Source organism: Arthrobacter sp. 05N33_2 (assembly GCF_056397425.1).
Genome location: NZ_JBFTNJ010000024.1, coordinates 1 through 43,290, shown reverse-complemented (window position 1 = coordinate 43,290; position 43,290 = coordinate 1). Strand labels below are relative to the sequence as shown.

At 67.1% G+C, this 43,290-nt stretch carries 39 protein-coding genes, 3 tRNA genes and 2 riboswitches; of the genes, 12 read left to right on the top strand and 30 right to left on the bottom strand.

Features of this window, described 5'->3' with window-relative positions; translation table 11 throughout:
• Window positions 1-8 precede the first annotated feature (8 nt).
• The 6 genes from AC1DHX_RS11970 to rpsB all read right to left on the bottom strand — a co-directional run bounded on the left by AC1DHX_RS11970 (window position 9) and on the right by rpsB (window position 5,060).
• Window positions 9-635 (bottom strand): DivIVA domain-containing protein, encoded by a 627-nt coding sequence (locus AC1DHX_RS11970; RefSeq protein WP_476900064.1) that lies wholly within the window; start codon window positions 633-635, stop codon window positions 9-11.
• Window positions 636-666: 31 nt separating this feature from the next.
• Window positions 667-1,587, bottom strand: a complete 921-nt coding sequence (locus tag AC1DHX_RS11965; RefSeq protein WP_079551459.1) for a phosphatidate cytidylyltransferase — start codon at window positions 1,585-1,587, stop codon at window positions 667-669.
• Complete coding sequence (frr, locus tag AC1DHX_RS11960) at window positions 1,587-2,144, bottom strand: ribosome recycling factor (RefSeq protein ID WP_018774548.1); 558 nt, start codon at window positions 2,142-2,144, stop codon at window positions 1,587-1,589. The genes AC1DHX_RS11965 and frr overlap by 1 nt, the downstream gene beginning before the upstream one ends.
• Window positions 2,145-2,278: 134 nt before the next feature.
• Window positions 2,279-3,016: a UMP kinase gene (gene pyrH / locus AC1DHX_RS11955; RefSeq protein WP_018774549.1), complete on the bottom strand. Its 738-nt coding sequence runs from the start codon at window positions 3,014-3,016 to the stop codon at window positions 2,279-2,281.
• A gap of 174 nt (window positions 3,017-3,190) precedes the next feature.
• On the bottom strand, window positions 3,191-4,027 hold the full coding sequence (tsf, locus tag AC1DHX_RS11950; protein ID WP_476849394.1) for a translation elongation factor Ts: 837 nt from the start codon (window positions 4,025-4,027) through the stop codon (window positions 3,191-3,193).
• 133 nt (window positions 4,028-4,160) lie between these two features.
• A complete protein-coding gene (gene rpsB / locus AC1DHX_RS11945) occupies window positions 4,161-5,060 on the bottom strand; it encodes a 30S ribosomal protein S2 (RefSeq protein ID WP_476859070.1) in 900 nt (299 codons plus the stop codon).
• A 476-nt stretch (window positions 5,061-5,536) separates the two neighbouring features.
• On the opposite strand from rpsB, the gene AC1DHX_RS11940 reads away from it, so the two are divergent.
• A complete protein-coding gene (locus tag AC1DHX_RS11940; protein WP_476859071.1) occupies window positions 5,537-6,274 on the top strand; it encodes a M23 family metallopeptidase in 738 nt (245 codons plus the stop codon).
• A 145-nt stretch (window positions 6,275-6,419) separates the two neighbouring features.
• On the opposite strand, the gene AC1DHX_RS11935 is transcribed toward AC1DHX_RS11940, so the two are convergent.
• The 6 genes from AC1DHX_RS11935 to AC1DHX_RS11910 all read right to left on the bottom strand — a co-directional run bounded on the left by AC1DHX_RS11935 (window position 6,420) and on the right by AC1DHX_RS11910 (window position 11,852).
• The gene (locus tag AC1DHX_RS11935) at window positions 6,420-7,610 is read right to left on the bottom strand and encodes an acyl-CoA dehydrogenase family protein (RefSeq protein WP_476859072.1); all 1,191 of its coding nucleotides are present in this window, start codon (window positions 7,608-7,610) and stop codon (window positions 6,420-6,422) included.
• A gap of 212 nt (window positions 7,611-7,822) precedes the next feature.
• Window positions 7,823-7,896, bottom strand: a tRNA-Ile gene (locus AC1DHX_RS11930).
• Window positions 7,897-8,090: 194 nt separating this feature from the next.
• Entirely contained in the window at window positions 8,091-9,287 is a 1,197-nt protein-coding gene (locus tag AC1DHX_RS11925) for a glycosyltransferase (protein WP_476859073.1), read from the bottom strand.
• Between the two features lie 105 nt (window positions 9,288-9,392).
• Window positions 9,393-10,295 carry a DMT family transporter gene (locus tag AC1DHX_RS11920; protein WP_223914060.1) on the bottom strand — a complete coding sequence of 301 codons (903 nt, stop codon included), beginning with the start codon at window positions 10,293-10,295 and terminating at the stop codon, window positions 9,393-9,395.
• On the bottom strand, window positions 10,295-10,918 hold the full coding sequence (locus AC1DHX_RS11915; protein ID WP_476859074.1) for a CDP-alcohol phosphatidyltransferase family protein: 624 nt from the start codon (window positions 10,916-10,918) through the stop codon (window positions 10,295-10,297). Before AC1DHX_RS11915 ends, AC1DHX_RS11920 begins: the two co-directional genes overlap by 1 nt.
• A 55-nt stretch (window positions 10,919-10,973) precedes the next feature.
• Window positions 10,974-11,852, bottom strand: a complete 879-nt coding sequence (locus AC1DHX_RS11910; protein WP_476900063.1) for a phage holin family protein — start codon at window positions 11,850-11,852, stop codon at window positions 10,974-10,976.
• 184 nt (window positions 11,853-12,036) lie between these two features.
• Between AC1DHX_RS11910 and AC1DHX_RS11905 the strand changes: the two genes are divergently transcribed.
• Together AC1DHX_RS11905 and AC1DHX_RS11900 are read left to right on the top strand one after the other, a co-directional pair.
• A complete protein-coding gene (locus AC1DHX_RS11905) occupies window positions 12,037-13,260 on the top strand; it encodes a multidrug effflux MFS transporter (protein WP_028278281.1) in 1,224 nt (407 codons plus the stop codon).
• A gap of 619 nt (window positions 13,261-13,879) precedes the next feature.
• Window positions 13,880-14,287 (top strand): hypothetical protein, encoded by a 408-nt coding sequence (locus AC1DHX_RS11900; protein WP_476849386.1) that lies wholly within the window; start codon window positions 13,880-13,882, stop codon window positions 14,285-14,287.
• A 125-nt stretch (window positions 14,288-14,412) separates the two neighbouring features.
• Here the strand turns inward: AC1DHX_RS11900 and AC1DHX_RS11895 are convergent.
• The 7 genes from AC1DHX_RS11895 to AC1DHX_RS11865 form a co-directional block, all read right to left on the bottom strand.
• Window positions 14,413-14,485 (bottom strand) — tRNA-Asn (locus AC1DHX_RS11895).
• Between the two features lie 135 nt (window positions 14,486-14,620).
• Window positions 14,621-14,693, bottom strand: a tRNA-Asn gene (locus AC1DHX_RS11890).
• Between the two features lie 53 nt (window positions 14,694-14,746).
• Window positions 14,747-16,702 carry a DNA primase gene (dnaG, locus tag AC1DHX_RS11885; RefSeq protein WP_476859075.1) on the bottom strand — a complete coding sequence of 652 codons (1,956 nt, stop codon included), beginning with the start codon at window positions 16,700-16,702 and terminating at the stop codon, window positions 14,747-14,749.
• 52 nt (window positions 16,703-16,754) lie between these two features.
• Window positions 16,755-18,053, bottom strand: coding sequence for a deoxyguanosinetriphosphate triphosphohydrolase (locus AC1DHX_RS11880; protein WP_230009400.1), 1,299 nt, complete (start codon window positions 18,051-18,053; stop codon window positions 16,755-16,757).
• Entirely contained in the window at window positions 18,037-19,215 is a 1,179-nt protein-coding gene (gene dusB / locus AC1DHX_RS11875; RefSeq protein WP_018774562.1) for a tRNA dihydrouridine synthase DusB, read from the bottom strand. The genes AC1DHX_RS11880 and dusB overlap by 17 nt, the downstream gene beginning before the upstream one ends.
• A 101-nt stretch (window positions 19,216-19,316) precedes the next feature.
• A complete protein-coding gene (locus AC1DHX_RS11870) occupies window positions 19,317-20,738 on the bottom strand; it encodes a YibE/F family protein (protein ID WP_476859076.1) in 1,422 nt (473 codons plus the stop codon).
• A gap of 123 nt (window positions 20,739-20,861) precedes the next feature.
• Window positions 20,862-22,235, bottom strand: coding sequence for an FAD-binding oxidoreductase (locus tag AC1DHX_RS11865; protein ID WP_476849383.1), 1,374 nt, complete (start codon window positions 22,233-22,235; stop codon window positions 20,862-20,864).
• Window positions 22,236-22,504: 269 nt separating this feature from the next.
• Between AC1DHX_RS11865 and AC1DHX_RS11860 the strand changes: the two genes are divergently transcribed.
• The 4 genes from AC1DHX_RS11860 to AC1DHX_RS11845 all read left to right on the top strand — a co-directional run bounded on the left by AC1DHX_RS11860 (window position 22,505) and on the right by AC1DHX_RS11845 (window position 26,495).
• Window positions 22,505-23,269 (top strand): alpha/beta hydrolase, encoded by a 765-nt coding sequence (locus AC1DHX_RS11860; RefSeq protein WP_476859212.1) that lies wholly within the window; start codon window positions 22,505-22,507, stop codon window positions 23,267-23,269.
• A complete protein-coding gene (locus AC1DHX_RS11855; RefSeq protein WP_230008912.1) occupies window positions 23,269-24,081 on the top strand; it encodes a DUF1295 domain-containing protein in 813 nt (270 codons plus the stop codon). Before AC1DHX_RS11860 ends, AC1DHX_RS11855 begins: the two co-directional genes overlap by 1 nt.
• A gap of 46 nt (window positions 24,082-24,127) precedes the next feature.
• Window positions 24,128-24,985: a lysophospholipid acyltransferase family protein gene (locus AC1DHX_RS11850; protein ID WP_476849490.1), complete on the top strand. Its 858-nt coding sequence runs from the start codon at window positions 24,128-24,130 to the stop codon at window positions 24,983-24,985.
• A gap of 70 nt (window positions 24,986-25,055) precedes the next feature.
• Window positions 25,056-26,495: a short-chain fatty acid transporter gene (locus tag AC1DHX_RS11845; RefSeq protein WP_476900062.1), complete on the top strand. Its 1,440-nt coding sequence runs from the start codon at window positions 25,056-25,058 to the stop codon at window positions 26,493-26,495.
• 82 nt (window positions 26,496-26,577) lie between these two features.
• On the opposite strand, the gene AC1DHX_RS11840 is transcribed toward AC1DHX_RS11845, so the two are convergent.
• The 3 genes from AC1DHX_RS11840 to AC1DHX_RS11830 form a co-directional block, all read right to left on the bottom strand.
• Window positions 26,578-27,585 (bottom strand): GNAT family N-acetyltransferase, encoded by a 1,008-nt coding sequence (locus tag AC1DHX_RS11840; protein ID WP_476900061.1) that lies wholly within the window; start codon window positions 27,583-27,585, stop codon window positions 26,578-26,580.
• 2 nt (window positions 27,586-27,587) lie between these two features.
• Entirely contained in the window at window positions 27,588-28,973 is a 1,386-nt protein-coding gene (locus tag AC1DHX_RS11835) for a glycine--tRNA ligase (RefSeq protein WP_028278290.1), read from the bottom strand.
• A 136-nt stretch (window positions 28,974-29,109) separates the two neighbouring features.
• A complete protein-coding gene (locus AC1DHX_RS11830) occupies window positions 29,110-30,075 on the bottom strand; it encodes a DMT family transporter (RefSeq protein WP_476859079.1) in 966 nt (321 codons plus the stop codon).
• A 33-nt stretch (window positions 30,076-30,108) separates the two neighbouring features.
• Between AC1DHX_RS11830 and AC1DHX_RS11825 the strand changes: the two genes are divergently transcribed.
• Window positions 30,109-30,345 carry an RNA-binding S4 domain-containing protein gene (locus AC1DHX_RS11825; protein ID WP_018774572.1) on the top strand — a complete coding sequence of 79 codons (237 nt, stop codon included), beginning with the start codon at window positions 30,109-30,111 and terminating at the stop codon, window positions 30,343-30,345.
• 62 nt (window positions 30,346-30,407) lie between these two features.
• Here AC1DHX_RS11825 and AC1DHX_RS11820 read toward each other — a convergent pair whose 3' ends face one another.
• Window positions 30,408-31,064, bottom strand: coding sequence for an alpha/beta hydrolase (locus AC1DHX_RS11820; protein ID WP_476859080.1), 657 nt, complete (start codon window positions 31,062-31,064; stop codon window positions 30,408-30,410).
• A gap of 94 nt (window positions 31,065-31,158) precedes the next feature.
• Between AC1DHX_RS11820 and AC1DHX_RS11815 the strand changes: the two genes are divergently transcribed.
• Together AC1DHX_RS11815 and AC1DHX_RS11810 are read left to right on the top strand one after the other, a co-directional pair.
• Entirely contained in the window at window positions 31,159-32,031 is an 873-nt protein-coding gene (locus AC1DHX_RS11815) for an SGNH/GDSL hydrolase family protein (protein WP_476859213.1), read from the top strand.
• 113 nt (window positions 32,032-32,144) lie between these two features.
• Window positions 32,145-32,771, top strand: coding sequence for a hypothetical protein (locus AC1DHX_RS11810; protein WP_476859214.1), 627 nt, complete (start codon window positions 32,145-32,147; stop codon window positions 32,769-32,771).
• On the opposite strand, the gene AC1DHX_RS11805 is transcribed toward AC1DHX_RS11810, so the two are convergent.
• The 3 genes from AC1DHX_RS11805 to mmsB form a co-directional block, all read right to left on the bottom strand.
• Window positions 32,768-33,334, bottom strand: coding sequence for an isochorismatase family protein (locus AC1DHX_RS11805; protein ID WP_476859081.1), 567 nt, complete (start codon window positions 33,332-33,334; stop codon window positions 32,768-32,770). The genes AC1DHX_RS11810 and AC1DHX_RS11805 overlap by 4 nt on opposite strands.
• Before the next feature lie 135 nt (window positions 33,335-33,469).
• Window positions 33,470-34,954 carry a CoA-acylating methylmalonate-semialdehyde dehydrogenase gene (locus tag AC1DHX_RS11800; protein WP_476859082.1) on the bottom strand — a complete coding sequence of 495 codons (1,485 nt, stop codon included), beginning with the start codon at window positions 34,952-34,954 and terminating at the stop codon, window positions 33,470-33,472.
• Between the two features lie 53 nt (window positions 34,955-35,007).
• A complete protein-coding gene (mmsB, locus tag AC1DHX_RS11795; protein WP_476900060.1) occupies window positions 35,008-35,910 on the bottom strand; it encodes a 3-hydroxyisobutyrate dehydrogenase in 903 nt (300 codons plus the stop codon).
• Between the two features lie 201 nt (window positions 35,911-36,111).
• Between mmsB and AC1DHX_RS11790 the strand changes: the two genes are divergently transcribed.
• Window positions 36,112-37,011, top strand: a complete 900-nt coding sequence (locus AC1DHX_RS11790) for a LysR family transcriptional regulator (protein ID WP_476859083.1) — start codon at window positions 36,112-36,114, stop codon at window positions 37,009-37,011.
• Window positions 37,012-37,163: 152 nt separating this feature from the next.
• On the opposite strand, the gene AC1DHX_RS11785 is transcribed toward AC1DHX_RS11790, so the two are convergent.
• The 3 genes from AC1DHX_RS11785 to AC1DHX_RS11775 all read right to left on the bottom strand — a co-directional run bounded on the left by AC1DHX_RS11785 (window position 37,164) and on the right by AC1DHX_RS11775 (window position 41,479).
• Window positions 37,164-38,546, bottom strand: a complete 1,383-nt coding sequence (locus tag AC1DHX_RS11785; protein WP_476849373.1) for an MFS transporter — start codon at window positions 38,544-38,546, stop codon at window positions 37,164-37,166.
• A gap of 166 nt (window positions 38,547-38,712) precedes the next feature.
• Window positions 38,713-39,852 carry a homoserine O-acetyltransferase MetX gene (gene metX, locus AC1DHX_RS11780; protein WP_476859084.1) on the bottom strand — a complete coding sequence of 380 codons (1,140 nt, stop codon included), beginning with the start codon at window positions 39,850-39,852 and terminating at the stop codon, window positions 38,713-38,715.
• An 11-nt stretch (window positions 39,853-39,863) separates the two neighbouring features.
• Window positions 39,864-39,979: riboswitch (SAM riboswitch) on the bottom strand.
• A 183-nt stretch (window positions 39,980-40,162) separates the two neighbouring features.
• Window positions 40,163-41,479, bottom strand: coding sequence for a bifunctional o-acetylhomoserine/o-acetylserine sulfhydrylase (locus AC1DHX_RS11775; protein ID WP_476900059.1), 1,317 nt, complete (start codon window positions 41,477-41,479; stop codon window positions 40,163-40,165).
• A gap of 61 nt (window positions 41,480-41,540) precedes the next feature.
• A riboswitch (SAM riboswitch) is annotated at window positions 41,541-41,656 on the bottom strand.
• Between the two features lie 169 nt (window positions 41,657-41,825).
• On the opposite strand from AC1DHX_RS11775, the gene AC1DHX_RS11770 reads away from it, so the two are divergent.
• Complete coding sequence (locus tag AC1DHX_RS11770) at window positions 41,826-42,464, top strand: VOC family protein (RefSeq protein WP_223914077.1); 639 nt, start codon at window positions 41,826-41,828, stop codon at window positions 42,462-42,464.
• 174 nt (window positions 42,465-42,638) lie between these two features.
• Here the strand turns inward: AC1DHX_RS11770 and AC1DHX_RS11765 are convergent.
• A partial coding sequence (locus AC1DHX_RS11765; protein WP_476900058.1) for a CPBP family intramembrane glutamic endopeptidase occupies window positions 42,639-43,290 on the bottom strand: 652 nt, incomplete at its 5' end.

Genomic DNA, 43,290 nt, shown 5'->3' with positions numbered 1-43,290 from the left:
GGGCGTGACTAGTCGATGGCCGCCATGAGCTCGACGGCGCGCTCCAGGAATGCGTCGACCTGGCTTTCCTCGTAGCCCTCCCGGCCCACGGCGGGACGGAACACGGCGCGCCGGACGTTGTCCACGCTCAGCGGCTGGTCCTCCTCGAGGTAGCCGATCAGCTCGTGGCAGAGGTCGTCGACGTCGGTGGTGTTGTAGCTGCGGGCCTTGGGCTTGGACGGGCGCCGGAAGCGCTGGCCGTCCGGGCGGTGCAGGCGCCCGCGCAGGACGCCCGCGAGCCGGCCGATTTCGCGCAGCCAGGCATCCTCGCCGCGTTCGGCAACGAGCTCATCGCGCTCGCGCCTGGCGAGGGCGTCTTCGAGCCGGTCCAGCGCGGCGTCCACGCCGGCGGCGGCGTAGCCGCCCTTCACGGGATCGAAGGACAYGGCGCGGACGTCCGAGCTCTTGATGGCGCGGGAGGCCGAGGACGGAGCTTCGAATGACACCCGTGCGCGCTGCAGGAAATCGTCGACCTGCCTGGCGTTGTAGCCATACTGGTTCCGCTGCACGCGGTCAAAAGACGCAGGAATCTGCCGTTGAATGTCCACTGTTACTTTGTTCCTTTGATGCCGTTCGGCTGGTTTGCTCGGCACCATTCTAGGCGCCGGAAGTGCTGGTCCGGTGCTTCTAGGCGGCGGTGAGGGCCGAGAACAGGATGAACGCCACCGGCGAGGCGAAGACAATCGAGTCCAGCCGGTCCATGACGCCTCCGTGTCCGGGGAGGATGCTGCTCATGTCCTTGATGCCGAGCTCGCGCTTGACCATGGATTCGGCGAGGTCGCCGGCGGTGGCGGCTGCCACCATGCCCACGGCGAGCACGACGCCGAACCACCACGGTTCGCCCAGCACGAAGATCATGGCGAGCACGCCCACGACGACGGCCCCGGCGATCGAGCCGGCGAAGCCTTCCCAGGTCTTCTTGGGGCTGATCTTGGGGGCCATCGGATGCTTGCCCAGGGAGGCGCCCACGAGGTAACCGAAGGTGTCGTTGGCCACCACCAAAAGCAGCAGGGTCGCGATTTCCCACGCACCCGCCGGAATCACCCCGTCAGGCCACAGGCCTACCGGCGTCTCGCCGTCGGCGGTGTGCAGCAGCAGCGCCGCAAAGCTGATCAGGAACGGCACCCAGGACAGGGTGAAGACCCCTGCGAAAATGCTCCGCGCCGAACCGGCGGCGCCCTCCAGGGTCCGCCACAACAGCACCGCCACGCTGCTGACGAGCATGGCGAAGAGCAGGCTTTCGAGGCCGCCGAAGTAGGCGGCGATCGGCATGGCGACCGTGCCGACCATCACCGGCACGATCGGCAGGCGGGTGCCTGCGGCCTCCAGCGCACGGAAGATCTCCCAGACGCCGAAGATCGCAAAGGTGGCGGTCACCAGGACGAAGCCCAGCGGGAGGAACAGCAGGCCGCCGAGGACGCATACCAGCATGCCTACGCCCACCACCGTGGCGGCGGGCAGGTTCCGGCCCGCTTTGGGCGTTGGGTTCTCGCGCTGCTTCCCCCGCCTCCGGGCGCGCGGCCCGGAGGCCTCCTGTGCCTGATTCATCAGACCTCGAGCAGCTCAGCTTCCTTGCGCTTGAGCAGCTCGTCGATCCCATCCACGTGTGCCTTGGTCATGGCGTCGAGTTCCTTCTCACCGCGCGCGCCTTCGTCTTCGCCGGCGTCGCCGTCCTTGACGAGCTTGTCCAGCGTTTCCTTCGCTTTACGGCGGATGTTGCGGATGGACACCTTCGCGTCCTCACCCTTGGACTTGACGATCTTGACGTATTCCTTACGCCGTTCGGACGTCAGCTCGGGAATGGTGATCCGGATGACGTTGCCGTCGTTGGACGGGTTGGCGCCGACCTCGGAGTCGCTGAGGGCACGTTCGATGTCGCGCAGGGCCGTCTTGTCGTACGGGGTGACGAGGATGGTGCGGGCATCCGGGACCGCAAAGGAGGCCAGCTGCTGCAGCGGCGTCGGCGTGCCATAGTACTCGACGATGACCTTGTTGTACAGGCCAGGCGTCGCGCGGCCGGTCCGGATCGAGGCGAAGTCTTCCTTGGCTACCTCAACTGCCTTGTCCATCTTGTCCCCGGCTTCGAGCAAGGTTTCTTCGATCACGGTCTCTCCTCAGAAATTGGTGCGTCCCGGGGGCCGGGGCGCGGCACGTCTTCTTTGTGCGCCTGCCGTATTCCGCCGGGCGCTTTTGTCTTCCGCCTGGCGGCGGAAAGGTCCTGAAAACATCCTAGCCGTTGCTAGGGGGTGACGACGGTGCCCAGGTCTTCGCCCCGGATGGCGCGGGTGACGTTGCCCTCGCCTTCCATGCCGAAGACCACCATTGTGAGGTTGTTGTCCTTGCACATGGTCATCGCGGTCTGGTCCATCACGCGGATGTCGCGGCGGAGGGCGTCGTCGTAGCTGAGGCGGTGCAGTTTCTCCGCCGTCGGGTCCTTCTTCGGGTCGGCGGTGTAGACGCCGTCGACGCCGCTCTTGGCCATCAGGACGACGTCGGCGTGGACCTCCATGGCGCGCTGGGCGGCCACGGTGTCCGTGGAGAAGTACGGCAGGCCGGCGCCGGCGCCGAAGATGACAACCCGGCCCTTTTCCATGTGGCGGATGGCGCGGCGGGGGATGTAGGCCTCGGCGACCTGGCCCATGGTGATGGCGCTCTGCACGCGCGTTTCCACCCCGGCCTGCTCAAGGAAGTCCTGGAGCGCGAGGCAGTTCATGACGGTTCCGAGCATGCCCATATAGTCGGCGCGGGAGCGGTCCATGCCGCTCTGGGACAGTTCGGCGCCGCGGAAGAAGTTGCCTCCGCCGACGACGATTGCGACCTCCACATCGGGAACTGCGGCGGCGATCTGCTTGGCCACGCCGCGGACGGTATCCGGGTCGACGCCCAGTTTCCCACCGCCGAAGACCTCGCCGGAGAGCTTCAAGAGGACGCGGCGCCTGTTCTTCTTTGGCTGGGCTGAAGTGGTGACGGTTTCCATGGTGCCTTCCCGTTGGTGAACTCTGAGTTAGGTTATCGTGCTGGGCGCCCAAGGAGGCATTCCGGCCGTGACCGGAAACGGTGCCTCACGGGTGCATGCAAAAGGGGTGGCCACCGTGGTGACCACCCCCTTAGCGTGTCTGGCTAGTGCCTGACTGGTGTCTGGCCAGTCTGACTAGGAACCGACGCGGAAGCGCGTGAAGGCAGTTGCCTTGACGCCGGCTTCTTCGAGGACCTGTGCGACAGACTTCTTGGCATCCTTGGCGAATGCCTGGTCAACGAGGACCTCGCCCTTGTAGAAGCCGGTAACGCGGCCTTCGACAATCTTGGTCATCGCAGCTTCGGGCTTGCCCTCGGCCTTGGCCGTTTCCTCGGCGATGCGGCGCTCGGACTCGACGAGATCGGCCGGAACGTCCTCACGGGTGAGGTAGTTCGGAGCCATGGCGGCGACGTGAACGGCGACGTCGTGGGCTGCGGTGGCAGCCGCTTCGCCTTCGCCGTCAACAGCGAACAGCACGCCGACCTGGGCCGGGAGGTCCTTGGAGGTCTTGTGCAGGTAAGCGTCGACCGTGGCGCCCTCGATGCGGGAGACGCGGCGGACAACAACCTTCTCGCCCAGAACGGCGCCTTCTTCGATGACGACCTCGGACAGCGGCTTGCCGTCGACCTCGGTGGCGAGCAGGGTCTCGAGGTCGGCAGCGCCGGACTCGACGGCCACAGCCAGGACCTTGTCGGCCAGCTGGATGAACTTGTCAGCCTTAGCGACGAAGTCGGTCTCGCAGTTGACTTCGATCATCACGCCGACGCCGTTGGCGACCTTGGCGGCAACCAGGCCTTCGGCGGTGGAGCGGCCTTCGCGCTTGGTGGCGCCCTTCAGGCCCTTGATGCGGATGATTTCGATGGCCTTCTCGGCGTCACCGTTGGCTTCGTCAAGAGCCTTCTTGACATCCATCATGCCGGCGCCAGTGCGCTCGCGCAGAGCCTTGATATCAGCGGCAGTGTAGTTCGCCATGTGAACCCCTCTGTCTAGAAATTTATGTGGTGTACGGACCGACAGGACGGCTGCTCACCGAGTGAGCGGCCATCCTGTCGGTACCCCCTATGCAGCTGAGCGCATGTGGGGAGATCCAGATTTACTTGTCTGACTACTTGGCTTCGTCGGCAGCCGGTGCTTCAACAGCAGCGGGCGCTTCCTCAGCAGCCGGAGCAGCTTCGGCGGCCGGTGCTTCGTCTGCAGCCGGTGCAGCCTCAGCGGCGGGTGCTGCGGCAGCTTCAGCCTTGTTGCCTTCGAGGAGCTCGCGCTCCCACTCGGCCAGCGGCTCTTCCGGAGCTTCCGTGGTCCCGGTGGCGCGCTGGTTACGGGCGATGAGGCCCTCAGCAACGGCGTCGGCGACAACGCGGGTCAGCAGGTTGACGGAGCGGATGGCGTCGTCGTTACCCGGGATCGGGAAGTCGACTTCGTCGGGATCGCAGTTGGTGTCCAGGATGGCCACAACCGGGATGTTCAGTTTCTTGGCCTCGTCGACAGCAAGGTGTTCCTTCTTGGTGTCAACGATCCACAGCGCGGACGGCGCCTTGGTCAGGTTGCGGATACCACCGAGGTTGGTTTCCAGCTTGGTGAGTTCGCGGCGAAGGAGCAGCAGTTCCTTCTTGGTGTAAGCCGAACCGGCGACGTCGTCGAAGTCGATCTCTTCGAGTTCCTTCATGCGCTGGATGCGCTTGGAGACCGTCTGGAAGTTGGTCAGCATACCGCCGAGCCAACGCTGGTTGACGTAGGGCTGGCCAACGCGGGTGGCCTGCTCGGCGATGGATTCCTGCGCCTGCTTCTTGGTGCCGACGAAGAGAACGGTGCCGCCGTGTGCAACGGTGGCCTTCACGAACTCGTAGGCACGGTCGATGTAGGACAGCGACTGCTGCAGGTCAATGATGTAGATACCGTTGCGCTCCGTGAAGATGAAGCGCTTCATCTTCGGGTTCCAACGGCGGGTCTGGTGTCCAAAGTGGACGCCGCTGTCAAGCAGCTGGCGCATAGTTACGACGGGCATGCCGACGCTCCTTCCGGCAGGTCATTCATGAGAGAGCCCATGGCCCTCTTACCCTGCCAATAGTTGACGGTTGTTTAGCATTCGCCCGGGGCGGGCGTTGCTCCTGGCATCCACTGCGCTTCCCATCCGCGCCATATGGACATGCCATGTGGAACGGACCGCAGGAGGCGCAGTCCTCCGCATCGGAAGTTTCAGGCTTCTTTTGAGGAGGGCTGGATACGCGTAGTCAGCTGCTGCTCCCCCGCACCCCTGAATGAGGCGTGCCGGCTTCGGCAATCACGAATATCGCGACTTACAAGCGTGAGGGCACAGCAAACTGCTCCACCAAGTGTACTACAGCGACCCCGCCCGGGAGGACGGTTTTGCCACGGCAGCGGTGCGGGGTTCGGGGGCTTTGGCGGGGGCTGGCGGGCACCTTATCCACATAGCCATGGCGGGAGATTCCGCCCGGGGTGCTGCCTTGACAGGCTGGGGCCATGAAGCTCCCACTTGGCCCGCGGGCATTGCTCCTGGCAGCACAGCTCCTGGCGGCATTGTTCCTGGCCACGTTCCTGGCACCTCCCCCCATCACCGCCGACGCCGATATCTCCGCCGCTGCCCATGCCTCCGCCGCCGACGCCGACGCTACAGACGCCGTCGTTGCCGCCGTCCGCTCCGGCCCCACAGACGCCGGATACCCCGCCATTGCCGCCCGGTCCGGCCCCACAGCCACCGGCTACCCCGACATTACCGCCCGGGCTGCGATTTCCTCCGGCCGGGGCTCCCCGAGGGCGGGGCCGGTCCCTGCGCCTGCCTGGAGCTGGCCGCTGAGCCCGCGGCCGGCGGTGCTCCGCGCCTTCGATCCCCCGGCCAAGCCGTGGCTCAGCGGTCACCGCGGCGTCGATCTTGAGGCGGCCTTCGATGGCGCCCCCCTCAAGTCGCCCGCCGCCGGGACGGTGAGCTTTGTCGGGACGGTGGTGGACCGGCCGGTCATCACGATCGATCACGGCAACGGGCTGCGCAGCAGTTTCGAGCCGGTGGCGAGTTCACTGAGGGCAGGGTCCGCCGTGGCGGAGGGCGATGTCCTGGGGCAGGTGCAGACCGGCCACTGCGGCCCGGCCCCGCCCTGCCTCCACTGGGGCGTCCGCCGCGGCGAAGACTACGTCAACCCGCTGGCTTTCGTGATGGACCTTCGGCCGTCGGTTCTGCTCCCGCCCCTGAATCCGGGTCCGTGATGCAGCATTTGGCGCCGTCTTTGATGCGCGGATCGTCCATTGACGCCCGCGGGCAGCCGCGGCGACCGTTTGGCTTTGATGCGCGGATCGTCCATTGACGCCCGCGGGCAGCCGCGGCGACAGTTTGGCGCCCGTTTGGCGCCCGTCAGACGATCGCTGAAATGCCCGTGATAGCCCGGCCGGTGACGAGGGTGTTGATTTCGTGCGTGCCCTCATAGGAGTAGATGGCTTCGGCGTCCGCAAAGACTTTGGCCATCTCGAAGTCCGTCACGATCCCGTTCCCGCCGAGGATGCTCCGGCCCAGGGCCACGCTTTCGCGCATCCGCGCGGTGGTGAAAGCCTTGGCCAGCGCGGACTGCTCGTCCTTCGCCTCCCCCGCGTCCTCCAGCTGGGAAAGCCTCACCATCATGCCCATGGAGCTGACCGCATTGCCGAGGATCTGCACGAGCTGGTGCTGGATCAGTTGGAAGGAGGCAATCGGACGGCCGAACTGGCTGCGTTCCACGGCGTAGCGCCGGGCGACGTCGAAGGCCGCGAGCTGCTGGCCCACCGCTTGCCAGGCCACGGCCAGGCGGGTGACTTTCAGGACCTTGTTGGTGTCGCGGAAGCTGTTGGCGTTGGCGAGCTTGAAGAACGCCGGCACCACAACGTTGTCCAACGTGATGTCAGCGTTCTGCACCGTGCGCAGCGAGATCTTGTTCTCGATTTTCACGGCACTGTACCCCTCCGACTTGGTGTCCACGAGGAACCCTTTGACCTGGTTGTCTTCGACATCGCGGGCGTAGATGACCACCCAGTCGGAGAAAGTCGCGTTGCCGATCCAGCGCTTGGCTCCATTGAGGATCCAGTTATCGCCGTCGCGCCGTGCCGTGGTGCGCGTACCGCCGGCGACGTCGGAGCCGCCCAGGGGTTCGGTGAGGCCGAAGGCGCCGATCTTCTTGAGCGAGTAGATCTCGGGAAGCCACGCGTCCTGCTGCTCCTGGGAGGCAAGGGCTTCGATGGAGCCCGTGAAGAGCCCGTCGTGGACGCCCATGAACGTCGCGATCGACGTGTCGGCGCGGGTGGCCTCCGCGTGCAGGATGCCTGCGAAGAGGTTCGAGTAGCCCTGCCTCCGGACGGGGCTGACCAGGTCGATTTCGGCGAGCTTCGGGATCAACTCCATGGGGAACTCCGCGCGATTCCAGCAATCGACGGCGATCGGCCGGACTTCGCGGGTGAGGAACTCGCGGACTTCGGCCAGCCTGTCCTGCTCCTTGGCGCTGAGCAGCTGCTCGAACGCAAAGAAATCGCCATCGGCGTAGGGCAGGTTGTGGATGTCGATGGCAGCTTTGGACATGGTGTTCCTTCACTCGATCAGCGGGGACCAAAAGGGCGCGGGCTTCGCGCCGACAATATGTTACTGATCAGTAACTTATCTCAGTGTCGGGACGCCTGCAAGTGCCGGCCCAACGAAACCCGACAAAAAGGGAGCCGCGGCCGACGTCGGACGTCAGCCACGGCTCCCGTGATTGCGGACCCCGGAAGAGGGGGCCGCCGCAGAAATAAAAGTAGGGCTACTCGGACTTGAACCGAGGACCTTAGGATTATGAGTCCCGCGCTCTAACCAGCTGAGCTATAGCCCCTTGCGCCCGGAGCCAGACCTGGCCCGCGGGGGCCGGATTGGTTCCGGGCAAAAATACTCTAGCAATAGTAGACGCATCACACGTGCATGCCGCCACCGGCAGGCGGCCTGCCGGTGCTGACCCGGGTGCTCTTGGACTGGACGCCGTGGAACCTGCGGCGTTCGGAGGGGCTGCAGTTCTGCCAGGCGGTGTGCCTAGAGGACCAGGTCGTCGTAGCTCGCGCCCCGGTAGATGTCCTCAAACGTCTGCAGCGTGCGCGCGATACCGTGGCTTTCCACCATTTCTCGGCTGGTCTTGCCCATCGCATCACGCTCGTGGTCGGGCAGCGAGAACACGCGCGTCAGCTTGGCCGCGAGGTCATCGCTGTCGTTGGGGATAAAGAGATAGCCATTTTCCCCGTCGCGGACCAGGTGCGGCAGCGCCATGGCGTCGGCCAGCAGGACTGGCGTGGACGCCGACATCGCCTCCAGGGTCACGAGGGACTGAAGTTCTGCCGTGCCGGGCATGCAGAACACATCGGCCGTGATGTAGGCCTTGCGAAGTTCGGCGTCACTGGCCAGGCCGAGGAACCTCACCCTGTCCTTCAGTCCGAGCCGGGCGACCTGCGCCTCCAGGGCAGGGCGGACTTCTCCGCCGCCGACGATTTCGAGGTGGATGTCCAGTTCTTTGGGCGTCTTGGCGACGGCATCGATCAGGACGTCCACGTGCTTCTCCTCCGCCAGCCGGCCGGCGAAGAGGACCGTGGGGCTGGCGTGGCGTTCCACCGTCTCGCCGGGATGCAGCTCGTAGGCTGCGGCGTCGATGCCGTTGGAAAGGGGCAGGACCTGGCGGAGGAAGGCGTGCTGGTGCATGGCTTTGGCGGCAAGGGGCGTGGGTGTGGTCACGACGTCGGCTTGGCCCATGACCTTGCCCATGTCCCGCCAGGAGATCCGGCCCACAATGTCTTTGAACCACTGCGGGAACGGCAGGAAGGGGTTCAGGTTTTCGGGCATGAAGTGGTTCGTCGCCACCACCCGGATGCCGCGCTTCACGGCCTCGTACAGGACGTGCTCGCCGATCATGTAGTGGCTCTGGATGTGCACCACGTCCGGCTGGATGCGGTCGAACAACAGCCCTATTTCCTTCTTGATCTCCCAGGGGAAGGTGACCCGGAAGTACTCGTGCGTGGGCACCGAGTGGGAGCGCAGGCGGTGGACGGTAGCCTCGTCGCTGAACTCGCTGTAGCTCGGGCCCTTGCCCGGGCGGCACGCCAGGACGTGGACATCGTGACCCCGGGCTGTCATGCCCTTGGCGAGGCGGTAGCCGAACTGGGCGGCGCCGTTGACGTGGGGCGGGTACGTGTCAGCGGCAATCAGGATGGTCAGCGGGGGCTGGTTGTCGGACGTGGTCACGTGAAGAGCTCCTGGTGGTCGCTGTGCGGACAGCTGGATCAATGGCGGCCGGCTGGCAGTCGGCACAGGCGCGCCGGGCCTGCAGCCGAAGTCTGGACTGACGCCCTAGGACCTGCCCGCKGCCTTSCGCGCGTCCTTCTTGCGCTTGGTGACTTCCGGGTGGTGCCTGGAGAGGGCTATGACTCCCACGATAGCAAGCAATGCGGCCGTCCCCATGGCAATAGCCGTCACGGGTTGGACATCCGGACGCAGTTCTCCCAGAATCACGATGCCAATCGCGATGCCCACGATGGGGTCGATCACCGTCAATCCGGCGATCACGAGGTCAGGCGGTCCGCTGGAGTAGGCGTTTTGGACAAACCACGATCCCAGAGCGCCTGCAGCAATAATCGCAACGACGCTGTACCACGGCACATTCAGCAGGAACTGCCCATTTGGATCGAGCAGATGCCTGCCAATGATGCGGGTCAGCACAGCAACGAAGCCGAACAGGACGCCGGCGCCGAGGATGTAGACGAAGGCGCTCATGCGGTGCCTGAACAGGACCGCGAGCGTGCCAAAGGCCGCAACCGCAATGGCCAGAAGCAGCACGATTGTCAGCTCGTCCTCGCTGCTGACGTTGTGATTCTCCTGCGTGGCGGTGACGGCCAGCAGCACGAACAGCGCTGAGCCGGTCACGCAGAGCGAGATGGCCACGACGGTTGCCCGGTTCATGCTCAGGCCCTGGTCCTTGGTGTTGACCACGGTGGTGATGACCAGGGCGATCGCGCCGATCGGCTGCACCACGGTCAAGGGCGCCATGACGAGGGCGATCGCGTTCATTCCCATCCCGGCGCACAGCAGAAGGAACCCGAATACCCAGCGCGGGTTACGCACGAGCCGCAGCAGGCCGTGGGTGCTCAGCGCCAGACCGCCGGTATCGGCCTTGACTGCACTGCCCTGGCGCTGTGCCCCAAACGCCAGGCAGAAGGCGCCGAGGACCGCAAGCAAAACCGCAACCCAGACCATCAGAGGGAGCCGCCGTCGTGCGCCCGAAGCTGCCTGCCCTTGCCGATGATGGCCCAGACGTAGTTGTAGGCCGCGATCCAGTGCCCCACGAGGCCCAGGCCCAGGAAGATCCACGCGACCGTGGCATAGACCTCCGCGGCGGGCACCGGAAGCTTGGAGAGCACCAGCAGCGGCGTGCCCACCAGCAGCAGGCCCGTCCGGATCTTTCCGATGCGGCTCACCGGCAGATCCGGGTGGCCGTGGAAATAGAACACTGACAGAGCCAGCAGGACTGCGTCCGGGACCAGCAGCGCGGCGAGATACCACCACTCGACGACGCCTGCGATCACGAGGGTCACGGCGACGGCGATCAGGGAGAGCCTGTCCGCAATCGGGTCCATGACCCGTCCGAGGTTGGACATCTGATTGAAGCGGCGGGCGATGTAGCCGTCCACCCAGTCGGTACTGGCCATGACGGCGAGCACGAGGGCACCGTAGCCGTACTTGTGCTCCGAGAGGACCAGCCAGATGAATAGCGGAACGCCGAGGAAGCGCACCACGGTCAGGACATTGGGAACCGTGAAGACCGCGTCGCGGTGGACGAGGGGCTGCCCGGGGCGGGCGCCGGCGCCGATGAACTTCATCGATTCCCCCTTTCCGTGGACGGCAACGGTTTGGCGTTTAGGTTCAGGGATCTGTCTAGCCCTTTATCAGCCTGCGCACCAGGACCGCGAGGGCGGCCCCAGAGGCGGCGAGCACAGCCAGGGGCTTCCAGCGCCGCTTGATCGTGTCGGCCAGGCCCTGCCCGTCAGCGGATGCGGCCGACCCCGCCGAGGATCGGGCTGAGGCGCGGAAGCCTGCGATCTTGTCGCTGAGCTGCTCCTTTCCGTCCTGGAGCCGTACCTGGGCGGCCGCCAGCAGGGTTTGGGCCTGGGTCTTGACATCGAGTTCGCGGCCGAGGTCGTCGCGGACGCCGGTAAGGTGCGTGCGCCGCAGGTCCAGCCGGCGTCGGAGTTCAGCCTCTGTGGGCGGCGGCCCGAAGTCGGGCTTGGCGGCAGCCTTTGCTTCCTTTTCCGCCGTCGCCTTGGCGGCGGCAGCTTCCTTGGCGGCCTTCGCTGCTTTGTACTGCTCGGTGCTCGGGTCCAGGATCCTGGCGTCGAAGGCGGAGCCTTCCTTGGCGATGCCGAGATCGTACTTGAGCCCACGGATCGTGTTCTCGGGGACCAACGGCATGAGCTTCTTGAACTTGTTCTGCCCGATGAGCGCCCCGATCGCGGCGATAATCAGGCAGACGGCAGAGACCAACAAGGCGGCGAGCCACGCGGGCATGATGGTGGCCAGTCCCATGATCGCTGCAACGAAGAGTCCGATCACCAGGAGTCCAACGAAGACCAAGGCGACGGCGAAGAAGGCGCCGGCGASGCCGAGCTGTGCCCCCTTGCGCTTGATTTCGGCCTTGGCCAGGGCAATCTCGTCATTGAGCTGCCGGGGCGCCAGCTTGAAGATCATCTTCAGGGTTTGCGGCAGCGCGGAAATCCGCAACCCGCTGCCTGTGCCGCCGCTGTGACGTCCGCTCATCGGTCCCGCCTAACTGGTGCCATCCGTCGATCCGCTCGCGCGGGCTTGCCGGGTCTGGACAGCTTCGCACAGACCCCGGTGTCAAAACTATCATTTAGGCTCTTGGGAGGCCTTTTCGGGCAAGGTGTGGCGCGCCCGCCCAGCCACCGGCCGGCCACCCCGGCGGGCCCTAGGATGGACCACTGTGAGCACACCCCACAATCCCGGTGATTCCCTGAGCCGCCGTCGTAAATTCCTCTACATCCTGACGCTCGGCGCTTTGACCGCCCTCGGGCCGTTCACGGTCGACCTCTACTTGCCCGCATTCCCGGCCCTGGAAGACAGCCTTGGCGTCTCCGCGGCCGCGGTGCAGCTGACGCTCACGGGGACGACCATCGGTTTCGCGCTGGGACAGCTGGTCGTGGGCCCGCTGAGCGACAAGTTCGGCCGGCGCCTGCCCCTGATCGTGGCGACAGCGGTCCACATCGCGGCGTCCCTGGGCGCAGCGCAGTCCACGGACATCGCCACGCTGGGTTTTTTCCGCGTCCTCATGGGTGTCGGGGCTGCAGGGGGCGGCGTGGTGGCCATGGCCATGGTCCGTGACCTGTTCAGCGGCTACGCGATGGTGCGGATGTTCGCGAGGATGGCTCTGGTCAACGGGCTGGCGCCGATCCTCGCCCCGGTCATCGGCTCCCAGCTGCTGTTGCTGATGCCCTGGCCCGGCATCTTCCTGTTCCTGGCCGCCTACGGGACCTGCGTCATCATCGCGGCCCTCTTCGTGATCCGGGAAACCCTGCCGCCGGAACTGCGCGGCAAAACCGGGATGACCATGGGCCAGCGTTACAAGGTGCTGTTCTCCGACCGGATCTTCGTAGGCCTGCTGCTGGTGGGCGGGATGAACTTCGCGGGCCTCTTCACCTACCTCTCCGCCTCGCCTTTCCTGTTCCAGAATGTCTACGGGTTCACGCCCCAGCAGTACGGCCTGCTCTTTGGCGTCAACTCGCTGGGCATCGTGGCAGGCGTGCAGACCAGCGCGCGGCTCATCAAGCGCGTCCCGCCGCAGTGGATCCTGGCTTGTTCCACGGCCTGGATGTTCGTCATGGCCGTCCTGATTGTCGTCTTCGACCAGCTGGGGTTCGGGCTGTGGGGCGTCCTGGTGCCGCTGTGGTTCTACATCCTGGGCGCCGGTTTCACCTTCCCCACCGTGCAGGTCCTGGCCCTGGCCAAACACGGAGCCCAAGCCGGAACCGCGGCTTCACTTCTCGGCGCGGCGACCTTTTTGATGGCTGGCCTGGTCTCGCCGGTGGTCGGCTGGCTCGGCGTCAGCTCCGCAACCCCGATGGGCGCCGTCCAGGCCGTCTGCATCCTTCTGGCGGCCGCTGCGCTGTGGCTGGTTGTTCGGCCCAGTACGGTGCCACCGATCCAGTAGCCGGGCCCTCCCCGGGGGGACATGCCCATTCWTCRCGGCCTCYCCCACGGGACATGCCCATTCTTCACGGCCTCCCCCACGGGACATGCCCATTCTTCACGGCCTCCCCCACGGGACATGCCCATTCTTCACGGCCTCCCCCACGGGACATGCCCATTCTTGGCGCCCGGGGCTGGACATATTGCACTATGTCCATCCGCCAGGACCACCACTGGACATGTCCCCAAGGGCATCCCGCCAGCACTGAGCATGTCCCCCGGACAGCCCCAGTACAGCGGACACCGTGGCCCGGCCCCGTGCCTGTGGCACTGCCCAGCCGTACCCCGGCAACCCTGCACCCTTGCACCCCTGTGCCTGCGCCTGTGCCTGTTGCGCTGCCCAGCTGCACCTTTCACCCCCGGAACCCTCTGAACCCCTGCACCAGTAAACCCGCACGCCCGCGCATCCCTGCGACCCTGCAGCTCTTGTCCTCTGGCCCGTCGCTCCGCCAACATGGCCTGCACTCTGGCCTCTGCCCTATGGCCCCGCCCACCCGCCCACGCAGCCCTGTCCGTGGCCTGCAGCCCTTGCGCCCCGTCGCGCCCTGTTCGACGTCCGCGCCGGGCGATAAAGTTATTTCATGCCCGACAGGCAGGATCACCAGCCCCTTCCGGCCACTTGGCAGCGGTGCGACGCCGGAATCCTGCCCCTGTGGTGGGATCGCTTGTGCGCTCAGACCAGTCCGCAGTCGGCCGCCCTGTTCGCCGCCGGCCTGTTCACCGAAGACCGCCGCCGCCCAATCGCCCAGTGGTACAACCCCGCATATGACTCCGCCCTCCTCGTGGCACCGGAATCTTCCCCGGAATGGCCGGTGCAACGGTTCGGCATCTTCTATGCGCCCCCGGGCGGCGGATTCACCCAGGTGCACTCGGCGCCGCATGAATGGCACCCGCGGGAACCTCGGAAGTCCCCCACGGAGCTGGAGGCCTTCCAGGCAGCGGTCGCCGAGGCCCAGCGCTTCCTCCAGGTGGAAATGTACTTCGTCTGAACCTCTACCTGAACTGCCCGCCACTGCGTTGCCCGGCGGAAAGCCCTGGCCATTGACGGGGCAACAAAAAAGAGGAAATAAAAAAGGTCCCGCGGCTGGTTTTCACCGGCCGCGGGACCTGTCCGCTCCTCCTGCTGGACTTGAACCAGCAACCCTTCGATTAACAGTCGAATGCTCTGCCAATTGAGCTAAGGAGGAATGAAGCAGGTACGACATTAGCAAAGGTTTTGCCGGTAGGGAAATCGGCCACGGGGCCAGCGCCTGCCAGTCGCGAAATACCCCCTCCGGGTATAAAAAAGTCCCCGTTCCGGAACCCGGAACGGGGACTGCGCGCTCCTCCTGCTGGACTTGAACCAGCAACCCTTCGATTAACAGTCGAATGCTCTGCCAATTGAGCTAAGGAGGAATGAAGCGGGTATAAGCCTAGCAAACACCAGCCCGGGAAACGAAATCGGCGGCTCAGGCGTCCGAGCGCAGGGACCGCCGCTGCATCTCAAGTTGCATGAGTTCGCGATTCAGCCGCTGGAATTCCTCGGGGTCGGCCGAGGCGTCCAGACGCTGCAGCTGGCCCATCTTCTCGGCCTTGACGCGGGTGATCTGGAGCTCGAACAAGCGGGCGAGGATGTCCTTGCAGTAGCGCAGGACGCCTTCGGGGGTGTTGGCCGGCAAGGGCACCACGGAGAGCTCGGACACGAGCGGGCGAAGGGGCTCAGGGACCTCCTGCAGCAGCTGCTCGACCCAGCGCACCGGATCCCCCGAAGACCCGAGTCCGGTGGCCCGGATGGCCTCGTGGATGGCGAGATAGGCGGGTGTGGAGAACCGCGCCTCCGAGAAGCGCTGCCACGTCTCGCCCTCGAGCATGCCGGGTTCCTGCAGCGCGACCTCGAGCGCCTGGCGCTCCATCGCGGCCACGGGGTCCCGGGGATCAGGGCGGTTGAAGGACGGGAGTACGGCCGACGGCGGCAAGGGGGCAACGCCGGGCGCGGTCCCGGCAAAGCCGCGGCCGGACCCTGCATACCCCTGCCCGCCCCCAAGCCCGTGACTCTGGGCCTGGCCGCCGCCCGGCGGAGCCGATGCAGCCTGTGCGGCGCGCTTGGTCGCCGCGCCGACGGCCCTGCTGACCTCCTCGACCGGCATCCCAAGCCAGCCGGCGAGCTCCCGGGCATAGGCCGGCCGGATTCCGGCGTCGCGAATCTGCGCCACCACGGGCGCGGATTCACGCAGGGCCGCGATCCGGCCCTCGACCGTGTCCAGATTGTGCCGCTTCAGGGTGGCCCGGATGGCGAACTCAAACAGCGGGCGGCGGCTACCGATCAAATCCCGGACGGCGGAGTCGCCCTTGGACTGGCGCAGTTCGCAGGGGTCCGCGCCGTTGGGTTCGACCGCCACGAAGGTTTGTGCGACAAACCGCTGGTCTTCTTCGAAGGCGCGCAGGGCCGCCTTCTGCCCGGCAGCGTCGCCGTCGAACGTAAAGATGACCTCTCCCCCGCTGCCGTCGTCGGAGAGCAACCGGCGGGCGATCTTGATGTGCTCGGTGCCGAAGGCGGTCCCGCACGTGGCTACCGCCGTCGGAATGCCGGCCAGGTGGCAGGCCATGACGTCGGTGTAGCCTTCCACGACCACGAGCTGGCGGTCTTTGGCGATGTTGCGCTTGGCGAGGTCGATTCCGTAAAGGACCTGGGACTTCTTGTAGAGCGCGGTTTCGGGGGTGTTCAGGTACTTCGGGCCCTGATCGTCCTCGTAGAGCTTGCGGGCACCGAAGCCGATGGTGTCGCCGGCGATATCCCGGATGGGCCAGATCAGCCGGCCGCGGAAACGGTCATAGATCCCCCGGCCGCCTTCAGAGAACATGCCGGTCAGCTTGAGTTCCGGGTCCGTGTAGCCGCGGCCACGGAGGTGCTTGAGAAGCGAGTCCCAGCCCTGCGGCGCGTAGCCCACACCGAACTGTTCGGCCGCCGCACGGTCGAAGCCGCGCCCGTAGAGGAAGTTGCGGCCCTCAGCGGCGCCGGGGGTGAGCAGCTGGGCACGGAAGAACTCGTCGGCCACCTTGTGCGCGTCCAGCAGCCGCTGGCGCCGGCCGATGTCCTCCCGGTTGGGCCCGGAGCCGCCGTCCTCGTAATGGAGCTCGAAGCCGATCCGGTGGGCCAGCTTCTCGACGGCCTCGTGGAAGGAGATGTGGTCCAGCTTTTGGACGAAGGAGATGACGTCGCCGTCCTCGCCGCAGCCAAAGCAGTGGTACCGGCCAACCTGGGGTCGAACGGTGAAAGATGGAGAACGCTCGTCGTGGAAGGGGCACAGACCCTTGTAGGACCCGAGCCCGGCTCCCTTGAGCGTCACGTAACCGTCGACGACTTCCTTGATGTCGGTGCGCTGGCGTACTTCATCGATGTCTTCGCGTTTGATCAGGCCGGCCACATTGCCATCCTAGTCCCCGGGTACGACGCCGACGGGCCGGCCATGGCGGCCCTCACCACAGCGACGGCAGGCTGCCCACGAGACGCTCGTACATGGCCAGCGCCGAGCCGTCCGTCAGCGACGCGACCTGGTCGATGACGACACGCAGCCGCGCGGCGTCGTCGCCCGCGTCGAGCCAGTCGGCGGCGAACATCGGTTCCAGATGGCGGTCCCCCGTGGCGCTGAGCGCGGTGACGAGGGCATGCAGGACCTCACGCTGACGCTCGTAGATGGGCTGCCGGTGTTCGGTGGTCATCACGAAGGTGGTGGCCAGGCCCTTCATGACCGCGATTTCCATCACGGTTTCATCCGGAACGATCAGCTCCGCGTTGTAGCGGGTCAGGTTTTCCGGACCGTAGACCGTGCGGGTGGCCTCCAGCGCGCTCTGGCAGAAGCGGCCGATGAGCTGGCTGGTCATGTCCTTGAGCGCCGCCATGGCTTTGCGGCTGCCGTCGGCCTCGCGCACCCAGACATCCGTGGCCTCCAGCCGGGCCAGGGCGGCGTCGATCGCGGCGGGATCGTTGTGCGGCAGGTACCACTGCTTGGCGTAGCCGACGACGCGGGCGCGGTGGTCCGGGTTGTCCATCCAGCGCAGCTGGAAATGCCCTGCCACGATCGCGTCCTCGACGTCGTGCACCGAGTAGGAGATATCGTCCGCCAGGTCCATGACCTGCGCTTCGAGGCAGGACCGGCGTTCCGGGGCGCCGTCGCGGATCCAGTCGAAGATGGGGAGGTCGTCCTCGTAGGCACCGAACTTGCTGGTCCGCTCCCCGTGGATGACGGGGGCGTTTACCGCGGACCACGGGTATTTGGCGGCGGCATCGAGACTGGCCCGGGTCAGGTTCAGGCCGGCCGGCCGGCCGTCGGCGGCGAGGACCTTTGGCTCCAGCCGGGTCAGCAGCCGCAGCGTCTGGGCGTTGCCTTCGAAGCCGCCGATCCCGTGCGCCACCTCGTTGAGGGCGGCTTCGCCATTGTGGCCGAAAGGCGGGTGGCCGAGGTCGTGGCTGAGGCATGCGGTGTCCACGACGTCGGGGTCACAGCCCAGCGCACGGCCCAGTTCGCGGCCCACCTGGGCAACTTCGAGGCTGTGGGTGAGCCGGGTCCGGACGAAGTCGTCGGTATCCGGGGCCACCACCTGGGTCTTCGCGCCGAGCCGGCGCAGCGCCGAGGAGTGCAGGACCCTTGCACGGTCACGCTCGAAGTCCGAGCGGTAGGTGCTCTTGGGCGGCTCCTCGACCCAGCGGGCCCAGTCGCGGGAGGTATACCCGTCCAGGACGGGCGCGGTGGTCCGGGTCTCAGCCACCGGAGACATCCAGTTCGGCGAAGGAAATATCGCGGGTCTGGGCGTCATCCAGCGTCCGGTTCAGCAGCCAGTCCTTTGGCAGGGCCGGTTTTTTGGGCGAACCAGCGCGGCCGCGCGGACCCTCGGCGTCGCCTCCGGGATACGGCGAGTCGAGGTCCAGCTGGTCCAGGGTGCCGCGYAGCACCTCCAGGCTGGTGACGAGCGCCAGCTTGGTCCGCAGTTCGCTGCCGACCACGTAGCCCTTGAAGTACCAGGCAATGTGCTTGCGGATTTCGCGCAGGGCTTTGCCCTCGTCCCCGAAGGTCTCGACCATGAGCTCAGCGTGCCGGTACACGCTCTCGGCAACCTGGCGCAGGTCCGGCCGGTGCCGCTGGTCGCTGCCTTCGAACGCGGCCATGAGGTCGCCGAACAACCAGGGCCTGCCCTGGCAGCCACGGCCGACGACGACGCCGTCCACACCCGTTTCGCGGACCATCCGGACCGCGTCCTCCGCGGACCAGATATCTCCGTTGCCGAGAACTGGAATGTCCGGCAGGGCTTCGCGCAGCCGGGCGATGGCGGACCAGTCGGCCTGGCCGGAATAGAACTGGGCGGCCGTGCGGCCATGAAGGGCGACGGCTGCGACGCCGGAATCGCGGGCAATCCGGCCGGCATCGAGGTAGGTCAGGTGGTCCTCGTCGATGCCCTTGCGCATCTTGATGGTCAACGGGACATTGCCCTTGGAGGCTTCCTTCACCGCGGTCTGGACGATGGAGGTGAAGAGGTCGATCTTCCACGGCAAGGCCGATCCGCCGCCGCGCCGGGTGACCTTGGGCACGGGGCAGCCGAAGTTGAGGTCGATGTGGTCCGCCCGGTCCTCCTCCACCAGCATCCGGACGGCCTGGCCGACGGTGACGGGGTCCACGCCGTACAGCTGGACGGAACGGACTTTTTCGTCGTCGTCGTGCGAAATGATGCGCAGCGACTCCGGCGTGCGCTCGACGAGGGCGCGCGAGGTAACCATCTCCGCCACGTACAGGCCGCCGCCGTATTCACGGCACAGTCTGCGGAAGGCGGAGTTGGTGATGCCCGCCATGGGAGCCAGGATCACGGGGGTGTCCACCGTGATCGGGCCCAGCTTCAGGGGCGGGAGTTCCAGCTTGGGGGCGGGAGGGGTTGCTACAACAGTCACCCGACCATTGTCTCAAAGACGGGCAAATCGGCCCGGTCCCGCTCCGCCTATGTGGAAATCTTCCCGATCTGGCGGCGTTCGGGGTGCCTGCAGATTCCTCGTCAGCCCCGCAGTGCGGCCCGCCGCCCGCGGCGCGTCGCAGCACCGGCGCCGTCGGACCCGCCCGGGTCGGTCCCGCCCGGGTCGGACCCGCCCCAATCCGGGGCGGCCCCATCCGACGCGATCCGGTCCGACGCGGGCCCTTCCGGCCGGCCCCGATCCGACGCAGTCCGTTCCGACGCGGTCCCTGCCACCGCACCACCCCTGATGCCGGTGGCCTTGACCACCAGCACGGCGATCAGGGTGGTGACCGGCACGGCCAGGACGAGTCCCACGGAGCCGACGAGGGTGCGGATGACTTCCTCGGAGAGTTCGGCACTGGTCAGGGCGTCCCCGAGCGGCCGCTCGTAGAGCATGACCAGGATCAGCACCGGCAGGGCCGCGCCGGCGTAGGCAAACGCGATGGTGTAGACGGTGGAGGCGATGTGGTCCCGGCCGATCCGCATGGCGGACGTGAAGAGCTGCCGGGCGCTGGTTTCGGGGGCGAGTTCCCACAGTTCCCAGACGGCCGAGGACTGCGTGATGGTGACGTCGTTGAGCACGCCCAGCCCGGAAATGATCAGTCCGCACAGGATGATGCCGGAGATTGAGATGTTGTCCGAGATGTTGGTCAGGGTGGCAGCGTCGTGGCTGCCCACACCGGCGAGGTTGGCGGCGTCGGTGGCCCAGGCCGCCAGCAGCGCCGTAATAGCGAGGCCGAACACCGTCCCGAGCAGCGCCGTCGACGTGCGGGCGGAGAAGCCGTGGGCGAAGTAGAGCACCCCGATCATGATCACCGTGGATCCCACGAGAGCCAGCAGCAGCGGCGGCTTGCCCTCGACCAGCCCGGGCAGCATGAACGAGACAAGCACAACGTACGCGCCGACAAGCCCGATCAGGGCCCGCAGTCCGCGCCAGCGCGCCACGGCGATCACCACGACGGCGTAGAGCACGGCCAGGAAGATGATGGGCAGGGTCCGGACAAAGTCGACGAAGACATAGGCCGGCGCGCCCTGGCCCTCGGCGTCCTGCACCTTCGAGAGGTTCAGGTAGCGGATCCCGTCCCCGGGCTTCACGCCGTGGGACTTCGCGACGTCAGGGTTGATGACCACTTTCACCGGGTTGCCGCCCTTGTCCGGCTCAGTGTAGGCGAACGTGCATTGAGAGCCCTCGTTCGGCGGCTGCGGCGCGGCGCCGGAACCGGAGGTGCCCTGCTGGGCGGCGTCACCGCCGGCCTGGATATCCGAACAGCTGCCGACGACGACCCGCTGGATCTTGCCGGTGTCAAACGTCACCCCCGGGGCCGCCGCGTACGGGCTGGCCAGCGTGATGCCTTCCTTGCTTCCCGACGGCCACATGAAGGCCATGGCCGCCAGGGTCAGCAGCGTCAGCGGGATCAGGATGGCAGCCAGGATCCAGTTGGCCTTCTTCCGCGCAGCCAACATTTGAGGCGTCGGCTCCGGATGTTCGTTGTGGGAGTGCGAGTGTCCGGCGCCCATCAGCAGTTCAACCTCATGCCGAAAACTTTACGGCGTGGGCGGTTCCGCTCAGGACCGATGACGCCGCGCTTACACCGGCGCGATGTTCTGGTTGACGTGGAAGAGGTTCTGCGGATCGTATTTGGCTTTGACCTCCCTCAGCCGCTTGTAGTTCTCCCCGTAGTTCTCCGCAACCCTGGGCAGGTCATCGCCATCCATGAAGTTGATGTAGCCGCCGGGGGCAGAATAGGGCCGCAGCGCGGCCGCGTAGTCCCTCACCCACGCGATGTTTGCCTCGTTTTCCGCGGGGTCCATCCACTGCGCCGCGATCACGGGCGAAAACTTCACGTTCCGGTTGGCGAACGCCGTGTCCGTCGCGCCCACCCGCTGGACCGCACCATCGATGGGGTAGATGTGTACCGCGGTCTGCACGCTGGGGACCTTGCTGCCGTGTTCGATGTGCGCCGCGATGGCACCGTCGTTCAGTTCCGCCAGAAAATCCGCTTTCCAGTAGGCCTGCATGCCAGGGGGCTGCAGCGGGTCGAAAGCCGAGTTCAAGGCGGGGTACGGCATTGGTCCCACCATGGATCCCGCCGCCGGCGCGGCGTCCAGGAACGGCTGCCAGCGTGCCGGACCTTCCGCCGGATCACCGGTCCACATGCCGACGATGACGCACACCGGTTTGCCATGCCATTCCTCGGGCAGGAACGGAACAGGAGGACCCTGGTGGAAGCCCAGGAACGCGCCAAACTCTTCAGGGGCGGTAGCCATGTAGTCCCGGTAAAACCGCGCCACCGTCTCGGCATGCTCGATGGGGTAAATGATGATGCCGGCGTGGACCATGTCCACGGGGTGCATCCGGTACTCGAACGACGTCACGACGCCGAAGTTCCCGCCGCCGCCGCGCAACGCCCAGAACAGGTCCTCGTTCTCGCTTTCGCTGGCGGTAAGGAATCTTCCCTCGGCCGTGACGACGTCGGCAGAGAGGAGGTTGTCGCAGCTGAGGCCATACTTGCGGCTCAGGTATCCGATGCCGCCGCCGAGGGTCAACCCGGCGATACCGGTCGAGCCGACAATGCCGCCGGGAGTTGCCAGCCCGAAGGCATGGGTCGCGTGGTTGAAGTCGGCCCACGTCGCACCCGGCTCCGCGCGCGCCGTCGCGGCTGCCGGATTAACCCGGACGCCGGTCATGTTGGAGAAATCGATGACTAGGGCGTCATCCCACGTGCCAAAGCCCGGGGCACTGTGTCCTCCACCGCGGACCGCCAGGTCCAGGGAGTTGTCCCGGGCGAAGTTGACGCAGGAGATGACATCGGCCACCTGGGATACCTGGGCCACCGCTGCCGGCCTCTTATCGATCATGCCGTTGAAGACTGCCCGTGCCGCGTCGTAGCCGGCGTCGCCGGGCGTGATGATCTGCCCGCGGACTTGCCCGCGCAGGCTATCGAACTGTGTTCCGTTCATTTTGTATACCGTCGATTTCGTCGTGAGATTCGACCGGACGGTTCTCTGCGCTCCCAGCCGGCGTGGCGCCCGGAGGTTTACCTGCTCATGCCTACTCTTCCCGCATTTCCCCGTCAAGGGCGCCAGCAAATGCACGCATGCCGGCCGCACCCATCACCTGGGGCGCCGGCTCCGAATCCACACTAGGGACCACCGGCCTTGACGGGACCGGGCCGCAACCTATGGTTGGTAATTGACGGACGAAGGACCGGAAGGACACATACGTGGCAATGCGCAAACTCGACGACCGCGAGCCGGAGGCGGGCCGTTCCGGGCCCGCCGCCAAAGCCGTGCTGACCATCGCCGAAGCCGCCGGGGAGACCCGCGGAGTCGTGTTGATCCTGCACGGCGGTCGGGCCGACAGTTTTGATGCAGTCCGCGGCCGGCACCTGAGTCCGGCCCGGATGCTGCCCTTCGCCCGGGCGCTGCACAGGCAGGGCGGCCCGCACGGGCTGGCCGCGTGGACCCTGCGCAACCGCTACCGCGGCTGGAACGGGGAGGACATGTCCCCCGTTCACGATGCCCGCTGGGCGCTCGCCCGGATCAGTCAGGAACATCCCGGCGTGCCGGTGTACCTGCTGGGCCACTCCATGGGCGGTCTCACGGCGCTGTGCGTGGCCGACGACCCGCAGGTCGAAGCCGTCGTCGCGCTCGCGCCGTGGGTGAACCACAAGACCTCGGTCCAGCCTGTCGCGGGCCGCCGCGTCCTGATCGTCCACGGGACAGAGGACCGCTGGACCAGCCCGGCGAACTCACTGGACTACGCCCGGCGCGCCGAGGGCGTCGCCGCGTCCGTTGACTACGTCTCGCTCAAGGAAGCCGGCCATTTCATGATCCGCCGGCTGGCACTGTGGAACGTGCTTGCGAACGGTTTCGTCCTGGACGCTTTCGGCGAGGCAACGGAGGCCGATGTTTCCGGCGCCAGGGACGCATTGCGCAGCGCCCTCGGCGGAGCCCCGCCGGCGGCCGGAACGCGTATGCCGGTGGTGTTGTGATGCCGCCGTTCCCGCTCGATGCCTTCCTTGGCAGCCTGCCCTGGGTCATCGCGGGACTCGTGGTGCTGCTCGGAGTGACTTTCGCGGTTGCCGTGCGGCAGAACCGGCACTCCGTCATCGACACCGTCTGGGGTCTGGGCTTCGTGGTGGTGGCCGGCATCTCCTGGGTGCTTTCGGCCGGATACGGCGACGCCGGCAGGCGGCTGCTGCTGCTAGCCCTGGTCGCCGTGTGGGGCATCCGCCTCGCCGTCCACATCGGGGCACGCGCACGCGGCGGCCACGAGGACCCGCGCTACGTGGACATGCTCGCCGGAGCGCCCGGATCACGCCACGTCTATGCCCTGCGGCGGGTCTACCTGCCCCAGGGGCTGGTGATGTTCTTCGTCTCGCTCACTATCCAGGTCGGCATGTTCGCCACGGGAAGCCTGGGCTGGCTGGCGTTCGCCGGCGTCCTGCTCTGGATCCTTGGCTTCGTGTTCGAGACGGTCGGCGACTGGCAGCTGACGCAGTTCAAATCCGATCCCGCCAGGCGCGGCACCGTCCTCAACACCGGCCTGTGGCGCTACACCCGCCACCCCAACTATTTCGGCGACGCCGCCGTCTGGGCAGGGCTGTTCCTGGTGGCGGCCGATTCCTGGCCGGGTGTCCTGACCGTTCTCTCCCCCGCCCTGATGATCTGGACGCTCGCCGGCAAGACGGGGAAGCCGCTGACGGAAAAGGCAATGTCCGCGCGTCCCGGGTACAAGGAATACATCGACTCCACCTCCGGCTTCCTGCCCTGGCCGCCCCGGCGGCGGGTGGGCGGACACTGACGTGCGCGGCCCGGCAGGTGCCCGGCACGGGCTGGGCTGGCGGCCCGTGAAGTGGCGGCCGGAGCCCAGCGACCGGTTCTACCGTTTCATTGTCCGCACCGGGCTGGCGCTGCGCTGGCTGTTCCGGATCCGCGTCCTCGTCACGGGGCGGGAGCACCTGCCCCAGCCCGGGCCGCCCACTGCCTCAACCCGAAGCGCATCAACCCGCCTCCCGTCCCGCCCGGTGGTGCCCGGCCAGGGCGCCGTGGTCGCGATCACGCACTTCGGCTACCTCGACTTTGCCTTTGCCGAGATGCTGCTGTGGTGGCACAACCGGGCCCAACTGCGTTTCCTCATCACGCAGGGCGCCGCCGACCACTGGTTTGCCGGCCCCGCGGTCAGCGCCGCCGGGCATGTGGTGGTCGGGTACGGATCGGGAGCACACGCTTACGACGCCGCCGTAGCCCGGCTGAGGGAGGGCGAATACGTCGCCGTCCTGCCCGAGGCCGGCGTGAGCCGAAGCTTCACGGTGCGCGAATGCAAGACCGGTGCGGTGCGGATGGCCGCCGAGGCCGGCGTGCCGATCATCCCGGTCTCCATCTGGGGCGCCCACCGGCTGATGACCCGCCACCATGCCTTCTCGCCGCGGCGCGCCTGGCGCGCCCCGGTCCGCATCCACGTCGGCGAGCCGATCCTTCCGGGCTCGCTCCCGGACCCGTCCGACGACGCCCGGACCGCGACGGCGCGCCTGGCCAAGACCCTGCAGGACGGGATCGACGCCGGCATCGCCGACTTCCCCCTGCGACCGGCCCCCGGGGCCTGGTGGATGCCGGCCGGTCTCGGCGGCGGCGCCCCGACTGAGGAGGAAAGACGCCGGCTCGACAAGGCCGACGGCCCCCGGCGCGCAGGTGCCAAGCGCCGATAAGCCCTACTTCCGCCATCGTCTTGACTAAACTCCATGGGGTACAAAAAGCACTCAATGGAGAGGGACACCTGTGGCAAGCACAGTCGTGACCAAGAGCGGAAGCGAAGAACGCGGTCTCGCACGGATAGCCCAACGCATGGCGGCATGGACGGAGCGGTGGTTCCCGGACGCCTACATCTTCGCCCTCGCCGGCGTCGTCATCATCGCGGTGGCCGCACTCGCCATCGGCGCCACGCCCCAGGCAATCGCCGACTCGTTCGGCAACGGCTTCTGGGACCTGACGGCCTTTACCCTGCAGATGGCCATGGTGATCCTCACCGGCTACGTCGTGGCCACCTCCCCGCCCGTGGCGGGACTGATCAATAGGCTGGCGCTCGTGCCGTCAACGGCGCGGACCGCGGTGAGCTTCGTGGCCGTGCTCGCCATGTCCGTGTCCTTCCTCAACTGGGGGCTCAGCCTGATCTTCGGCGGGCTGCTGGCCCGCGCGATTGCCCGCCGCAAGGACCTGACGGTGGATTACCGTGCCTTGGGCGCGGCGGCGTTCATGGGCCTCGGCGCCGTCTGGGCCCTGGGGCTGTCCTCCTCTGCCGCGCAGCTGCAGGCCACGGCCGCTTCGCTGCCGCCGGCGCTGCTGAAGATCACGGGCATCCTGGACTTCGGCACCACGATCTTTACCTGGCAGTCGCTGCTGACGCTGGCCATCCTGATGGCCCTGACCACCGTGATTGCGCACTTCTCCGCACCCCAGGGCGGCTCGATCCGCACCGCAGAGGACCTGGGTGTGGACCTGGACGACGAGCCGGCCGAGTCCGCGCCGCGTTCCCGGCCGGGCGAATGGCTCGAATACAGCCGGGTCCTGCCGATCCTGGCGGGCGTCCTCACGCTCGGCTGGCTCGCCTCGCAGTTCCTCACCAAGCCGTTCCTCAGCGTGGTCAGCAGCCTCAACGGCTACCTGCTGGTGTTCCTCATCCTGGGCCTGGTCCTGCACGGGACGCCGCGGAACTTCCTGCAGGCCGTGACGAAGGCCGTCCCGGCCACCGCGGGCATCCTCGTGCAGTTCCCGCTGTATGCGGCGATGGCGGCCATCCTGACCAAGGCCACGGGAACCGGTGGCATGAGCCTCTCCACCCACCTCGCGGCGTTCTTCTCGGACATCGGCAGCGGCGGCGGCTTCGCCGTCGTCATTGCCCTGTACACGGCTGTACTGGGCATCCTGGTCCCCTCCGGGGGCGGAAAATGGCTGGTGGAGGCGCCCTACGTGATGCAGTCGGCCACCGACGTGCAGATGAACCTCGGCTGGACCGTGCAGATCTACAACATCGCCGAGGCACTGCCGAACCTGGTCAACCCGTTCTTCATGCTGCCGCTGCTCGCGGTACTGAGGCTGCGCGCCCGGGACCTGGTGGGCTTCACCTTCCTGCAGTTCGTCTTCCACCTGCCAGTGGTCCTGCTGCTCGTCTGGCTGCTGGGCATGACCTTCGACTTCGTGCCGCCGGTGATGCCCAAATAGCTGCTTTAACGCAAACTGACCCGCAGCCGTGGCCGTTATCAAGCTTTATACGGCTACAGCTGCGGGTCAGTCGGGTTAAGGCCTAGGCCGGGTCGGAGACGACGAGCGTTTCCGAGCCCTGGACATGGGCCTTGCCGCTCTCGAGCAGCGGTTCGACGACGGTGCGCAGGGCGGTCATTGCGTCGTCCAGTTCGAGCATCACCGGGTGCTGGTAAGCGATCAGGGCCAACAGGTCCCGGACGGCGGCCTTGGCCTCGTCCGCGCCAAGCTTGGGCTCGTGCCCGAGGAACACCTCAGTTGGCTCAGTGGTCGAGGCCGCACCGGCATCGGCGCCGCCGTCGGCTCCCGGAATTCCCTGGGCGTAGCTGACGGCGAACCCCTCCAGCCGGCCCTTGCGGCTGGCCGCGATGCCGTGTCCGAAGGCACTGGCCTTGGGCGCCCGCAGCACAATCGCTCCGTGGGCGCCGCTGAGGTCATCGAGGAACAGGCGCTGCACCGCGGCGACGCTCAGCTCCCCCGGGCTGTCCCAGCCGTGAACAGCGGTGTAGTAGCGTCCCACGACTTCGCTGAGCTCCACCGAGCCCGTGGCCAGATCTTCGACCTGGTCGGTGGCCGCGGACTCCGAGCCGTCGCCGAACACCGGCAGCTTGAGCGGAGCCGGGTCAACGACGACGAGGCGGGAACGCTGGATCGGGGCCAGGCCCGCGGCCTCGGCAAACGCCGCACCGGGGGTGCCCGGCTCCACTTTGCAGCGCAGTCTGGACACACCCGACGGCGCCTGGGCGGCCTCGTGCCGCAGCATGGTCAGCAGCGTGGACCCGAGGCCGGCGCGGCGGTGGTCCCGGGCGACCTCGACATACGCCCAGAGCCGTTCAGGGTGCAGCGAGGCCTCGTGGACCACGGCGGCCGCCACCGGAATGGCGACACCGTCCACAACGTCCTCGGCCACGAYGCAGCGGCGCCACGGGGAATTGCCCGAGGGCGACAGCGTCCCGCGGAACTGTCCGGCCTGGACGGTCTCAGGGCCGCCCCAGATTTCCAGCAGCGCGAGGTCGTCGCCTTCCCGCCATTCCCGGTATGCGATGGCCATGTTCAGGCGCCGATCAGCCGTGCGGCCAGGTAACCCTCCACCTTGTCCAGGGAGACGCGTTCCTGGCTCATGGTGTCGCGTTCGCGGATGGTGACGGCCTGGTCCTCGAGCGTGTCGAAGTCCACGGTGATGCAGAACGGGGTGCCGATCTCGTCCTGGCGGCGGTAGCGGCGGCCGATGGCGCCGGCGTCGTCGAACTCGATGTTCCAGCTCTTGCGCAGCTGCGCTGCGAGGTCCTTGGCCTTCGGGGACAGGTCCTCGTTGCGGCTCAGCGGCAGCACGGCCGCCTTCACCGGCGCCAGGCGCGGATCGAGCTTGAGCACCGTGCGGATGTCCACCCCGCCCTTGGCGTTGGGGGCCTCGTCCTCGGTGTAGGCATCGATCATGAAGGCCATGAACGAACGGGTGAGGCCGGCCGCGGGCTCGATCACATACGGGGTGTAGCGTTCGTTGGTGGCCTGGTTGAAGTAGCTCAGGTCCGCGCCGGAGGCCTTGGCGTGGGTGGAGAGGTCAAAGTCGGTGCGGTTGGCGATGCCCTCGAGCTCGCCCCACTCCGAGCCCTGGAATCCGAAACGGTATTCGATGTCCGTGGTGCCCTTGGAGTAGTGGCTGAGCTTGTCCAGCGGGTGCTCGAAGAAGCGCAGGTTCTCTTCGCGGATGCCCAGGCCCGTGTACCAGGACATGCGTTCCTTCATCCAGTACTCGTGCCACTGCTCGTCGGTGCCGGGCTCGACGAAGAATTCCATCTCCATCTGCTCGAACTCGCGGGTGCGGAAGATGAAGTTGCCGGGCGTGATCTCGTTGCGGAAGGACTTGCCGATCTGGCCAATGCCGAAGGGCGGCTTCTTCCGCGAGGTGGTCAGGACGTTGGAAAAGTTCACGAAGATGCCCTGGGCCGTTTCGGGCCGCAGGTAGTGCAGGCCTTCTTCGCTGGCGACGGGGCCAAGGTAGGTCTTGAGCAGCCCGGAGAATTCATGCGGCTCAGTCCACTGGCCGCGGGTGCCGCAGTTGGCGCAGGCGATGTCCTTGAGGCCGTTCTCGGCGGGACGGCCCTTCTTCTCCTCGTACTCTTCCTCGAGGTGGTCCGCGCGGTAACGCTTGTGGCAGGACAGGCACTCCACCAGCGGATCGGAGAACACATCGACGTGGCCGGAGGCCTCCCACACCTGACGGGGCAGGATGACGGAGGAATCCAGGCCTACGACGTCGTCGCGGCCGCGGACCACGGACTGCCACCACTGGCGCTTGATGTTTTCCTTGAGCTCGGCGCCGAGCGGGCCGTAGTCCCACGCAGAACGGGAGCCACCATAGATTTCACCGGCCTGGAAAACGAATCCCCGGCGCTTGGCGAGGGAAATGATCTGGTCGAGGACGGATTTTGCTGCCATGGGAACTCCAATTTTCTACAGGGCCGCTGGGTGCGGTCCGTGGTGTTGGCCCCGGGACGCCGGCTGGTTGCCGGCCGGGACGATACGAACAAAGCGATACGAACAATGCAATGCAAACTCCAAGCCTACCGGCCCGCTACCGCTTCAGCGCGCCCTTGGGCCAGGGCAGGGTGGCCAGGACGATGGCGCCGAGCGTCAGGATGGTGCCGAGGACCGTCGGGAGGGCGATCACCGTTCCGGGCACCGGCAATATGAGATCCAGGCCGAGGGACCCCAGCAGCTGGCCGGCGATCATGCCGAGGCCGGTGACCAGCACGCCCAGGCTGCGGACCAGGAGGGCGCCGATGCCGATGAAGATGCAGCCGAGCGGGCCGCCAAGGTAGTACCACCACTGCGCCGGAAGGGGGTTGCCGGCCCCGGCCACGGCGAGTTTGATCAGCCATGCCACCCACAGCAGGGCCGCTCCGGCGATGAAGTTCACGAGTGTCGCGGCGATGGGGGTGCCGTAGTGCACGGTGGCTGTGCCGTTCATGGCCTGCTGGAAACTCATCAGGAACCCGGCCAGGAGCGGAAGCATCACTGGAACCAGCAACTGCAGCGCGGATTCCCCGGCGCTGAACCTGGGCGACACCGCCCAGGCGACGGCGGCGACGGTGAGCACACTGCCGAGCACCCGGATGCCGGTAATGGGCCTCTTCCCCGCCGGTCCGATCCCCATCCGGTCCACCAGCAGGCCGCTGAGGGTCTGCCCCGTCACGGCGGCCACCGTGAAGAGGGCGACGCCGAGCAGTCCCACGGTGAAGGACTGGGCGAAGACGAAGAGGGCACCGATGCAGCCGGCCAGGACGTAGTACGGCGGAAACTGCCGTTCGCGCACGGCCGGCAGGATCCGCGCCAGCCCTGCCCGGCCCCGGGGCAAGGCCAGGGAAATGACCGTCATGACCAGCAGTCCGGTGCTGAAGCTGACGACGGCGGCACCGATTCCGTCCCCCAGCGCCACCCCGAGGGCGCCGTTGATCCGGCCCTGGATCGGGATGAACAGTCCCGTCGCGACGGCCATGGGCAGGCCGACGATCAGCGGAAGACGGCGGTGATGGGTCATAGGTGCCACCTTAGGTCAGGCATTATTGCTTGTATGAGCAATCCGGAATTCGAAGACATCACTATCCGCGACAGCATGATCCGGCTGGGCCAGCTGCTGAAACTTGCGAATCTGGTCGAGGACGGCGTGGAGGCCGCGGAACTGATCAAGAACGGGCTGGTGAAGGTCAACGGCGAAATCGACGAGCGCCGCGGCCGCCAACTGCACGACGGCGACACCGTCACCGTAAACGGCCGGACCGTGCGGATCAGCGCGCCCCCGGCCGCCTAGCCGCCCGTCCCGGCGCCGCCCGCCCGGCGCCCGCTTCCCTGGCGCACACCTCCCCGGCGCGCCTACTTCTTGGCGTTGAGCACCACGTGCGTGAGGAACTCCGAGACGTGGCCGATCTCCTGCTGGTTGATGCCGTGCCACATGCCCGTGTAGAGGACCTTGGTGAGCAACACGTGCTTGCGCACCCAGCCGACGGTGTAGTCGATCTTGTCCTCGGTGATCACGGGGTCCTGCTGGTCCCGCCCCCAGAACAGCGGCACAGTGCCGTCCAGTTCGCCGTCGCGGAAGCTGGGGTCATCTCCGGCATCGACGACAAAACCTGACAGCCCGACGACGGCGGCAAAGTCCGCCGGCCGCTGCCGCAGCAGCGTGGTGGCCATGGCCATGCCCATCGAGAACCCCAACAGCGTCACCGACGGGTGGTTGGCTTTGACGCCGTCGAGCCAGCCCTGAACATAGCCTGCGGCGACCTTGACGGCGTCGAGCGAATAGTCAATGGACCCTGTCAGCGGGAACCAGGTGAAGCCCGGTCCCATGGCGATCGGGGCGCGCAACGAGGCCACCGCGAATTCCTGCGGCAGCATCCCGGCCAGGCTGAGCAGATCCTGTTCGTTGGCGCCGTAGCCGTGCAACAGGACAAGAAGCGGCTTGCCGGCCCGTTCCTGCTCCGGCTGGGACCATTGGACGACAGGGGCGGGGAAGGCGTCAGCGTGAGTCATGGAACTATTCTTACAGTTACCCGGCGGTAACAAATTACGGTGGCGCAGCTAAACGGGAACAGTGCAGGATAAGGGGGTGAGCAAAACCGATCCCATGGAAAATTCACCGGACACCCCAGCCGAGACCACCGTTGACACCGTCACCCACCCGTGGACCCGGTATGTGGCGATGGGCGACTCATTCACGGAGGGCATCGGCGATCCGGAACCGGCCAGTCCGGGCGGCCATCGGGGCTGGGCGGACCGCGTGGCCGAGGAACTCAGCCGTGGGCACAACGACTTTGCCTACGCGAACCTGGCCGTCCGCGGCCGGCTCCTGCGGCAGATCGTGGACCAGCAAATGGCTCACTGCCTGTCCCTCAAACCGGACCTGATCACGCTCTCCGCAGGCGGAAACGACCTCATCCGCCCGGGCGGCGATCCGGACGTGCTCGCCGAAAAGCTGGATTCGGTGGTGCAGATCCTGAGCCTGGGCGGCGCCACCGTCGTCCTGTTCAACGGCCCGGATACCGGCTCCACAGTGCTGGGCCGGATCCGCAGCAAGGTGGCCATTTACAACGAGAACCTGCGCACGATCGCCGCGCGCCACGACGCCGTGATCGCGGACATGTGGTCGCTGCGCCAGCTCAATGACCCGCAGATGTGGAATGTCGACCGGCTGCATTTCTCACCGCTGGGCCACCACACGATCGCGGCCATGGTGCTGGACTCGCTGAACGTCGAGCACACGCTCCAGCCCCTCTCCCCCAAACCGCTGCCACAGCGCAGTTGGCGCGAGGCGCGCAGCGGGGACCTGGTGTGGGCCAGGGAGTATTTTGTCCCCTGGGTGGTCCGCCGGCTGCGGCACCGCTCCTCCGGCGACGGCATGACGGCCAAGCGGCCGCTGGCCGGCCCGGTGTTCGGTCCCGGCGTTCCGCTCGGTTCCGGCGAGGGCCCGCCCGGCGCCGAGGACGCTGTCCGGTCCTGAGGCTTCGGGCCTGAGCCTGCGGGGCATAAGCTGGAGGGACACTTCTCCGGCCCTACAGATGAGCCCGCAGATGAGAAGGCCCAGCAGCTGAAAGGCCCAGTACCGTGAGCAGTATGTTCTTCTGGATCATCGTGTTGTCCTTCCTGGTTCCCGTGGCGATGCGCCTCTACCGCAGGTCTGCCCGCGGCCGGAACCAGGGCACTCCGGGACAATTCGGCCGGTTCCCGGGCAGCCAGAACAACCCCGGCCAGGGCAACCAGCCGCGTGATGGCTACACCCAGCAGGACTACTTCGGCGGCTTTGGCCAGCTGGGCGCCCCGAAGCAATCGGGTCCGGCCAACGAGCCGTATCCCAACCCGCAATACCCCAGCCCGGAGTACCCCAGCGCGGAGTACCCGAACCCGCAGAACCCCAGTCCCCGGTTTCCGGACCAGCCGTTCCCGAACCAGCCGTACCCCGGCCAGCAGTACCCGAACCCGGTCGGCTACCAGTCCCCCGTCCCCTACGAGGACAGCCCCGAGTACCTGAACAACCCGCCGCAACCGCAGCGGCCGCAGGCATCGCAAACTCCCCCGGCGCCGGGCGCGGGACAGGCGCAGGCGCCGCAGTCTCCGCCGCCGCCGTCGGCCGGGCAGGGCTACCGGGCCCGCAAGCTGGCCGAGCTCGACCAGCAGTACACCGACGGCAAGCTGTCCATGGAGGACTACATGGCCCAGCGCGCGGAAATCATGAAGGGCTAGGACCCTGCTGGGCCGGCGAACTCGACGTCGGCCGCGCTGACGGTTCCCGCAGTCCGCCCCGGCGCTTTGTGGTACTGCCAGTACAGATTGGTGTGCGCGACCACCAGAGCCGGCGGCGGGGCGCCGTACTCGGTCAGGTCCTCGGTGGTGTGGGCGTCGGCGACCAGCGTGACGTCGTAGCCGCGGGTGATCGCGCCGTGCAGGGTCGAGCGGATGCACTCGTCGGTCTGCGCACCGGCCAGGAAGAAGCGCCCGATGCCGCGCCCGGCCAGCACGGATTCGAGGTCGGTGGCCTCGAAGGCGTCGCTGTACTCCTTGGCCACGAGCGGCTCCGAACTGCGGCGCGCGAGCTCCGGCACGTACTGCCAGCCGTCGCTGCCGCGCGGAAGTTCCTCACCGCTGTGCTGCACCCAGACGACGTCCACCCCGGCGTCGCGGGCCTTGTCCACGAGCGCGGCGATTGTTGCGACGACGTCGTCGCGGCGGTATGCCTCGGCGACGACGCCGATCTGCATATCGACGACGAGCAATGCCGTGTTGGGACGGTTGACGAGCGTGGTCACAATGCCTCCTGCATTCCCGGTGTCTGCCCACTCTAATCCCGAGGCAGCAAACAACGCGGGGTCACTTGCGGCCCATGATCCGGTGCCGGATGGGCGATAAGTGACCCCGCGTTGCCTTTGTTGGGGGTTGCGGCGTCAGTCGACCTGGGGGAAGCCGAGGTCGATCACCGAGGTGGACGGGTCCGGCCAGCGGGTGGTGACCACCTTGCCGCGGGTGTAGAAGCGGATGCTTTCCGGGCCGTACATGTGGGTGTCGCCGAACAGCGAATTCTTCCAGCCGCCGAAGGAGAAGGTGCCCACCGGCACCGGGATGGGCACGTTGACGCCCACCATGCCGGCCTCGACGTCGAACTCGAACTGGCGGGCGGCGCCGCCGTCGCGGGTAAAGATGGCCACGCCGTTGCCGAACTCGTTGTCGTTGACCAGCTTCACGGCGTCGGCGTAGGTCTCGACGCGGACCACGGAGAGGACGGGCCCGAAGATCTCGTCGTCGTAGACCTTCATTCCGGGCTTGACGTGGTCGATCAGGCTGACGCCGATGAAGAAGCCGTTGGAGTCGAATTCGTGTTCGCGGCCGTCCACCACCACGGTGGCGCCCTCGTTGGCCGCGCCGGCAACGTAGGAGGCCACCTTGTCGCGGTGCTCGGCCGTGATGAGCGGACCCATCTGGGAGGCCGGGTCCGTGCCCGGGCCGATCGTGAGGGCAGCCATGCGGGTGCTGATCGCCTCCACGAGGTCGTCGGCGATGCTGCCGACCGCGACGAGGACGCTGACTGCCATGCAGCGCTCCCCGGCGGAGCCGTAGGCGGCCGAGACGGCGGCGTCCGCGGCCATGTTGAGGTCCGCGTCCGGCAGGACCACCATGTGGTTCTTCGCCCCGCCCAGGGCCTGGACGCGCTTGCCGTGATCAGCGGCGCGCTTGTAGATGGACTGCGCGATCGGCGTCGAGCCGACAAAGCTGATGGCCTTGACCGCCGGGTGTTCCAGCAGGACGTCCACGGCTTCCTTGTCGCCGTGGACGACGTTGAGCACCCCTGCCGGCAGGCCGGCCTCAGCGAAGACGCCGGCGATGAAGATGGCGGAGGACGGGTCCTTCTCGCTCGGCTTGAGCAGCACGGTGTTCCCGCAGGCCAGGGCGCTGCCGATCATCCACAGCGGCACCATGGCGGGGAAGTTGAACGGCGTGATGCAGGCGACGACGCCGACCGGCTGGCGGACCGAGTGGACATCGACGCCGCCGGAGACCTGCTCGGAGCGTTCGCCTTTGAGCATGTGGGAGAGCCCGGTGGCGAATTCGATGTTCTCCAGGCCGCGGGTGATTTCACCTTCCGCATCCGAGAGGACCTTGCCGTGCTCGCTGGTGAGCAGGGCCGCGAGTTCGGGCCGGCGCTGCATGAGCAGTTCACGGACCTTGAAGAAGATGGCGGTGCGCCTGGCCAGGCTCGTGGCGCGCCACCCGGGCAGGGCGGCGCGGGCGGCCTCGATGGCCTCCTCGACGCGGGCGGCGGAGGCCAGGGCGACCTCTTTCTCCTGCTCGCCGGTGGCCGGGTTGAACACGGGGCCGAAGCGCTCGGCGTCGGAGATCAGGGCGCCGTTGATGAAGTGCGGGATGCGTTCCATGGGTGGGTCTCTTTCGTGAAGGGCAGGGCCGTGAAGGGCAGGGCCGTGAAGGGCTAGTTGGCGGACTCGAGGGTGCCGTCGACGAGCTTGACGATCATCGAGCAGTCCTGGCCGGACTGGCCGGAGTCGATGAGGCGCTGGAAAAGCTGCTGGACGTGCTCGCCGAGTTCCAGCGGGGTGCCGGTGTCCCGCGCCGCGCTGATGGCCAGGCCGATGTCCTTGTTGGCCAGTTCGGTGGTGAATGTCGGGGCGAAATCGTTGTTGGACGCGGCGGTCGGCACGACGCCGGCCACGGGGTACCAGGTGCGCAGCGCCCAGCTGTCGCCGGAGGAGACCGACGCAATGTCCCAGAAGACCTGCTTGTCCAGGCCGAGCCGCTCGGCCAGGACCGCGCCCTCGGCGGTGGAGGCGAGGTTGATGAAGAGCATGAGGTTGTTGCAGATCTTCGCGGCCTGGCCGGTGGTGGCGCCGCCGGTGGGGATGATGTTCGCRGCCATGGGGCGGATGTATTCGGTGGCGTCGGCGACGGCGCCGGCCTCGCCGCCGATCATGAACGTCAGCGTGGCGGCCTTCGCGCCGCTCATGCCGCCGGAGACGGGTGCGTCGACGAAGYGGAAGCCGGCGGCAGCGGCGGCGTCGTGCAGGGCCTGCGCGGAGGCGATGTCAATGGTGGAGGAATCCACCAGGAGGGTCCGGGTGTCCGCGTGGGCAAGGACGCCGTCCTGGCCGAGGTACACGGCGCGGGCGTGCTCACCTTTGGGGAGCATGGTGAAGACGACGTCGGCGCCGGCGACGGCCTCGGCGATGCTGCCGGCGGCCTTGACTCCCCCGGCCTCGGCGGCGGCAACGGCTGCGCTGTTGAGGTCGAAGCCACGGACTTCGTGTCCGGCGTTTGAGAGGTTGACGGACATGGATCCGCCCATGTTTCCGAGTCCGATCCAGGCGATGACTGCCATGGCTTAAGCTCCTTTGCTTGATGTGCTGCCGGGCGCCTCGACGCGCTCCGGCGTGAAAGCCGAAACTCCGGCGCCCCGGTGTCCACCATCACACCCTGTTAGAGTGCAATCAAGGTAAAAAATCACAGATGCCATGTGCACAGATGCACAATCATTGCTCTGGCTCCGCCACACTCGCTGCAGAGGGGGACAATAGTGGACTTGCGCCGGCTACCGAGCCCCGACGACCTGCTGATCCTGCTGACCGTGGCACGCCTGGGCCGGTTCAACGCCGTGGCCGAGACGCTCGGCACCACCCACACCACCATTTCCCGCCGCGTCCTGGCCCTCGACAAACAGCTCGGCGGCCGGACGCTCGAACGCAGCCCGCACGGCTGGGAGCTGACCGAACTCGGCAGCCAGGCGGTCGCGGCGGCGGAAGCCATCGAGGGCACTCTCGGTGCCCTCTCGAACAGCATTGCCCGCTCCGGCGACGTGGTCTCCGGCCTGGTCCGGATCAGCACCCCGGACGGCTTCGGCGCCGAATTCCTAGCCCCGGCCCTCGTGCGGCTGCAGCGGGCGAATCCGCTGCTCAACGTCGAACTGCTCAGCGCCACCCGCAAGGTAAGCCAAAACCGCTCCGGCGTGGACCTGGAAGTGGTGGTGGGCAACATGGACACCACCACCGCCCGCGCCATCTTCCTGAGCAACTATTTCCTCAGGCTGTACGCCAGTCCCGGCTATGCGCAGGAGCACGGGCTTCCGGCAACGCTCGACGACGTCCGGCAACACGGCTTTGTCTCCTACGTGGAATCGGCGCTCCAGGTCGCCGAGCTGGGCCACCGTTCAACGCAGCTGCCGGTGCCGCGGTCCAGCTTCCAGGCCACAAGCGTCTTCGCCCAGCTGGAGGCCGTCCGGCGGGGCGCCGGGATAGGCCTGCTCCCCAATTTCCTCGTGGCGGGCCGGCCGGAATTTCTGCCCGTCCTGCCGGACGACTTCCAGCGCCAGCTGCCCATCTGGGCTGTGGCCCGGCCCGAGGCGCTGCGTTCGGCCCCGGTCCGTGCCGTGCTGGAGGCGATTCGCGGCGAAATCCGGGAGCGGCAGGATGTGCTGTCCGCCTGAGGCGCCAGCGCAGCCGGACTGGTGCCTGCGGCGTTAGCCTGCCGCGTTAACCTGCGGCGTTAGCCTGCCGAGTTAACGCAGACTGCCCGGGTCCGCGCGGTGCGCGGATCCGGGCAGTCTGCCCCCACCGGGTCTGGTGAGGCCGGTGAGGATTACCGCTTGCTGGCGGCGAGGAGGTCGGCGGTGCCACGGGCGTCGGCGGCGTCGACGTCGCGGAGCGAAATGCCGCGGGTTTCCTTCAGGAAGAACACCGCAACCAAAGTGACCACACAGGCGCCGAGGAGGTAGATGGCGACCGGGACCGAGGACTTGTACTGGCTCAGGAGCGCGACGGCGATGATCGGAGCCAGCGAACCGGCCACAATCGAGGTGACCTGGTAGCCCAGCGAGACACCGGAGTAGCGCATCCGGGTCGGGAACATTTCAGCCATGAGCGCCGGCTGGCCGGCGTACATCAGGGAGTGGAACAGCAGGCCGATGGTGATCGCGGCGAGGATGATGAAGTCGTTCTTGGTATCCATCATCGGGAAGGCGAAGAAGCCCCACGTGCCGCCGAGGATGGCGCCGGCCATGTAGACGGGCTTGCGGCCGACGTTGTCCGAGAGCCTGCCGACCATCGGAATCACGGCGAAGTGGACGAAGTGCGCCACGAGCAGCAGCAGCAGGATCCGCGAGGTGTCCGTCTGGACGACGACCTTCAGGTACGTGATCGAGAACGTGACCACGAGGTAGTAGAGGATGTTCTCGGCGAAGCGCAGGCCCATCGCGGTGAAGACGCCGCGCGGGTAGCGGCGGAAGACTTCGGCCACGCCGTAGCCCTTGTTCTCAACCTCGACTTCCTTTTGGGCCTCCAGGAAGATGGGGGCGTCCTGGACCTTGGTGCGGATGTAGTAGCCGACCAGCACGATCACGGCGGAGAGCCAGAAGGCGACGCGCCAGCCCCAGCTGAGGAAGTCGGCGGAGGACAGCACGGAGGACAGCGTGAACAGCACGGCGGTGGCGAGCAGGTTGCCGAGCGGAACGGCGGACTGGGGCCAGCTGGCCCAGAACCCGCGGGACTTGCTGGGGCTGTGCTCGGCGACGAGGAGGACGGCGCCGCCCCATTCGCCGCCGACGGCGAAGCCCTGGGCGAAGCGCAGGAAGACCAGCAGTGCCGGGGCCCAGTAGCCGATCTGCGCGAAGGTGGGCAGGCAGCCCATCAGGAAGGTGGAAACGCCCACCAGGAGGATGCTGACCTGGAGCAGCTGCTTGCGGCCGAACTTGTCGCCGAAGTGGCCAAAGACGATGCCGCCGATCGGGCGGGCGACGAATCCGACGGCGTAGGTCAGGAACGCGGCGATAATGCCGTCGAGTTCGGTGCCCGAATTGGGGAAGAACGTCTTGCCGAAGACCAGCGTGGCGGCGGAGGCGTAGAGGAAGAATTCATACCACTCCACCACCGTGCCGGCCATGGAGGCCGTTACTACCTTCTTCAGTCCGGACGTTTTGACGTCCGGCTCGTCTGCGCGCGTTGTCGCGGCGTTTTCCGTGCTCATGTGAACTCCTTCGGTGTCGCCTTCGACACCCTGCGGACCATTGGACTGAGGACGCCCGTGATGTAGGGCACATGGCGTCATTCCCCATGAGTATGGACGCTCCCGCCCTGAGCCTCAACGGCCATTAGTGCAGAGCGCATCTGCAAAAATGCACAAGCGGGCCGGCCTAGTGGCCGAAGAAGGTCTCCCGGAGCTGCCCGCTGAGCTGGCCGATTTCGGTCAGGAAGCCGTCGTGGCCGATCGGCGCTTCAATGATGTGCAGTTCCGGGCGGCCCGGCAGGGCCTCTGCCAGTTGACGGGACTGGGCCGGGAAATACAGGCGGTCCGAGTCCACGGCCGCCACCAGGAATTCGGCGGTGGCCGGGGCCAGTGCCTCCCCGAGGCTTCCGCGCCCCCGGCACACATCGTGGCTCATGAGGGCTTCGGTGATCGCGATGTAGCTATTCGCGTCGAAACGCCGGGCCAGTTTGCTGCCCTGGTGGTCCAGGTAGCTTTCCACCTGGTAGCGCCCGCGTCCGGCCAGCGATCCGGCTTCCAGGGGCGTCTCGGACTCCTGGGCGTTGCGGCCAAACCGGCCGTCCAGTTCGGCCGCTGAGCGGTAGGTGATGTGCGCGATGCGCCGGGCGAGGGCGAGCCCTGCCTCGGGTTCCGGGCCGCCGTAGTAGTCCCCGCCCTTGAAGTGGGGGTCCTGGCGGATGGCCAGCGTCTGGGCCTGCGCGAAGGCAATCTGTTCGGCGGTGCTGCTGGCGCCGACGGAAATCACGGCGCAGCGCCGGACCCGGCCGGGAAACGTGACGGCCCATTCAAGGGCGCGCGCGCCGCCGAGCGAGCCGCCCAGCACCGCATACCAGCTGCCGATGCCCAGGGCATCGGCCAGCCGCGCCTCGGCGGCGGCGGTGTCCCGCAGGGTGACCAGCGGGAACCGCGATCCCCAAGGGCGCCCGTCGGGGGCCGGGGTGGAAGGTCCGGTGGATCCGTAGCAGCCGCCCAGGATGTTGATCGAAACGACGAAATACTTGTCCGTGTCCACGGGAGCCCCGGGTCCGGCGAGCTGTTCCCACCAGCCGGGCTCCCCGCTCTCGCCGCGGGTCACGTGTGTGTCGCCGGTCAGGGCGTGTTCAATGAGCACGGCGTTGGAGGCGTCCGCGTTCAGGGTCCCCCAGGTCTCGTAGGCGAGCACCACATCCGGCAACGGAGTCCCGGATTCGAGCTGCAGATCACCGATCCTGACGAACTGGACGGTCCCGTCAGGGGTCCGGGATGGTTTGGTTTCGGGAACACCCGTGCGGGTGACGGCAATCGTCATGTGAGGACCTATCTTCGCGCTTGCCCGCCGTCAGCTGACCGGCAGGCCAGGTCTTCACCCGGGGCACCCCGCCGCAAAAGGAGGGTTGCCGGCCAGCAAGCCGGGGCTGTCGCTGGCACTCATGACCTGGTACGAGTCTACGAAACGGGGTGCGGAAATGACGAAGATTATGACTTCCATGTGACAGCCGGACCCGTCAGCACCGCAGACTCCCCACCTTTGACAGCCGTGACCGGCGGGTCGCCCGGAAGTGCCGGCGATTCCCGGTGTCATGCCCGCAAAGGTGGGGAAATTCGGCGTGGGCTTCGGCCTAGACGGACTTGGCCGCGCGGAATCCGGCGTCGAGGTCCGCGAGGATGTCGTCRATGTGCTCCAGTCCCACCGAAAGCCGCACCAGCCCGGGGTTCACCCCGGCGATCACCTGCTGTTCGGGCGAGAGCTGGCTGTGGGTGGTCGACGCCGGATGGATCACCAGCGACCGGACATCGCCGATGTTCGCGACGTGCGAGTGCAGTTCGAGGGCATCGACGAACCGCTTGCCAGCCTCTGCTCCCCCGGCAATGTTGAACGCCACGACGGCGCCGGTCCCCTTGGGCCCGTACTTGCGGCCGCGCTCGTACCAGGGGCTGGACGGCAGCCCGGCGTAGGCGACCGATTCGACGTCGTTCCGCCCCTCCAGCCAGTGCGCCACCTTCGTGGCGTTGGCCACGTGGCGCTCGACGCGCAGGCTCAGCGTTTCGATGCCCTGGGCGATGAGGAAGGCGTTGAACGGGGACACCGCGGAGCCGAGGTCGCGCAGGAGCTGGACCCGGGCCTTGAGGATGTAGGAGAGATTCGCGCCCAGCGCGCCGCCCGCTCCGAGGTCGCGGGCGTAGACCAGGCCGTTGTAGTTGGGGTCGGGRGTGTTGAAGYYGGGGAACCGCTCMGGGTCCTTCCCGAARTCGAAGTTGCCGGAGTCCACGATSACGCCGGCGATSGCRGMKCCGTGCCCGCCRAGGTACTTGGTGGCSGAATGSACCACGATGTCCGCGCCCCACTCGATCGGCCGGATCAGGTAGGGGGTGGAGAGCGTGTTGTCGACAACCAGCGGCACGCCGGCCTCGTGCGCCACCCGGGAGACGCCCTCGATGTCCAGGACGTCCTGGCGGGGGTTGGAGACCACTTCGCCGAAGAACAGCTTGGTGTTGGGCTGGACGGCGTCCCGCCACTGGTCCAGGTTGTCCGGGTCCGCCACGAAGGTCACGGAGATGCCGAACTTCTTCAGCGTGTGCGCGAGCAGGTTGTAGGTTCCGCCATAGAGGCTGGGGCTGGCCACCACATGGTCCCCGGCCTCGGCGATATTGAGGATGGCGAACGTCTCGGCGGCCTGGCCGGAGCTGAGCAGCAGCGCCGCGAGACCGCCTTCCAGGCTGGCGACGCGCTGTTCGACGGCATCCTGGGTCGGGTTGCCGATCCGGGTGTAGATGGGCGCGAGCTCGGCGAGCGCAAAGCGGTTCGCGGCGCTTTCGGCGCTGGGGAACACGAACGACGTCGTCTGGTAGATAGGCAGGGAACGCGCGCCGGTGGCGCTGTCCGGCTCCTGGCCGGCGTGGATCTGGCGGGTTTCAAAGGACCAGGCGTTGGACATTGGTGCTCCTCGAGTCACTGGGCACAGCACCGGCCGGGGCTTTCGGCCCGAACCGGAACAGGCGCCGCGCTTGCCCTCCGGCGGGCGCCGGACGGCCAGGTCTTCACCCGGGGCACCCCACCGCGATACGAGGGTTGCCGGCCAGCAAGCCGGGGCTGTGCGCTGGCACTCATGACCTGACTTCAGTGTAGGAATGGCGGCGGAGCCCTGGATAGCTTTGTGACGAAGATGAAGACGGCCGCCGTGACGGAGCATCYGGGGCGCCGCGTTCCGCGCCCCAGGACGTCCCATGACGGTTAGGGGAGCCTAAGCTGAGAGGTCCATCACAAAGTGCCAAGATGATGGCATGCGCATGGATCACGTCTCTTACGCCTGTGAACACGATGGCTTGGCAGCCACCACTGAACGTATTGCGTCTGCCCTCGGCGTTGAAGCCGTGAAGGGTGGAGTGCACCCCCGTTTCGGGACACGCAACATGATTATCCCGCTCGCGGGACACAAGTACCTGGAAGTCGTGGAGGTCCTGAACCACCCGGCCTCCGACAAGGCCCCGTTCGGCCAGGCCGTCCGGGCACGCTCCGAGGCCGGCGGCGGCTGGATGGGCTGGTGCGTCGAGGTTGACGACCTGGCCCCGTTCGAGGAGCGGCTCGGCCGCGCCGCCGTCAACGGCAACCGGAAGTTTCCCGACGGCCGCGAACTGGTCTGGAAGCAGATCGGCATCCTGGGGCTCATCGCCGACCCCCAGGTGCCATACATGCTCAAGTGGGAGGGCGACCCGGAGTTGCACCCGTCCAACGCCTACGCGAGCGATGTCAAGATGTCCGCACTGACCATTGCCGGTTCGGCCGAGCGCGTCACGGAGTGGCTGGGCGAACCGGTTGAAAAGCCGCTGGAAGACGTCGCCGTGAACTGGATCGCGCCGCACGGTACTCCCGGCATCCTCTCTGTCACCTTCGAGACCGCCTCCGGAGCGGTCACGATCTAACGCTCCACCTGCCCCACGCTTCGGCCGCCATCTCTTAGGTGCCAACGATGTCACCTAGGAGACGGCGGCCGAGATCATTTAAGGCCTGCTCCTAATAGCAACGCGAGGCCACTTCGCGCCCGTCCGGGGGCTCCGGATGGGCCCGAAGGGACCCCGCCTTGCTTTGCGGGGAACTCAGCCCAGGCCCACTGCCTTGCCGAACAGGCTGAACCCCACGAACGCCACGGTGTCCAGGATGGCGTGGGCGATCACCAGCGGCATCACCCGTTTGGTCCGCGTGTAGACCAGCGCGAAGACGACGCCCATCACCGCGTTGCCGATGAACGGCCCGAACCCCTGGTACAGGTGATAGCTGCCGCGGAGCAGGGCGCTGGCGGCGATGGCCGCCGGCACGCTCCAGCCCAGTTTCCCGAGCCGGTCCAGCAGGTACGCCACCACAATCACTTCCTCGACCACCGCGTGCCGGATCGCGGACAGGACCAGCACCGGCACGGTCCACCAGTACGCGTCCAGGGCGCTGGGGATGATCGCCGTCGTGATCCCCAGCGCCCGGCCGGCGGCGTAGAGCCCCAGGGACGGAATGCCGATGAGCGCGGCGAGTCCGAGACCCTGCAGGAGGTCCTTGCCGGGCCGGGCGAAGTCGAAGCCGATCCTTCGGAACGCCGAGGTTCCGCGCTCACCGGCCGGCCAGTGCTCGGTGAGGAAATAGATCACGAGGGCCACCGGGACCAGGGCGAAGATGATGTCCAGCAACTGGTAGGTGAGGTCGAAGTATTCGCGTGCGCTCTGTGAGCGGTTCAGTGTGGATGTCCCCTGGGCCTGGGCC

Bases quoted from the DNA above. Each gene is read 5' to 3' on its own strand.
- AC1DHX_RS11965 (WP_079551459.1), bottom strand. From the start codon at position 1,587: ATGAATCAGGCACAGGAGGCCTCCGGGCCGCGCGCCCGGAGGCGGGGG.
- pyrH (WP_018774549.1), bottom strand. From the start codon at position 3,016: ATGGAAACCGTCACCACTTCAGCCCAGCCAAAGAAGAACAGGCGCCGC.
- tsf (WP_476849394.1), bottom strand. From the start codon at position 4,027: ATGGCGAACTACACTGCCGCTGATATCAAGGCTCTGCGCGAGCGCACT.
- rpsB (WP_476859070.1), bottom strand. From the start codon at position 5,060: ATGCCCGTCGTAACTATGCGCCAGCTGCTTGACAGCGGCGTCCACTTT.
- AC1DHX_RS11940 (WP_476859071.1), top strand. From the start codon at position 5,537: ATGAAGCTCCCACTTGGCCCGCGGGCATTGCTCCTGGCAGCACAGCTC.
- AC1DHX_RS11935 (WP_476859072.1), bottom strand. From the start codon at position 7,610: ATGTCCAAAGCTGCCATCGACATCCACAACCTGCCCTACGCCGATGGC.
- AC1DHX_RS11915 (WP_476859074.1), bottom strand. From the start codon at position 10,918: ATGAAGTTCATCGGCGCCGGCGCCCGCCCCGGGCAGCCCCTCGTCCAC.
- AC1DHX_RS11900 (WP_476849386.1), top strand. From the start codon at position 13,880: ATGCCCGACAGGCAGGATCACCAGCCCCTTCCGGCCACTTGGCAGCGG.
- AC1DHX_RS11880 (WP_230009400.1), bottom strand. From the start codon at position 18,053: ATGTCTCCGGTGGCTGAGACCCGGACCACCGCGCCCGTCCTGGACGGG.
- AC1DHX_RS11870 (WP_476859076.1), bottom strand. From the start codon at position 20,738: ATGTTGGCTGCGCGGAAGAAGGCCAACTGGATCCTGGCTGCCATCCTG.
- AC1DHX_RS11865 (WP_476849383.1), bottom strand. From the start codon at position 22,235: ATGAACGGAACACAGTTCGATAGCCTGCGCGGGCAAGTCCGCGGGCAG.
- AC1DHX_RS11860 (WP_476859212.1), top strand. From the start codon at position 22,505: ATGCGCAAACTCGACGACCGCGAGCCGGAGGCGGGCCGTTCCGGGCCC.
- AC1DHX_RS11855 (WP_230008912.1), top strand. From the start codon at position 23,269: ATGCCGCCGTTCCCGCTCGATGCCTTCCTTGGCAGCCTGCCCTGGGTC.
- AC1DHX_RS11835 (WP_028278290.1), bottom strand. From the start codon at position 28,973: ATGGCAGCAAAATCCGTCCTCGACCAGATCATTTCCCTCGCCAAGCGC.
- AC1DHX_RS11830 (WP_476859079.1), bottom strand. From the start codon at position 30,075: ATGACCCATCACCGCCGTCTTCCGCTGATCGTCGGCCTGCCCATGGCC.
- AC1DHX_RS11825 (WP_018774572.1), top strand. From the start codon at position 30,109: ATGAGCAATCCGGAATTCGAAGACATCACTATCCGCGACAGCATGATC.
- AC1DHX_RS11820 (WP_476859080.1), bottom strand. From the start codon at position 31,064: ATGACTCACGCTGACGCCTTCCCCGCCCCTGTCGTCCAATGGTCCCAG.
- AC1DHX_RS11815 (WP_476859213.1), top strand. From the start codon at position 31,159: ATGGAAAATTCACCGGACACCCCAGCCGAGACCACCGTTGACACCGTC.
- AC1DHX_RS11810 (WP_476859214.1), top strand. From the start codon at position 32,145: ATGTTCTTCTGGATCATCGTGTTGTCCTTCCTGGTTCCCGTGGCGATG.
- AC1DHX_RS11800 (WP_476859082.1), bottom strand. From the start codon at position 34,954: ATGGAACGCATCCCGCACTTCATCAACGGCGCCCTGATCTCCGACGCC.
- AC1DHX_RS11785 (WP_476849373.1), bottom strand. From the start codon at position 38,546: ATGAGCACGGAAAACGCCGCGACAACGCGCGCAGACGAGCCGGACGTC.
- metX (WP_476859084.1), bottom strand. From the start codon at position 39,852: ATGACGATTGCCGTCACCCGCACGGGTGTTCCCGAAACCAAACCATCC.
- AC1DHX_RS11770 (WP_223914077.1), top strand. From the start codon at position 41,826: ATGCGCATGGATCACGTCTCTTACGCCTGTGAACACGATGGCTTGGCA.